General features: G+C 67.1%; 52 protein-coding genes and 2 pseudogenes (1 of these 54 running past the window's edge). 16 read left to right on the top strand and 38 right to left on the bottom strand.

All coding sequences use genetic code 11. The annotated features are described in order from the left end of the window. On the top strand, window positions 1–942 hold the 3' portion of the coding sequence (locus VX037_RS03915) for an alkaline phosphatase D family protein (protein WP_328713302.1). Its footprint begins 744 nt before the window's first position; 942 of the gene's 1,686 nt are visible here — the last part of the coding sequence; its start codon lies off the left edge, out of view; the stop codon is at window positions 940–942. A gap of 21 nt (window positions 943–963) precedes the next feature. On the opposite strand, the gene VX037_RS03910 is transcribed toward VX037_RS03915, so the two are convergent. Continuing rightward, window positions 964–1,725 (bottom strand): HAD-IIB family hydrolase, encoded by a 762-nt coding sequence (locus tag VX037_RS03910; protein ID WP_328713300.1) that lies wholly within the window; start codon window positions 1,723–1,725, stop codon window positions 964–966. Between the two features lie 96 nt (window positions 1,726–1,821). Then, window positions 1,822–2,424 carry a TetR/AcrR family transcriptional regulator gene (locus VX037_RS03905; protein ID WP_328713298.1) on the bottom strand — a complete coding sequence of 201 codons (603 nt, stop codon included), beginning with the start codon at window positions 2,422–2,424 and terminating at the stop codon, window positions 1,822–1,824. Between the two features lie 90 nt (window positions 2,425–2,514). On the opposite strand from VX037_RS03905, the gene VX037_RS03900 reads away from it, so the two are divergent. Beyond that, window positions 2,515–3,528, top strand: a complete 1,014-nt coding sequence (locus VX037_RS03900) for an NADP-dependent oxidoreductase (protein ID WP_328713296.1) — start codon at window positions 2,515–2,517, stop codon at window positions 3,526–3,528. A 3-nt stretch (window positions 3,529–3,531) separates the two neighbouring features. Here the strand turns inward: VX037_RS03900 and VX037_RS03895 are convergent, their stop codons facing one another. The 4 genes from VX037_RS03895 to VX037_RS03880 are packed head-to-tail and all read right to left on the bottom strand — an operon-like array spanning window position 3,532 to window position 8,065. Further along, window positions 3,532–4,755: a winged helix-turn-helix domain-containing protein gene (locus VX037_RS03895; RefSeq protein WP_328713294.1), complete on the bottom strand. Its 1,224-nt coding sequence runs from the start codon at window positions 4,753–4,755 to the stop codon at window positions 3,532–3,534. Beyond that, on the bottom strand, window positions 4,752–5,261 hold the full coding sequence (locus tag VX037_RS03890) for a dihydrofolate reductase (RefSeq protein WP_235722208.1): 510 nt from the start codon (window positions 5,259–5,261) through the stop codon (window positions 4,752–4,754). The genes VX037_RS03895 and VX037_RS03890 overlap by 4 nt, the downstream gene beginning before the upstream one ends. A gap of 1 nt (window position 5,262) precedes the next feature. Further along, a complete protein-coding gene (locus tag VX037_RS03885; protein WP_235722209.1) occupies window positions 5,263–6,096 on the bottom strand; it encodes a thymidylate synthase in 834 nt (277 codons plus the stop codon). A gap of 10 nt (window positions 6,097–6,106) precedes the next feature. Beyond that, a complete protein-coding gene (locus tag VX037_RS03880) occupies window positions 6,107–8,065 on the bottom strand; it encodes a flavin-containing monooxygenase (RefSeq protein ID WP_328713292.1) in 1,959 nt (652 codons plus the stop codon). 146 nt (window positions 8,066–8,211) lie between these two features. Between VX037_RS03880 and VX037_RS03875 the strand changes: the two genes are divergently transcribed. The 4 genes and pseudogenes from VX037_RS03875 (at window position 8,212) to VX037_RS03860 (ending at window position 12,203) form a co-directional block, all read left to right on the top strand. Beyond that, window positions 8,212–8,850, top strand: coding sequence for a nitroreductase family protein (locus VX037_RS03875; RefSeq protein WP_328713290.1), 639 nt, complete (start codon window positions 8,212–8,214; stop codon window positions 8,848–8,850). Next, window positions 8,847–10,448 (top strand): class I adenylate-forming enzyme family protein, encoded by a 1,602-nt coding sequence (locus VX037_RS03870; protein WP_328713289.1) that lies wholly within the window; start codon window positions 8,847–8,849, stop codon window positions 10,446–10,448. Before VX037_RS03875 ends, VX037_RS03870 begins: the two co-directional genes overlap by 4 nt. A gap of 5 nt (window positions 10,449–10,453) precedes the next feature. Next, complete coding sequence (locus VX037_RS03865; RefSeq protein WP_328713287.1) at window positions 10,454–11,101, top strand: TetR/AcrR family transcriptional regulator; 648 nt, start codon at window positions 10,454–10,456, stop codon at window positions 11,099–11,101. After that, a pseudogene (locus VX037_RS03860) lies at window positions 11,098–12,203 on the top strand (CaiB/BaiF CoA transferase family protein). The gene VX037_RS03865 and the pseudogene VX037_RS03860 overlap by 4 nt, the downstream one beginning before the upstream one ends. 507 nt (window positions 12,204–12,710) lie before the next feature. Here VX037_RS03860 and VX037_RS03855 read toward each other — a convergent pair. The 5 genes and pseudogenes from VX037_RS03855 to VX037_RS03835 all read right to left on the bottom strand — a co-directional run. Further along, window positions 12,711–13,634, bottom strand: a pseudogene (locus VX037_RS03855) (DUF222 domain-containing protein); the annotation flags it as partial. Between the two features lie 349 nt (window positions 13,635–13,983). Further along, window positions 13,984–14,385 (bottom strand): flavodoxin family protein, encoded by a 402-nt coding sequence (locus VX037_RS03850; RefSeq protein ID WP_328713454.1) that lies wholly within the window; start codon window positions 14,383–14,385, stop codon window positions 13,984–13,986. 47 nt (window positions 14,386–14,432) lie between these two features. Continuing rightward, window positions 14,433–14,909 carry a hypothetical protein gene (locus VX037_RS03845; RefSeq protein WP_328713285.1) on the bottom strand — a complete coding sequence of 159 codons (477 nt, stop codon included), beginning with the start codon at window positions 14,907–14,909 and terminating at the stop codon, window positions 14,433–14,435. A gap of 11 nt (window positions 14,910–14,920) precedes the next feature. Beyond that, window positions 14,921–15,673 carry a 4-hydroxy-tetrahydrodipicolinate reductase gene (gene dapB / locus VX037_RS03840; RefSeq protein WP_235722217.1) on the bottom strand — a complete coding sequence of 251 codons (753 nt, stop codon included), beginning with the start codon at window positions 15,671–15,673 and terminating at the stop codon, window positions 14,921–14,923. Window positions 15,674–15,762: 89 nt separating this feature from the next. Beyond that, complete coding sequence (locus VX037_RS03835) at window positions 15,763–16,251, bottom strand: Lrp/AsnC family transcriptional regulator (protein ID WP_235722218.1); 489 nt, start codon at window positions 16,249–16,251, stop codon at window positions 15,763–15,765. Window positions 16,252–16,388: 137 nt separating this feature from the next. Here VX037_RS03835 and ald point away from each other — a divergent pair, with 137 nt between their 5' ends. After that, window positions 16,389–17,495: an alanine dehydrogenase gene (gene ald / locus VX037_RS03830; protein WP_328713283.1), complete on the top strand. Its 1,107-nt coding sequence runs from the start codon at window positions 16,389–16,391 to the stop codon at window positions 17,493–17,495. A gap of 570 nt (window positions 17,496–18,065) precedes the next feature. On the opposite strand, the gene VX037_RS03825 is transcribed toward ald, so the two are convergent. The 5 genes from VX037_RS03825 to VX037_RS03805 form a co-directional block, all read right to left on the bottom strand. After that, window positions 18,066–18,824, bottom strand: coding sequence for an NRDE family protein (locus VX037_RS03825; protein WP_328713282.1), 759 nt, complete (start codon window positions 18,822–18,824; stop codon window positions 18,066–18,068). Between the two features lie 6 nt (window positions 18,825–18,830). Further along, window positions 18,831–20,306 carry a putative nucleotidyltransferase substrate binding domain-containing protein gene (locus tag VX037_RS03820; RefSeq protein WP_328713280.1) on the bottom strand — a complete coding sequence of 492 codons (1,476 nt, stop codon included), beginning with the start codon at window positions 20,304–20,306 and terminating at the stop codon, window positions 18,831–18,833. Window positions 20,307–20,412: 106 nt separating this feature from the next. Beyond that, window positions 20,413–22,710: a polyribonucleotide nucleotidyltransferase gene (locus VX037_RS03815; protein WP_328713278.1), complete on the bottom strand. Its 2,298-nt coding sequence runs from the start codon at window positions 22,708–22,710 to the stop codon at window positions 20,413–20,415. A 413-nt stretch (window positions 22,711–23,123) separates the two neighbouring features. Beyond that, the gene (rpsO, locus tag VX037_RS03810; protein WP_235722223.1) at window positions 23,124–23,393 is read right to left on the bottom strand and encodes a 30S ribosomal protein S15; all 270 of its coding nucleotides are present in this window, start codon (window positions 23,391–23,393) and stop codon (window positions 23,124–23,126) included. A gap of 151 nt (window positions 23,394–23,544) precedes the next feature. Next, the gene (locus VX037_RS03805) at window positions 23,545–24,510 is read right to left on the bottom strand and encodes a bifunctional riboflavin kinase/FAD synthetase (RefSeq protein WP_328713276.1); all 966 of its coding nucleotides are present in this window, start codon (window positions 24,508–24,510) and stop codon (window positions 23,545–23,547) included. Between the two features lie 189 nt (window positions 24,511–24,699). Between VX037_RS03805 and VX037_RS03800 the strand changes: the two genes are divergently transcribed. Next, the gene (locus VX037_RS03800; protein WP_328713452.1) at window positions 24,700–25,422 is read left to right on the top strand and encodes a metal-dependent transcriptional regulator; all 723 of its coding nucleotides are present in this window, start codon (window positions 24,700–24,702) and stop codon (window positions 25,420–25,422) included. Window positions 25,423–25,448: 26 nt separating this feature from the next. On the opposite strand, the gene truB is transcribed toward VX037_RS03800, so the two are convergent. The 11 genes from truB to rimP form a co-directional block, all read right to left on the bottom strand. Further along, complete coding sequence (gene truB, locus VX037_RS03795; protein ID WP_328713274.1) at window positions 25,449–26,351, bottom strand: tRNA pseudouridine(55) synthase TruB; 903 nt, start codon at window positions 26,349–26,351, stop codon at window positions 25,449–25,451. Between the two features lies 1 nt (window position 26,352). Continuing rightward, on the bottom strand, window positions 26,353–27,009 hold the full coding sequence (locus tag VX037_RS03790; protein WP_235722226.1) for a 4'-phosphopantetheinyl transferase family protein: 657 nt from the start codon (window positions 27,007–27,009) through the stop codon (window positions 26,353–26,355). Then, complete coding sequence (locus tag VX037_RS03785) at window positions 27,006–27,992, bottom strand: metallophosphoesterase family protein (RefSeq protein WP_328713272.1); 987 nt, start codon at window positions 27,990–27,992, stop codon at window positions 27,006–27,008. Before VX037_RS03785 ends, VX037_RS03790 begins: the two co-directional genes overlap by 4 nt. 60 nt (window positions 27,993–28,052) lie before the next feature. Further along, a complete protein-coding gene (locus tag VX037_RS03780) occupies window positions 28,053–28,805 on the bottom strand; it encodes an esterase/lipase family protein (RefSeq protein ID WP_328713270.1) in 753 nt (250 codons plus the stop codon). Window positions 28,806–28,847: 42 nt separating this feature from the next. Next, window positions 28,848–30,194: an MATE family efflux transporter gene (locus VX037_RS03775; protein WP_328713268.1), complete on the bottom strand. Its 1,347-nt coding sequence runs from the start codon at window positions 30,192–30,194 to the stop codon at window positions 28,848–28,850. Between the two features lie 20 nt (window positions 30,195–30,214). Beyond that, window positions 30,215–31,171, bottom strand: a complete 957-nt coding sequence (locus VX037_RS03770; protein ID WP_287015589.1) for a DHH family phosphoesterase — start codon at window positions 31,169–31,171, stop codon at window positions 30,215–30,217. Beyond that, window positions 31,168–31,632: a 30S ribosome-binding factor RbfA gene (gene rbfA / locus VX037_RS03765; protein ID WP_266062994.1), complete on the bottom strand. Its 465-nt coding sequence runs from the start codon at window positions 31,630–31,632 to the stop codon at window positions 31,168–31,170. Before rbfA ends, VX037_RS03770 begins: the two co-directional genes overlap by 4 nt. 172 nt (window positions 31,633–31,804) lie before the next feature. Continuing rightward, window positions 31,805–34,606 carry a translation initiation factor IF-2 gene (gene infB / locus VX037_RS03760; protein ID WP_287015590.1) on the bottom strand — a complete coding sequence of 934 codons (2,802 nt, stop codon included), beginning with the start codon at window positions 34,604–34,606 and terminating at the stop codon, window positions 31,805–31,807. A 104-nt stretch (window positions 34,607–34,710) separates the two neighbouring features. Next, window positions 34,711–34,992, bottom strand: a complete 282-nt coding sequence (locus VX037_RS23710; protein WP_266063045.1) for a YlxR family protein — start codon at window positions 34,990–34,992, stop codon at window positions 34,711–34,713. Between the two features lie 122 nt (window positions 34,993–35,114). After that, window positions 35,115–36,152, bottom strand: a complete 1,038-nt coding sequence (gene nusA, locus VX037_RS03745; RefSeq protein ID WP_235722233.1) for a transcription termination factor NusA — start codon at window positions 36,150–36,152, stop codon at window positions 35,115–35,117. 187 nt (window positions 36,153–36,339) lie between these two features. Next, complete coding sequence (gene rimP, locus VX037_RS03740) at window positions 36,340–36,885, bottom strand: ribosome maturation factor RimP (RefSeq protein ID WP_235722234.1); 546 nt, start codon at window positions 36,883–36,885, stop codon at window positions 36,340–36,342. A gap of 158 nt (window positions 36,886–37,043) precedes the next feature. Here rimP and VX037_RS03735 point away from each other — a divergent pair, with 158 nt between their 5' ends. Both VX037_RS03735 and VX037_RS03730 read left to right on the top strand, forming a co-directional pair. Then, window positions 37,044–37,592, top strand: coding sequence for a hypothetical protein (locus VX037_RS03735; protein ID WP_235722235.1), 549 nt, complete (start codon window positions 37,044–37,046; stop codon window positions 37,590–37,592). Beyond that, on the top strand, window positions 37,589–38,023 hold the full coding sequence (locus tag VX037_RS03730; protein ID WP_328713266.1) for a ferritin-like domain-containing protein: 435 nt from the start codon (window positions 37,589–37,591) through the stop codon (window positions 38,021–38,023). The genes VX037_RS03735 and VX037_RS03730 overlap by 4 nt, the downstream gene beginning before the upstream one ends. Before the next feature lie 137 nt (window positions 38,024–38,160). On the opposite strand, the gene VX037_RS03725 is transcribed toward VX037_RS03730, so the two are convergent. Continuing rightward, window positions 38,161–39,888, bottom strand: coding sequence for a proline--tRNA ligase (locus tag VX037_RS03725; protein ID WP_328713264.1), 1,728 nt, complete (start codon window positions 39,886–39,888; stop codon window positions 38,161–38,163). A 60-nt stretch (window positions 39,889–39,948) separates the two neighbouring features. Here VX037_RS03725 and yaaA point away from each other — a divergent pair, with 60 nt between their 5' ends. After that, a complete protein-coding gene (gene yaaA / locus VX037_RS03720; protein WP_266063000.1) occupies window positions 39,949–40,689 on the top strand; it encodes a peroxide stress protein YaaA in 741 nt (246 codons plus the stop codon). A 30-nt stretch (window positions 40,690–40,719) separates the two neighbouring features. On the opposite strand, the gene VX037_RS03715 is transcribed toward yaaA, so the two are convergent. The 4 genes from VX037_RS03715 to VX037_RS03700 all read right to left on the bottom strand — a co-directional run bounded on the left by VX037_RS03715 (window position 40,720) and on the right by VX037_RS03700 (window position 44,954). Continuing rightward, entirely contained in the window at window positions 40,720–42,240 is a 1,521-nt protein-coding gene (locus tag VX037_RS03715; protein ID WP_287015594.1) for an MFS transporter, read from the bottom strand. A 74-nt stretch (window positions 42,241–42,314) separates the two neighbouring features. Continuing rightward, window positions 42,315–43,601 (bottom strand): uroporphyrinogen-III C-methyltransferase, encoded by a 1,287-nt coding sequence (gene cobA, locus VX037_RS03710; protein ID WP_235722239.1) that lies wholly within the window; start codon window positions 43,599–43,601, stop codon window positions 42,315–42,317. Window positions 43,602–43,683: 82 nt separating this feature from the next. Then, a complete protein-coding gene (locus tag VX037_RS03705) occupies window positions 43,684–43,947 on the bottom strand; it encodes a hypothetical protein (RefSeq protein WP_235722240.1) in 264 nt (87 codons plus the stop codon). Then, window positions 43,944–44,954 carry an acyl-ACP desaturase gene (locus VX037_RS03700; protein ID WP_328713263.1) on the bottom strand — a complete coding sequence of 337 codons (1,011 nt, stop codon included), beginning with the start codon at window positions 44,952–44,954 and terminating at the stop codon, window positions 43,944–43,946. The genes VX037_RS03705 and VX037_RS03700 overlap by 4 nt, the downstream gene beginning before the upstream one ends. A gap of 150 nt (window positions 44,955–45,104) precedes the next feature. Here VX037_RS03700 and VX037_RS03695 point away from each other — a divergent pair, with 150 nt between their 5' ends. Next, on the top strand, window positions 45,105–45,791 hold the full coding sequence (locus tag VX037_RS03695; RefSeq protein ID WP_266063004.1) for a response regulator: 687 nt from the start codon (window positions 45,105–45,107) through the stop codon (window positions 45,789–45,791). Between the two features lie 3 nt (window positions 45,792–45,794). Here VX037_RS03695 and VX037_RS03690 read toward each other — a convergent pair whose 3' ends face one another. The 6 genes from VX037_RS03690 to mqo are packed head-to-tail and all read right to left on the bottom strand — an operon-like array spanning window position 45,795 to window position 53,584. Continuing rightward, entirely contained in the window at window positions 45,795–47,417 is a 1,623-nt protein-coding gene (locus tag VX037_RS03690) for a GAF domain-containing sensor histidine kinase (protein WP_235722243.1), read from the bottom strand. Beyond that, a complete protein-coding gene (locus tag VX037_RS03685; RefSeq protein WP_235722244.1) occupies window positions 47,414–48,847 on the bottom strand; it encodes a cobyrinate a,c-diamide synthase in 1,434 nt (477 codons plus the stop codon). Before VX037_RS03685 ends, VX037_RS03690 begins: the two co-directional genes overlap by 4 nt. A 30-nt stretch (window positions 48,848–48,877) precedes the next feature. Then, on the bottom strand, window positions 48,878–49,495 hold the full coding sequence (cobO, locus tag VX037_RS03680) for a cob(I)yrinic acid a,c-diamide adenosyltransferase (RefSeq protein ID WP_235722245.1): 618 nt from the start codon (window positions 49,493–49,495) through the stop codon (window positions 48,878–48,880). Window positions 49,496–49,534: 39 nt separating this feature from the next. Then, a complete protein-coding gene (locus VX037_RS03675; RefSeq protein WP_328713262.1) occupies window positions 49,535–51,520 on the bottom strand; it encodes a VWA domain-containing protein in 1,986 nt (661 codons plus the stop codon). Continuing rightward, window positions 51,517–52,008 (bottom strand): GNAT family N-acetyltransferase, encoded by a 492-nt coding sequence (locus VX037_RS03670; protein WP_287015598.1) that lies wholly within the window; start codon window positions 52,006–52,008, stop codon window positions 51,517–51,519. Before VX037_RS03670 ends, VX037_RS03675 begins: the two co-directional genes overlap by 4 nt. 46 nt (window positions 52,009–52,054) lie before the next feature. Beyond that, a complete protein-coding gene (gene mqo, locus VX037_RS03665) occupies window positions 52,055–53,584 on the bottom strand; it encodes a malate dehydrogenase (quinone) (protein ID WP_235722248.1) in 1,530 nt (509 codons plus the stop codon). Window positions 53,585–53,782: 198 nt separating this feature from the next. Here mqo and VX037_RS03660 point away from each other — a divergent pair, with 198 nt between their 5' ends. From VX037_RS03660 to VX037_RS03645, 4 genes are read left to right on the top strand one after another with little or no spacing between them, the layout of a single operon-like run. Beyond that, a complete protein-coding gene (locus tag VX037_RS03660; RefSeq protein ID WP_328713261.1) occupies window positions 53,783–54,859 on the top strand; it encodes an alpha/beta hydrolase in 1,077 nt (358 codons plus the stop codon). Beyond that, window positions 54,856–56,250 carry a mycothione reductase gene (locus VX037_RS03655; RefSeq protein ID WP_328713260.1) on the top strand — a complete coding sequence of 465 codons (1,395 nt, stop codon included), beginning with the start codon at window positions 54,856–54,858 and terminating at the stop codon, window positions 56,248–56,250. Before VX037_RS03660 ends, VX037_RS03655 begins: the two co-directional genes overlap by 4 nt. Before the next feature lie 21 nt (window positions 56,251–56,271). Next, complete coding sequence (locus VX037_RS03650; RefSeq protein WP_235722251.1) at window positions 56,272–56,868, top strand: molybdopterin-dependent oxidoreductase; 597 nt, start codon at window positions 56,272–56,274, stop codon at window positions 56,866–56,868. Between the two features lie 16 nt (window positions 56,869–56,884). Continuing rightward, on the top strand, window positions 56,885–57,598 hold the full coding sequence (locus tag VX037_RS03645) for an FAD-binding oxidoreductase (protein WP_328713259.1): 714 nt from the start codon (window positions 56,885–56,887) through the stop codon (window positions 57,596–57,598). The last annotated feature ends 73 nt before the right edge of the window (window positions 57,599–57,671 follow it).

The raw sequence follows: 57,671 nt of genomic DNA, 5'->3' as shown, positions 1-57,671 counted from the left end.
CGCCGTGTGCCGTGGATCTGCACCTGGGACGATCACGAGTCCGCCAACGACTCTTGGAAGGGTGGCGCCGAGAACCACGACGCGAGCGAGGGCCCCTGGGGGACACGGAAAGCGGCGTCGGAGAAGGCGTACTACGAGTGGATGCCGGTGCGCCCCGCCGCCGGACCGAACGGCCGCCACCTTTACCGGCGCCTCGGCTTCGGTCGCCTGTTGGAACTGTCGATGCTGGACCTGCGCACCTACCGCGATGAGCAGGTCTCTGCCACGTCGCGGCGTGTCGACGACCAGTCCCGCAGCATCACCGGTGCCGCCCAGATGGGTTGGCTGACGGAGGGTTTGACCTCGTCGACGACGCGATGGCGAATCGTCGGCAACCCGGTGATGATCTCGCCGGTGCTGGTTCCGCCGCTCGACGAACGAAACGCCGCCGCCCTCACTGAGGTGCTCGGGCTGCCCAGGCAGGGCGTCCCCTACAACGCCGATCAATGGGACGGCTACACCGCCGACCGCACCCGGCTGCTCGACGCCATCCGGACCAACAACGTAGACAACGTGGTGTTCATCACCGGTGACATCCATTCATCCTGGGCCTGCGACATCCCGGCCGACCCCGCTCGCTATCCGGCCGCCGGTACCGTCGCCACCGAATTGGTGGTGCCGTCGGTGACCTCGTCGAACGTCGACGACATTCTCGGGGTCCCCGAGCACACCGTGGGCAATGCGGTCCCCGCCGCGATCATGACCGCCAACCGACATGTGCGCTGGAACGACTTCGACGCGCACGGCTACGCGGTGCTCACCGTCACGCCGGCCGCCGCCCAGATGGACTGGTATTTCGTCAACGACAAGACCGATCCGCAGACGGGCCGGTACCACGCGCGGTCGTTTCGGGTGGCCTCGGGAAGCCAACGCGTCCAGTCGGTTTCGCAGCCACAGGACTGACGGTCGGCGGCGGGCGATCGTTCAGCCGACGATCGCCGAGAGCTTTTCGTGGGTGTCGCGCCACCCGTCCACGGCGATCGAGGTGATACCGAGATCCTGGACCGGCCGATCGTTGCCGCCCTCGTCCAGGCGATCGCCGAAGAAGAGGATGTCGTCGATGCCCAGCTCCAGGATGTCCATGAGTTTGCGAGCGCCGTAGGCCTTGTCGATGCCTTTCTTGGTGACATCGACCGATGTTGAACCGCCGCTACGCACCTCGAGGTCGGGCAGCCGCTGCGCTGCGTAGGCGCGCAGCGACTCCTTCTTCGCACCGTCGGGATCCCAGGCGGCCTTCGCGTCGACCGGCGCGGTCTGTCCGAGTGCGCTGAAAGTTATCTGGCTACCGCGGTCCTCCAGGATCGGGCCCCAGGTCTCGGTCTCCCACAGACCGAGTTCTTGCGCCCCGGTTTCGAGGACATCGAGGGTGCGCTGCTTCTCGTCGTCGGTGAGGTACTCCGCGTAGACCGTCTCCCACCCGGTGCCCGACCAGCGCACGTACTGGGTTCCGCAGGTGGGCATCAGGTGTAGGTTGCCGGCTCCCGCAAACTCCCCGAGCCGCGCGATCACCTGCTTTTCGAACTGGGTGAAACGCCCACCGGAGATGACACAGCCCATGGTGTCGTCGAGCATCCGGGCCAGCACGGCGGCCATCTCATCTGGCAGCGGACTCTTCGACGGCGCCAGGGTGTCGTCGAGGTCGAACATGACCAGCGAATAGTCGTTGCCCTGGTACGAAACCGTCATCGTCTGCCTTTCCGGTCGCCGACGCCAGTCGGCACGAACGTGTCGACAGCAGCATGTCATTGTCCGGCCGGCCACGCACGAACGGGTGGACCGAGATCACCTCACATCGGCCGCATCCGGCGCCACCACTGCCGACCTCGCAGTCGCTTCGAGCAGCGCGAGTGCCGACTCGGTGTCCACTCGCGCGAGCACGTTCGCCGCGATCACCGCCCCCGCCACCGATCGAGCGCGTGCCTCGACAACACGCTCAGGCGCCGACGAATCCGCTGCGCGGGCCCCGGCCAACACCGCATCGAGCAGTTCACGGTGGTACGCGGCGATCACTTCGCGCACGGCCGAGTCGTCACCCAGCGACGTCGCCGCCGTCCCCACCAGCAGGCACCCGGTCGGTTCGTCGGAGTCGGCGCGCTGTTCGATCGCCACACCGAGGTCGCGGAGGTAGTCCTGGAGCGCATGCGGCGACACCCGGTCGCCGGTGAGACCACGCAGGCGCGGCCGGACGACGGTATCGAGGTAATCGAGAACTGCGGCGTCGAACAAGCCCCGCATGCTGCCGAACGCATGGTAGACGCTCGACCGCGACAGCCCCGTCGCGCGTTCGACATCGGTCACCGAGACCTTGTCGAAACCGTTTCGCCAGAACAGATTCCGCGCTCGGGAGATCACGTTTGCGGCGTCATAGCCCGGGTGGCGACCCATACCCACTCCCTCGCTCGGTTGTCGTTTCGGCGACTCGATCTCTATTCTGGACCGAGCAGTTCACAATTGCCAACTCAGCGGGAGGTTCCGATGACCGTGACCAGCACCCAGATCCAACTCGTCAACCGACCGACCGGCTGGCCCGAACCCAAGGACTTCAGCACTGTCACCGTCGAGTACGGCGACCTCGCGGCAGGCCAGGTCCGGGTCGCCAACGAGTTCATCTCGGTCGACCCGTACATGCGTGGGCGGATGATCGACACCCGCAGCTACATCCCGCCGTTCCAGCTCGACGAGACGATGACGGGCGGCGCGGTGGGTCGCGTCGTCGCCACGACGGTCGACGACCTGCCCGTCGGCACACTCGTCAGCCACATGCTCGGCTGGCGCGACGTCACTCAGGCGGACGCGGGTGAGTTCCGCGCGCTACCCGACCCCCCCACGGGTGCAGCGTCGTCGATCTATCTCGGTGTGTTGGGCATGACGGGGCTGACCGCGTACGTGGGTCTGTTGACGATCGCATCGATGCAGCCCGGCGACACCGTGTTCATCTCGGGCGCAGCGGGCGCGGTGGGCACCGCCGCCGCACAGATCGCCCGCCTCAAAGGCGCACACCGCGTCATCGGCTCGGCCGGGTCGGCAGAGAAGGTGGCACTGCTGACCGACCGATACGGGTATGACGCCGCGTTCAACTACAAGGACGGTCCGGTGCGTCGACAGCTGCGCGATGCTGCGCCCGACGGGATCGACGTGTACTTCGACAACGTCGGCGGCGACCACCTCGAGGCGGCGCTCGACTCGTTCAACGACGGTGGCCGCGCCGCCCTCTGTGGCGCGATCGCACAGTACAACGCCACCAGCCGCACGCCGGGGCCATCGAACATGGCCAACATCATCACCCGCGGATTGACGTTGCGTGGCTTCACCATCGGCAACCACTTCGACCAGGCCGGCGAGTTCAACCGGGAGATGAGCGGCTGGTTCGCCGACGGCAAGATCGTGCATGACGAGACAGTGGTGACGGGCATCGACAACGCGGTGGACGCCTTCCTCGGTCTCATGCGCGGGGAGAACACCGGAAAGATGGTCGTGCGCACGTCCTGACCGTCAGGCGCGAGCGATCTCGGCGCGCAACGCGCCGGCGAGATCGCCGCGTCCGCCGACGACCACGTCGTCGAGGCCCAGCCACCCGGCCATGTTTCGAAGGTCATCCGCGAGACGTTCGGCGACAACGGTTCTGGGGCGTTCGTCCTCGAGGAATGCGCCGAGCACGCGCAGCGTCCGCTCTCGACGGTCCGCCTTGAGATCGACACGCGCGACGATGTCGTCATCCATCAGGTACGGCAGCACGTAATAGCCGTGGACACGTTTGTGCTCGGGCACGTAGATCTCGATGCGATAGTGGAAGTCGAAAAGCCGCTCGGTGCGCGGCCGGTAGAAGATGAGCGGATCGAAGGGTGACAGGATCGCCGAGCGTTCGACGCGGCGCGGGATGCGCGCGTCGGCGTGAAGGTAGGCGGTGTCGCGCCAGCCTGCCACCGCCACCGGCGTCAGCACACCCGAGTCCACCAGGTCATCCACGGCGGGCCGGACGTCGGCGGTCTTGGTCCGGTAGTAGTCGGCGAGATCGGCGATGGTCGCGACACCGAGTGCACGCCCGGCCTGTGCGGTGAGTTCACGGTGTGCGTCGGCACGGTCGACACGTGCGGTGACCCCGGCACCGATGACCCGTTCGGCGAGATCGTAATGGCGCGCGAAGTTCTCGTTGCGCACCGCAGACAGGTCTCCGGCGGCGAACATGGCCTCGCAGACGTGTTTCACGTCGCCGCGATGCCACCAGCCGCCGGGCTGACCCGGGACACGCTCGATTCCGAGGTGATCCTCGATCTGTTTCGGGGTACTGGGCCCGCATTCGGCGATGACATCGTGCACATCGCAGGCGAGTTCGCGGTTGTTGCGCATCACCTCGCGGGTGTACCGATATCGTCCGTCGCGGAATTCATCTCTGCGCCAACCGAACAACGGCCAGTCCTCGATCGGTATCAGTGCCGCCTCATGCGCCCAGTACTCCGCCAGCAGTCGTGATCGGTGACGCGGACGCCACGCTGCGCGATCCAGCAACTGCATGTCGTAGACACCCAAGCGACTGAACAGCGGCATGTAGTGCGCGCGGACCGCGATGTTGACCGAGTCCATCTGTAGCAGCCGGGTGCGCCCCACGACGCGTCGCAGATGTGCCAGGGTCGGCGCGACCGTCGGCAACCGATCGGTGAAACCCTGCGCTGCCAGCGCGATCCGACGTGCCTGATGGATTGAGAGTGCGCGAGTCATCCGCGCACGAGCGCATGTCTGACGTAATCGACGAATCGATACCGGGTTCCGGTCGACGACGTCTGCCACTCCCCTGTGTCCGATGTGTCCCACACGTACGGGTCGATTTCAGGCGCGAAGGTGTCCGCCGACTCCACCAGCATGTCGATCTCGGTGACCCGCAGATGTGTCGCGCTGGTCATCGCGACCTCATAGATCTGACCGCCACCGATGACCGTGACAGGCCCTGTGATGAGTTCGAGGGCGTCGTCGAGGGTGTGCACGATCTCTGCGCCGGCGGCGTCCAACGCGGCCGATCGGGTGATGACCACGTTGCGACGATTGGGCAATGGTCGAAAACGGTCCGGCAGCGACTCCCAGGTCTTGCGTCCCATCACCACCGGATGGGTACCGGTCAGCTCGCGGAACCGCCGCATGTCCTCCGGCACATGCCAGGGAATGGTGTTGGCCCGGCCGATAGCGCCGCTGCGGTCCTGCGCCCACAACAAGGTGATGGTGGTGGCCATCTCAGACCGCCACCGGCGCTTTGATTCCCGGGTGGGACTCATAGCCGACGACCGCGATGTCGTCGAAGTCGTAGTCGGAGATCGTCGCGGCTCGTCGAAGTTCGAGCCTCGGATAGGGATAGGGGTCCCGGGACAGTTGCAACTGCACTTGTTCGACGTGATTGTCGTAGATATGGCAGTCGCCGCCGGTCCACACGAAGTCGCCGACCTCGAGATCGGCCTGCTGGGCCATCATGTGAGTGAGCAGCGCATACGACGCGATGTTGAACGGTACGCCGAGGAACAGGTCGGCACTGCGCTGGTAGAGCTGACAGGACAACTTGCCGTCGGCGACGTAGAACTGGAAGAACGCGTGACACGGCGGCAACGCCATCTGCGGGATCTCCCCGACATTCCAGGCGGACACGATGTTGCGCCGCGAATCGGGGTTCGTCTTGAGGAGTTCCAGCGCCGCCCCGATCTGATCGATGTGCTCACCCGACGGGGTGGGCCAGCTACGCCACTGGACGCCGTAGACCGGCCCGAGATCGCCGTCCGCGTCGGCCCACTCATCCCAGATGCTCACGCCACGCTCCTGCAACCACCGGACGTTGGAATCTCCGCGCAGAAACCACAGCAACTCGTAGATGATGGACTTCAGGTGCACCTTCTTGGTGGTGATCAGCGGGAAGCCTTCGGTGAGGTCATAGCGCAGCTGATGCCCGAACAGGCTGCGCGTCCCGGTTCCGGTGCGATCGGCCTTCGGCGTCCCCGTCTCGAGGACCAGGCGCAACAGATCCTCGTAGGGGGTCGGGACGCCCCCCGCCGGCGTGATGTCTCGGATGGCCGTACTCACGCCGTCCAGTCTAGGACGGTCGGTACGGCAACCGGACGATCGGCTCGCGCACGAAGTCGGCCGGCTCGACCGACCTGGTCATACGCCAGTAGTCGATGATCCGCCACGGCAACACGGCCACCACCCGACCGTCGTCATTGCGGTACCAGTTGGTCATCGCCGGGTGGGTCCACACCATCCGGGCATGCGCCTCATCGACGGCCCTGTTGTAGTCGGCGGTCACGTCATGGCGCACTTCCAGGGCACCGAGTCGTTCACGGGCCATCAGCGCGATCGCGTCGGCCACGTAGCGGACCTGATATTCGAGGATGCTGATGAAGCTTCCGCCATGACCGAGTGCCGTGTTGGGTCCGGTCAGCACGAACAGGTTGGGGAAGTCGGGCGCCGTGATGCCGAGGTAGGCGAAGGCGTCATTCTCGCCCCACACCTCGTCCGTGGAGCGACCACTGCGGCCCCGCACATCCATCGGGTACAGGAACCGATCGCTGTGGAAACCGGTGGCCAATACGATGATGTCGAAATCCCGGGCACTGCCGTCGGCGTCGATGACTCCGGTCCGCGTCACCTTCTCAACCGCGCGCGGTATGAGGTCGACATTGTCGCGGCGCAACATCGAGTACCAGCCGTTGTCGAGCAGCATGCGTTTGCCGAAGGGCGGGTAATCCGGCGTCGAGAGCTCAATGAGATCCTCCCGGTCACCGAGCTGCTCACGCAGATAACGAAGGTAGAAGCCGCGATGCCCGTGGTTGGCCGCGTTGATCGACGCAGTCGCCTCCGGCCAGTCCGGGTCCACCTGCAGCGTTGGGTGCACCTTGTCGTTGAAGATCCATGACAACCGTGCCCGATACCATTCCCGATATCCCGGAACGTGATCCATCAACCAGTGCACGTCGTCACCCACCGGGGCGAAGTAGTCGTCGTTGGGGGCGATCCACTGCGGTGAACGTTGGAACACCGTCAACGACTCCACGTCGTCGACGATTGCCGGTCCGATCTGCATGGCACTGGCACCGGAGCCGACAATTGCCACCCGCTTGCCGGTCAACGCGCCGGGTTCGTCGAGCTCGGTCGGCCACTGCGCCGAGTGGAAGATCCGGCCCGCGAAGTCGTCCATCCCCGGCAGTGCGGGGATCTTGGGACGGTTGAGCAAACCCACGGCGCTGATCACCAGCCGTGCCTCCAGTGTTTCGCACACGCCGTCGCGATCACGGGTTCGCACCGCCCACTGCTGGGCGGCGGGGTCGTAGGCGGCCGATTCGACCTCCACTCCGAAGCGGATTCGGCTGCGCAGGCGATGCTCATCCGCGTAGGCGGCCAGGTAGCCCTGCACCTCGTCACGCTTACCGAAGTGCGTCGACCAGTGATGTTCGAATGACGAGATCGAGTAGAGGTAGCTCGGCGTGTCCACACCGGCGCCCGGGTAGCGGTTCTCCCACCACGAGCCACCTACTTCGTCGTTCTTCTCCAGCACGATGTGCTCGACCCCGGCCGCCGCCAGTTGTACCGACATCAGCATTCCGGCGACACCCGCCCCGATCACGATGGCCGTCAGCTGACTCGTATCAAGCGGCTCCGCCGAGACTCGAGGTTCCGTTGTCCCGCCGACGATCTCCGCCATCATCGGACTGAACTCATGCGGGACCGATTCGCCGGCGGTGAAATCCAGGACGGCAGCGATCTCGTCCTCACTCATCTGCCGACGCGGCGGGCTCCCGGCTGTGTGCCACCGACACACTGCCTCGACCACGGCATCGCAGATCTCGTCACGCACCTCCGGTGCCAGTCCACCTGTCCGATTGTCGTCCATCCCGCGTGGCCTGCTGGGACGGTATCGCTCGGCGAGCCAGTGTCTGTCCCCGGTCATCTCGACCAATGTGGCGATCAGGGTGGGGACATTGCCGGCGCGGGTCGCGTCGCGCAGACGGGCGACGTCGACAGGAGCCAGACTGCGTTCGGTGACACTCGGCATGAGCAATACTAACCATGGTTAGTTTAATCCCGTCAAGCATGAGGATTTGCGCAAACAGACACCTTGACACCACCAGTATCGCCATGTCAGTGTGATCCGCATCATGCTAACTGCGGTTAGTGCAATCAAGACGAGGAGAGCTGCGGATGGAACTCAGTGACGCAATGCGGTCGACCGGGACGTGCCGCTACTTCAGCGACGAGTACGTCTCCGACGAGGTGCTGTACCAGGCGTTCGACAACGCCAGGTTCGGCCCGCAGGGTGGCAACCGACAGCCGGTGCGGTGGGTGGCCGTGCGTGACGCGGAGACCAAGAAGCGGCTCGCGGAGCTCTATCTCCCCTACTGGGAGGGTTACTACGCGGCGGTGATCGAGGGCAGCAAGGCGGTGGGCGCAGTGCCCGCGACGGTGCAGTCGGCCAACAATTTCGCACACAAGCTGGCCGATGTGCCGGTGATGATCGTCGTGTGCGCGGAGGCCGAAGGTCTGCATCCGACCGATCACGAGCTCGGACGCCTCTCCGTGGTCGGCGGGGCGTCGATTTATCCGACAGTCCAGAACCTGACTCTCGCCCTGCGTGAGCAGGGCGTCGCATCGGCACTGACCACCCTTCTGTGCGCCGAGGAACCGGCCGTCAAGGAACTGCTCAACATCCCGGACGGCTACATCACCGCCGCGCACATCGCCGTGGGATATCCGCGGGATGGTTTCCCGCGCAAGCTCACTCGGACGCCAGTCGAGGAAATCGCCTTCCTGGACCGGTTCGACACCCCGATGTTCGCATGAGCGCGCCCACGCGGGAACCGGTGCGCGGGCTATCGGAGGTACAGACGTCCCCGCTGGGTCGGGCGACGATCGGTGACCAACTTCGCCGACTCGCCCAGACGCAGGGAAGAAAGCCGGCAATCATCGCCTACTCCGCCGACGGTTCCCGGCATGTCACGACCTACGGCGAGCTGAACAGGCGGGCCAACCGCTTCGCGAACGCACTCACGAACCTGGGCGTCGGGCGCGGCGACGGGGTCGCGGTGATGAGCCGTAACCGTGTGGAGTCGGTGATCGCCTACTACGGGGCACTCAAGATCGGCGCGTACTACTCGGGCATCAGCGCGCTGTTCGGTGAACGTGAGATCGCACAGCAGGTCAATCACCTCAGACCTGCCGTACTCGTGGTCGCCGCCGAGCACGCGACGGTGGCCGGACCTGTCGCCGAACACGCCGATTCACGGGTGATCGTCGTGGGCGATGCTCCCGCGACGACCTGGCCGACCTTTGACGCCGTGCTGGCCGACTCCTCTGATGACGAGCCGGTCGCCGACGTCGACGAGCACGATCTCGCCATGATCGTCTACACATCCGGCACCGAATCCACACCGAAGGGTGTGGAGATCGCGCATCGTAACTACCTCATCTCCACCGCGCCGGCCTACACATGGGGGCTGCGTTGCCTTCCCGACGACGTGTGGCTCTACGTGATGCCGTTCCACACGATCGCAGGGATCGGTTCGCTGACTTCGCTGACGCTACTCGGCGCCACCCTGGTACTGCCCGCATCGGTGGATCCCGGAACGTCACTGAGACTGATTCGCGACGAGTCCATCTCGGTGCTCGCGCAGACACCGACGTTCTTCATCGCACTGGCGAACCACGAGGAATTCGGTCCGCATACCGTCGGGACCGTGCGTCGCTGCCTCACCTACGGCGGTCAGGTGTCGCCGTTCGCCGTCGACGCGTGGGCAGATGCGACACCCGAATCGGTGTGGGGCACCTACTGGGGTCAGTCCGAACTCACCCAGTTGGGTTCGGTTGGCTGGTTCAAGCGGCTCGAGGACGTGCCCGACAACGACCCGACCTGGATCGGGAAGCCGGTGGGCCACCTGGAGATCCGCGTGGTGGACGCCAACGGCGACGACTCCGTGGAGGGCGAACTGCTGTGCCGGACGCCATCGGTGATGCTCGGCTACCACAAGGACCCCGAACGCACCGCCGACGCGCTGGCCGACGGTTGGGTACACACCGGCGACATTGTCCGGGTCGATGACGATGGCAACCTCTTCTTCCGCGATCGTCGCAAGGACATGATCAAGACAGGCGGATTCAACGTGTCATCGCAGGAGGTCGAGCGAACACTGCAGGGCCATCCTGACGTTCTGCGTGCGGCTGTCGTCGGTCTGCCCGACGACTACTGGTCTGAGGCAGTCACCGCGTTCATTGTGTTGCGGGACGGGGCGAGCACCACCGCTGACGATCTTCGGCAGTACTGTCGAAACGATCTGGCTTCCTACAAGATCCCCAAGACAGTGCACCTCGTGACTGAGTTGCCCACCGATCCGCAGGGGAAATTGCTCAAGCGGGAGCTGCGCAGACAGTTCGGAAAGGGTTGATGGGCATGGATTCGGGTGCCGATCCGGCGCCGTCGCTCGACGAGGCCGACGCACCGGTACCCGCGCGTGGCACACGCACCCGGGTGCGTCGGGACGAGATCGTCACGGCCGCCGCCGAGTACTTCGCCGAACACGGCTACAACAACGCCGGAATGCGCGACATCGCGCAGGCGGTCGGGATCAAGGGTGCGAGTCTGTACAACCACTTTCATTCGAAAGAGGAGATCCTGTACGCCATCGCGTTGCAGATGACCAAGGACCCGCAGGAGCATCTGCTGGTCCTCGACGCCGAGGGCTCCCCCGCGCAACGGTTGACCGCGCTGATCGAGATCCATGTGCGCCATCTCGCCACCCACCGGGTGGAGCATCTGGTGAGTCTACGGGAACTGTCGGCATTGTCACCCGAACACCGGGCGGTGGTCACCGACTACCGCAAGTACTACCAGCGCCGGGTGCGCGACGTGATCGCTGCCGGCGCCCGCGCCGGCCAATTCGAGGTTCGTGATGCCGGACAGTCGGCGATCGCGGTGCTCGATCTGATGAACGGCATCAGCTGGTGGCTGCGCGACGACCAGGACGTCGACCAGCTCGTCGCCGACTATGTTGATTTCGCGATCCGGGGCATCTTGCATCACGACGAATCCGTGCGATGAGCGGACCGTTGAGTGGTGTGCGCGTCGTTGAGATGATGGGACTCGGACCGGCCCACACTCATGCATGATGCTGGCCGATCTCGGCGCCGACGTCGTTCAGATCCGACGACCCGGCGGGTCGACCGCCCCGGATGGTGTCGCCGATGCCGACGCGGGAATGTGGCGGGGCCGGCGGGTCGTCGAGGCCGACCTCAAGAACGCCGATGACATTTCACGGGTGCGGGAGTTGATCGGCGCAGCGGATGTGCTTGTCGAAGGGTATCGGCCGGGTGTGATGGAACGGCTGGGTCTGGGTCCCGACGATTTGTTGGCGGTTGCGCCGCAGTTGATCTATGCGCGGATGACCGGTTGGGGGCAGTCCGGCTCATATGCGGCGGCCGCTGGCCACGACATCAACTACCTGGCCGTCACCGGGCTCCTGGACGCGATGGGGCCGGCCGACCGCCCACCGCTTCCGCCGCTGTCGCTGGTGGCCGACTTCGGCGGCGGTTCGATGTTCCTGGTTGTCGGAGTACTTGCGGCACTGCATGAGCGGCAGACTTCCAGTCGAGGTCAGGTCATCGATGTGGCCATGACCGACGGCGCGGGTGTCCTCGGTGCATTGCAGTGGTCGTGGAAAGCCGCGGGCCGCTGGGTGGATCGGGCCGCGGGCAATCTGCTCGACGGGTCCGCACCGTTCTACACCACGTACACCTGCGCGGGCGGCGGATACATGGCAGTCGGCGCTCTGGAAGACGTCTTCTGGCAGCGCCTGATCGATACCCTCGAGGTGGACGATCCGCCAGACCGGTGGGATCGTGCGCGGTGGTCGGAACTCACGCAGACACTGGCCGCGCGCTTCGCCTCCCGAACCCGCGCCGAATGGGAAACGGTATTCGGCAGCGTCGACGCCTGTGTCACACCGGTTCTCGACTTCGACGAAGCGCGCAAGCATCCGTATGCGGTGCAGCGCGAGAGTTACGTCGAGGTCGAGGGCATGACGCAGCCGGCGCCGGCACCACGGTTCTCGCGCTCTGTGTCGGGTACGCCGCAGGCCGCGACAAACACGGATGTGACAGCGGTGCTGGACGAGTGGCAGCCGCCTGCGGGAGGTCGGCGCTAGAACGGCGGCGGGCCGGCGTCGGTGACGCGTTTGCGGTTGCGGGCGCGTTCGGCGCGTCTGCGGGCGTGTTTGTTCGCCACCCGTGTGCTGACGCGGGTGCTGCGATCGATCGTGGCACTGGTATGTGGGGGGTGGGGCCTGCGCGGGTGCGGTGAACCGGATCCTGCGTAGCCCAGGGAACAGATCCTCCTGGGTTTCGGCTTCGCCGGGCAACACCAAACCTTCGGGGGTGATGTATTCGGTGACCAGCCGCCCGTCATCGTCGCGCCACTGATCATCCACCCAGTCACCGAAGGTCTTCAACAAGTGCCCGGGACGACACTTCGCGTTCACCCCGACCTCAGTGGTCTGCCCACCTCTGTGCGGACACGCGTGGTCGTACTCATCGACATGGTCGAGATCCCCACGCCACGCCGAGGTCAGACATCCCGGTTCGGTGCAATAGCCGTCCCGCAACCGGATGAACGTATCCAACGCCGCCGACGGCCGATACGGATCCGACGGCAGATGCGCCGGCAACGTGAACGTGCCATCGAGGTCCGGTTCGGTCGTGGGCGGCACCAGATAGGAGACCTTGGTGTCCGCACGCGCGGCGATGTCGCGCACATGCTCGCCCGAGATCACACCATGGCCATCCATGAAACCGGCATGGTTCGCCATCCCTTTCACGGTGGCCTCGTCGGCGACGACGTGGAGGACGGCCTTGCAGTCCACCGGCGGCACCACCCCGGGCTCCGGGATGACCGCGGTGCAGTCGTCACTACCGCAGTCGCATTCGAACATGGTGCCCGACAGCAGGCAGAACATGGCATCGGATTGTCGTTGCGGCTTGGTGCGCGGATCGTGTTCACACACACTGTCGGCCAATGCGGCCACCGCGGCGGCAGCGATCCGCACGTTCTCCGCCGACATCACCCCGGTGATCTCGGCGGTGCCGTCCTCGCGCGGATGGGTCCACATCCGGCGGTCATCAAGCGCCTGCTGCCGACGTTCCCGCACCGCGTCGGGGTCATGACGAAACACGATCCGATCGATCATGTCGCGGAACCTGGCTTTGCTCCACGTCCCGCGCTTGGTGCGTAGTGTTCGGGCGATGTCGGCATCCACGAGCGGTGCCGCTGATGATTCGGCCAGCAGGTCGGTCCGGCTGACCGCTTTCTGCGCGTGCCACGGCCCGATCACGCCGTCACGCAAACATTCCGACACCTCCGGCAACCGATCCCGCAACGCCACCGCATCATTCAACAGCGTCTCGGCAGCACCCCGAGACGTGCCGCGCAGTTTCGCGATACGTGCTGCGGCGTCGGCGAAGCCGTCCACCACGAAACCGTCAGTGTCCTCACGCGCAGCGACCAGCCGATCGTAGAGTGCGGCCACCGAACGATATTCGGCATAGGCGAGATAGGAGCGGCCCCGGTCGAGCTCGGCCATACCCAACAGCAAGTCGTTGGTGGGGTCCTCATCCGGGTAGGCCGCATCCACACCACCGAGAAAGTCACGCGGCAACTGCGGCCACGGCGACGGCGAGGACAACACGGACGACACGAAGGACCCTTCACGGACTCGACACTGATCACAACCAACTGATGCAGGATCATTTCCGATATGCCACCCGCCATGACCAACCCGACCCCGAGACCGGATTCAGCGAGTTCGCGCCCACCCGTTTCGCATCAACTCATCCTGCTGCAACCAAGCTACGACACAGCACCGACAAGATTTGGTCACCACAGGTCAGGAACACTTTCAAGCCCTGTTTCCGACTGGCGATATCACGACATCACACCATCAGCTGCGCTGCGATCGTGCCACCCAGCTCCCAGCACGCCTCACGGTCATCCTTGGTGGGCTTCTCCGACACCACGACGGTCTCGGCTGACTTCACCCAGCCAAGTCCGGTGGTGATCGACTCGATAGCCTTCTCGGCGCCCTCGGTCCCCTGGTTGCCATGCAGGTAGCACCCGAACGGGCGGCCCTTGGTGGAGTCGAGGATCTGGTAGTAGCAGGTGTCGAAAGCGTGCTTGAGCGCACCACTCATATAGCCGAGATTCGCCGGGGTACCGAGAATGTATCCGTCAGCTGCCAGCATGTCGGCCGCAGTAACCGAGAGTGCCGCTCGCCGAATGACTTCCACACCTTCGATCTCAGGATCGGTGGCACCGGAGACGACGGCCTCGAACATCTCCTGGCAATGCGGCGACGGGGTGTGATGGACGATCAGCAGCGTGGTCACTCTTCCCCCTTATATTGCGCGACAGCACGTTTCATCATCTCGCGCGCCCGGCCGCGGTCGCCGGCGTAGTCGTAGGCGCGGGCGATCCGATACGTGCTGTGCCAGTCGGTGGGATCGGCCTCCCATTCCTGTTTGATCTGCGCGAACAGGTCGTCGGCGGCGCCCCGTTCGATTCGACCGGACGGACGCCGTGGGAGATCGCTGACGTCGAGTTCACGGCCCTCCGCGGCCATGATCCGCGCCAACTTCTGGTGTTCGATACCGGCACGCAAGGTGGCGAAGATCAGCCATGCACCGATGAACGGCAGGATCAGCACACCGATACCCACGCCGATGCCGGCGACGGTGCCCGACGAGATGAGGTCGAATCCACGCTGACCGAGGATCACGAAGTACACGACAAGTGCGACGACGAGGAACCCGATCATCCAGACAATGGGTCGCGCGTCGCGGCGGGCGGGGTCGGCTGCCATGACTATTCGCCCTAGAGATCCATCAGTTCTTCCAGCCCCACGGTGAGCCCTGGACGCTTACCGACCTCCCGCACGCCGAGCAAGACTCCGGGTGCGAAGGACGACCGGTCCATCGAGTCGTGTCGGATGGTGAGCGTCTCCCCCTCGGTGCCGAGCAGCACCTCCTGATGGGCGACGAGACCGGCCAGGCGGACCGCATGTACATGCACATCGTCGACTACTCCGCCACGGGCACCCTCGAGTTCCTCGGTGGTGGCGTCGGGGCTCGGCCCCAGACCGGCCTTCTGCCGGGCCTCACCGATCAGCTTCGCTGTGCGATACGCAGTCCCCGACGGCGCGTCGGCCTTGTGCGGGTGGTGTAGTTCGATGACCTCGACCGAGTCGTAGAACCGTGCCGCTTGAGCCGCGAAGCGCATCGACAGCACGGCACCGATCGCGAAGTTCGGTGCGATGAGCACGCCGACTCCCGGATTGTCGCCGAGCCAGCCGCGCACCTGATCGAGGCGTTCTTCGGTGAATCCGGTGGTGCCCACCACTGCGTGAATTCCGTTGTTGATCAGGAACTCCAGGTTTCCCATCACTGCGCTCGGGTGCGTGAAATCGACGACCACGGAGGTGTCAGCCGCGGTGAAGGCATCCAAGGACTCACCCTTGTCCACGCCGACGGTATACGTCAGATCATCGGCGGACTCGACCGCCGCGACGATCGCCTGCCCCACCTTGCCGGCACTACCAAGGACCCCGACCCGGATTCCGCTCGCCATCTCTTCCCTCTCATCGTCCGTCGACCTGTCAGTGTAGTTGTCGCCGCCTGCCCGACCGGCGTCCGTCACCGTCCCCGCCTGGTGGAGCGTCAGAAGATCGGAGCTCCGCCACGACGGTGTTCGAACACCAGCGATGTCGTGGTGCCGGCGACCTCCCGGCGCGAGTTGAGCATCTCGACGAACTGCCTCAGCGCCTCGGTGTCCGCGGTGGCCACATGGAGCAGGTAGTCGTCGGTACCCGCGAGGAAGAAGACGTCGATCACCTCGTCATGGCGCTCGATCTCACCGACGAAGTGACGGATCTCGCCGCGTGCGTCGGATTGCAGACTGACCGCCACCATCGCACGTAGGGGCCGTCCGACCGCGGCGGGATCCACATCGGCGAAGAACCCGCGGATCACACCGAGATCGACGAGCCGCCGCAGTCGACCGTGGCAGGTGGACGCCGCGATACCCGCGCGAACCGCGAGTTCGCTATTGGGCATCCGGGCGTCGGTCTGCAACAGACGCAGCAGAGTGCGGTCGATGTCGTCGAGCTGCGGATCACCGGATCGAACATCCTTCGGCTGGGCCACCATCACTTGACCTAATTTCGGAGAATTGACGATACAAGCCCACCATAGAGAATTATCTGCACATATGTTGTGTGATTTCCGACGTTCCTTCACTCTGGTGGCACACCAGATCGCGCCCCACCACTGACCAGGAGATCCCCATGCGCGTCGGCATCCCCACCGAGATCAAGAACAACGAGTACCGCGTCGCCATCACCCCGGCCGGCGTGGCAGAGCTGCACAATCGCGGTCACGACGTGGTGATCCAGGCCGGCGCGGGCGAAGGCTCGTCCATCCACGACAACGACTTCAAAGAAGCCGGAGCCCAGATCCTGTCGACCGCCGAACAGGTGTGGGAACAGGCCGACCTGCTGCTCAAGGTCAAAGAACCGATCGCTGCCGAGTACCCTCTGCTCCGCGAGGGCCAGACACTGTTCACCTACCTGCACCTCGCCGCCAGCAGGCCGTGCACCGAAGCACTGCTGGAGTCGAAGACGACGTCGATCGCCTATGAGACCGTGCGCGCCGCCGACGGTTCGTTGCCGCTGCTCGCCCCGATGAGTGAGGTCGCCGGGCGACTGGCACCGCAGGTGGGTGCCTACCATCTGATGCGCTCGGAAGGTGGCCGAGGTGTCCTGATGGGCGGCGTGCCCGGCACCGAGCCGGCGAATGTCGTCGTGATCGGCGGTGGCGTCAGCGGTGTCAATGCCGCGACCATCGCCGTGGGTATGGGTGCTCAGGTCACCGTGTTCGACGTGGACATCGCCAAGCTCCGCGCGATCGACGCGCGCTTCGCCGGTCGGGTGCACACCCGGTACAGCACCGCGCTGGCACTGGCCGAGGCGGTCCGTGAGGCCGACCTCGTCATCGGTGCCGTGCTCGTGCCCGGCGCGAAGGCCCCCGTGCTGGTCTCCAACAGCCTGGTCGCCGAGATGAAGGCAGGTGCCGTGCTCGTCGACATCGCGATCGACCAGGGCGGGTGCTTCGAAGACTCACGACCCACCACGCACGACGACCCGACCTTCACCGTCCACGACGCCGTCTTCTACTGCGTCGCGAACATGCCGGGCACAGTCGCGCGCACCTCCACCCTGGCGCTTACCGGCGCAACGCTGCCGCACGTGCTGCGTCTGGCCGACAAAGGGTGGGAACAGGCATGCTCCGACGACCCCGCGTTGGCATCGGGACTCAGCACCCACAGCGGCAAGCTGTTCACGCCCGAGGTGGGCGCAGCGCTGGACCTGCCGGTTGCCGCATCGCCGTTCTGACATCCGGCGGGGTGGCCGGCGGTCGCCTCGGCCACCCCGCCGTCAGCCAACAGACCCACCCGTCGGCGGTCGCCTCGGCCACCCCGCCCTTAACCAACGGACCCGCCCGTCGGTGGTCGCGTCAGCCGCCCCGCCGTCAGCCAACAGACCCACCCGTCGATGGTCGCCTCGGCCACCCCGCCGTTAGACGACGGACCCGCCCGTCGGTGGTCGAGTAGTCACGAGCCGCTAGGCGAGGGACGTATCGAGACCACTTGTCCCGCAAGTAACCTGGTCTCGATACGCGGGCTCGCCTAGCGGCTCGCCCGCTACTCGACCAGCGCATCGGCGCCGCCGACGTTCAACACCCGACCAGCGAATCGGCGCCACCGACGTTCAACACCCGAACAGCGAATGGCGCCACCGACCAGCGAATCGGCGCCACCGACGTTCGACACCCGACCAGCGAATTGGAGCCACCGACCTTCGACACCCGACCAGCGAATTGTGCACCGACGTTCGACACTCGACCAGCGATTTGTTGCAGCGACCTCGGGCAGCAGTAATCGGATGGCGCCGAATCGGGATGCCTCAGAAGCGGATCGTCGTGGTTCCGCGTCGGCGTGCACGGTAGGTGAACCGCCGCTCGGTGATGTCGCCGTGGCCATCGGCGCCCACTCGCAACACGGTCGACGCGCGCGTGCCGTAGCCGCGCACGTCGATGAACATCGGCGAGAGGTCACGTTCGCGCTCGATTGGCACTCCCGTGCTGGGCAGAGCGTCGTCGGCCGGGCGATCGCGGTCGGCAAGCAACTCGAGATACGGATCGACGGACTCCGGATCATCGAGCAGTAACTCCGACAACGCATCCCGCCCACGGTCGACCTTGGGCCAGTGACTGTCGAGCAAACCGTTGGACAATCCGTGAACGCCGTCGGGAACCTGCTGTAGCCGGGGCCGCGGCCAGTTCGTCGCCCACCAGAACTCCTCGGCATCGCCGATCAACACGTTCACCGGCGCATAATCATCCGCACGGGTGAGGAGTTCGCCGGCGAACTCCCCCGGGCTCATCGAACCGAGCAGGAACTGCACCGGCAGTTCCCCACGCGACCTCGGCCCGGTAGCGGGTATCCCGTCGCGAACATTGGTGACCATGGCCACACGGGAAGGGGTCTCGGCGTTGACGCCCATCCAGGTGCCGCCCGCCTCCCCATCACGACCTCCGATGATCGGTGCGTCCGGCCATCGCGACAACGCCCGGGCGCGTCGGGCGTGGAACTCGTCCCGGTTGGCCGCGACCACCAGCGGCGTGTCGGGCACGACATTCCAGCCGAGCAGTATCAGGCACATGACAGCTCAGTCGGTGACCGGTAGATAGTGGCTCATGTTGGTCATCTTGCGCTGCACACCGGCTATCTCGCGAACCGCCTGCGCAACAAGGCTGCGATCGAGCGGCGAGAGTCGTTTCATGTCCAGGGTGTCGCCCACCGGCTCGCCGCGATCGAACTGCGCCACCTGGTAGGTGAGCCGCACCCGTTGCAGCACGTCGAACACCTCGACGAGTTCGGACGCCTGCGCTTCGCTGAGCATCGTGCTGCCTGCCGCCGCACGCAGCCGCGCACGGGTGTCGAGTTCGGTGGCTCCCACGCTGAGCGCCGCCCAACGCGCAATGTTCACCAGCGGAGTGAGAGCGTGCTCCTTGATCTCGAAGGTATCGGCCCGACGGGTCAACACATCGCGCATAGACCGCAACCGGGCCTTATACGACAATGCTTCGGCCAGCAGCAATCCCACTGTGCCGGGATGGTTGCGGAGCTCGGCGAACAACCCACCGAGCGCGTCTGCGCCCAACTCTCCCCAGATCGGCCGACTGTCCAGCAGCAACGAGGTGAAGATCATGCCCTTGTTCTCCAGCGGCGCCTGCACCCAGCCCTGCGCAGCAGATCGCCACTGCGACCGGGTGCGAGCAAACAAGGGCTTGGAGGCGATGGCACCGTTCTCGTCGATCCGGCGCCCTGCACCCAGGAGTACCTCGTTGACCTCACCGAATGCGAGTCGGTAGGAATCGATCTGCTCATCGGGGACGGCGTCGTCGAGTGCCACGGCGGAGTCGATGTCGGAGGTGAGAACCGGCTCACGCCGGGCGTTGCTGCCCAAGGACAGCCAGGTGAGCGCGCCGGGGTCGAGTTCCGGGTGCCGCTCGAGTACCAGGTCCAGCGCCCGCCGGACCACGGCGTCGTGGATCAGCGCGCCGATCGCGGTCACCTCGTGAACGGGTTGTTCCCGTCGCACCATGTCGGCCATCAGATACGGGATACGACGTGCACGGGCCGTCAGATCGCCGATATTGCCTGCCCGGGACACCTGCGCACGCAGTGACATTCCCGGGCCTGCCGGGGCCGCGATGAAGTCGACCGCGGCCACCACCCCGACCACTGCGCCGGCGGGATCCACCACCGGCATGGCCGTCAGATCGCGGTCGAACAACACGGTGAGCGCGTCCACCGCAGCGGTGCCCTGAGGCACCACCGGAACCGGCCCGGCGACCAGTTCACCGACTGGCGTGTCGATGTCTCGACCGACCGCGACGACCCCGGCCCGAATGTCGGCGTCGGTGAGCAATCCGTACGTGCCTCCGGTCAGCGGGATCACAAGATGATCCTGGCCTCGCTCGGTCATCAACGCCGCTGCCTCACGAACGGGCATGTCTGCTGAACCGATGACCGGCCGGGTGACCAGCAGATCGTCGACGATTCCCGGGCCGGAACCACTTCGATCGCGTCGACGTGCGACGGTGAGCTTGTTGCCCGATGCGCGATCCGGATCGGACACGGCGTATTCCCTCCCTGACTCGACGAATCTCATTGCTCAGATTAGCCGTGAGACGCACGTGACCCGCCACCCGCAATCGGGTGACGGGTCACGCTGTGTCCGATGATCAGGCGTCGGCGGTGGCGTCTGCCTTCTCGTCGCTCGTGGCGGCGTCAGACTTGGCCTCGTCGTCGACCGGCACCAGGCTGATCTTGCCGCGGTCGTCGATGTCGGCGATCTCCACACGGAGCTTGGAGCCAACGTTGACGACGTCCTCGACCTTGTTGATCCGCTTGCCCTTGCCGAGCTTCGAGATGTGCACCAGGCCGTCGCGACCCGGCAGCAGCGACACGAACGCACCGAAGGCGGTGGTCTTGACGACCGTGCCCAGGAACCGCTCGCCCACCTTGGGCAGCTGCGGGTTGGCGATGGAGTTGACCTTGTCGATCGCGGCCTGCGCGGACTCGCCGTCGGAGGCACCGATGAACACGGTGCCGTCATCCTCGATGGAGATGTTGGCGCCGGTGTCCTCGGTGATGCCGTTGATCGTCTTGCCCTTCGGGCCGATCAGCTCACCGATCTTGTCCATCGGGATCTTGATGGTCGTGATGCGCGGTGCGTACGGGCTCATCTCGTCCGGCTCGTCGATGGCCTCGGCCATCACGTCGAGGATGGTCAGCCGGGCGTCCTTGGCCTGGCCGAGGGCACCCGCAAGCACCTTCGACGGGATCCCGTCGAGCTTGGTGTCGAGCTGCAGCGCGGTCACGAAATCCTTCGTGCCGGCCACCTTGAAGTCCATGTCGCCAAAGGCATCCTCGGCACCGAGGATGTCGGTCAGCGCCACATAGCGGGTTTCGCCGTCGACCGTGTCGGACACCAGACCCATCGCGATACCGGCGACCGGAGCCTTCAGCGGCACGCCGGCGTTCAGCAGCGCCATGGTCGACGCACAAACCGAACCCATCGAGGTGGAACCGTTGGAGCCCAACGCCTCCGAGACCTGACGGATGGCGTAGGGGAACTCCTCGACGCTCGGGATCACCGGCACCAGTGCACGCTCGGCGAGGGCACCGTGGCCGATCTCGCGACGCTTCGGCGAACCGACACGACCGGTCTCACCGGTCGAATACGGCGGGAAGTTGTAGTGGTGCATGTAACGCTTGGACGTCTCGGGTCCGAGCGAGTCGATCTGCTGCGCCATCTTGACCATGTCGAGGGTGGTCACGCCCAGGATCTGGGTCTCACCGCGCTCGAACAGGGCACTACCGTGTGCGCGCGGGATCACCGCGACCTCGGCCGACAGCGACCGGATGTCGGTGATGCCACGGCCGTCGATCCGGAAGTGGTCGGTCAGGATGCGCTGACGCACCAGCTTCTTGGTGAGCGAGCGGTAGGCCGCACCGATCTCCTTTTCGCGGCCCTCGAACTGCTCGCCGAGCTGGGCGAGGATGTCCGCCTTGAGCTCGTCGGTCTTGTCGTCGCGCTCCTGTTTGCCCGCGATGGTGAGGATCTCCGAGAGACGATCCGAACCGGCGGCGGCGACGGCGTCGTAGGCGTCCTGCGCATACGGCGGGAACAGCGGGAACTCGCCGGTCTCCTTGGCCGCCTCGGCTGCGAGCGACTTCTGTGCCTCGCAGAGGCGTGCGATGAACGGCTTGGCGGCCTCGAGTCCCTCGGCGACAATCGCCTCGGTCGGTGCCTGCGCACCACCGGCGATGATGTCGATGACGTTCTCGGTGGCTTCGGCTTCGACCATCATGATCGCGACGTCGGCGCTGTCTCCTTCACCGGAGACGATCCGCCCGGCGACGACCATGTCGAACACGGCACCCTCGAGCTGTTCGACGGTCGGGAACGCAACCCATTGACCGGCCTTGTTCTCCTCGGTCGGGATCAACGCGACGCGCACGCCGCCGACCGGCCCCGAGAACGGCAGTCCGGCGAGCTGGGTGGACGCCGATGCCGCGTTGATCGCGACGACATCGTAGAGGTCCTTGGGATCGAGCGACATGACCGTCACGACGACCTGGATCTCGTTGCGCAGGCCGTCGACGAACGACGGACGCAGCGGACGGTCGATGAGGCGGCAGGTCAGGATCGCGTCGGTAGAGGGGCGTCCCTCGCGACGGAAGAACGAGCCGGGGATGCGGCCCGCGGCGTACATGCGCTCCTCGACGTCGACGGTCAGCGGGAAGAAGTCGAAGTGTTCCTTCGGCTGCTTGGATGCCGCGGTCGTCGAGAGCAGCATGGTCTCGTCGTCGAGGTAGGCGGTGACGGAGCCGGCGGCCTGCAAGGCAAGGCGGCCGGTCTCGAAACGGATGGTGCGGGTGCCGAAGCTCCCGTTGTCGATGACGGCGGTCGCTTCGGTGATCGTGTCGTCATAGTCGGCGTCGGTGTCGACGCCGGGGGTGGTCACATCTGACATGTGGTCGGAAGAATCCCTTCGTGTAGCCACCGGTGACCGGCGGCCGGTTGGTCGGATGCGGATCAGCTCTTCGCCGAACCCACCACACGCTGCGGTGCGCGTGCACCACAGAGGTGGCGACGTCTGCGACAGCAGAGTCGACCCGGAACGGAGCCATGAGAGAAGTGCCGGTCGTGCGGATGCGCATCCGAAGCGCATCCTGAAGTAGCGCAGACGGCCTTCGATCGAAGCGGCCGGAATCAGGTCGGAACAGGTTCCGGCGGCCACTACCGAGGACCGATCTGCTCGAGTGTCACGTCCAGCAGGACTTCACGGCAACGATCAGTGGTCAGCCTATCATTACGGGCTGGCCTGCAGAAACGACTCGGCCGCCCCCGGGATGCGGAGGCGGCCGATCATCGGAGAATCGTCGATCAGCGACGCAGACCCAGACGCTCGATCAGCGAACGGTAGCGGTTGATGTCGACCTTCGCGACGTACTTCAACAGACGGCGACGGCGACCCACCAGCAGCAGCAGACCACGACGGCTGTGGTGATCGTGCTTGTGCGTCTTGAGGTGCTCGGTCAGATCGGTGATGCGCTTGGTGAGCAACGCGACCTGCGCCTCGGGCGAACCGGTGTCGGTCTCGTGCAGCCCGTACTCGGCGAGGACGTCCTTCTTTTCGGCGGCAGTCAGTGCCATGGAGAAACTCCTGGATTCTCAGTCCCGCGTTCTTCGGTTACCGCCGGACACCTACCCAGGTACCGCGACAGTCGGCGCGCCACCGCGGACCGCAGCAACGCCGATCGACGACTTTACCAGCGCAAACGAACGCGGCCAAAATCGACGACGGTCAACCCCGCTCGGCCAGCACCCGGCGGGTGTCCTCGACGTCGGTGGCGATGGCGGTGATCAGGTCTGCCACGTCGGGGTAGTTCACCATCCCCCGCAGCCGGCCCACGAAGTCGATCGCGACGTGCTGCCCGTAGAGATCGGCGCTCTTGTCCAGGACGAACGCCTCGACCGTTCGGGTGCGACCCGAGAAGGTCGGGTTGGTTCCCACCGACACCGCGGCCTGATACCGCTGTCCCGGCTCGACCTGTCCGACGACGGGTCCGACCCCCAACACCGAGAACCACGCGGCGTACACCCCATCGGCGGGGATCGCCGCGTACATCGGCGGGGCGACGTTGGCGGTCGGAAATCCGAGCTCTCGACCACGGCCGTCGCCGCGCACCACGACACCTTCCACCCGGTGCGGACGTCCGAGCGCCTCCGCGGCGGCCTCGACGTCGCCGGCGGCGACACAGGACCGGATATAGGTCGACGAGAAGGTCACCGCATGCTCACCGAACAACGAGACGGCGTGTACCTCGAACCCGAACATCTGCCCGAGCTCGGCGAGTTTGGTGACGTCGCCGGCCGCCTTCTTGCCGAAGGTGAAGTTGTCGCCGACCACGACATCAGCCGCGTGCAGGGTCTCGACCAGGATGTCGTGGGCGAAGTCCTTGGGCGATCGCGACGCCAGTTCCGGCGTGAACGGCATGACGCAGAAGACGTCGATGCCGAGCTGTTCGGCCAGCTCCGCTCGCCGGGTCAGCGTGGTGAGCTGCGGCGGATGGGTACCGGGCCGCACCACCTCGGCCGGATGCGGGTCGAAGGTCATCAGCACGGCGGGCACGCCACGTTCCTTCGCCGCTGTGGTCGCGGCATGGATCAATTGGGCATGGCCGCGGTGCACCCCGTCGAACACACCGATCGTGACCACGCATCTACCCCAGTCCGCGGGGATGTCCTCGAGACCTCGCCAACGCAACACGCGCACCAGCCTACGGCCCGCCGCGACGACAAACCACATCCGGGCGTCGGTGGTGAACAGCGTGTTTCACCGGATCTCGGATGGTTGAACGCAGCGGGAACTGTCGACGACGCGACGGCTGCTGTCGCCAGCGGGGAGGGCACGCCCTAAGCTCGAAGAATGCCCCAGTCCCGCGCGGCCCGAGCCGACATGCCCGCATCGGGCCGAGATGTCGACGCCCGAACCACGTCGGCCGACCGACCGGTGACCGAACTGTCCAATGTCACGCAGGACTATCTGAAAGTGATCTGGACGCTGCAGGAGTGGGCAGACGTCAAGGTCACCACCAAGATGCTCGCCGAACGTCTCGGGGTGTCGGCATCGACTGCCTCGGAGGCCATTCGCAAACTCGCCGATCAGGGTCTCGTTTCGCACGAACGGTACGGATCGGTCACCCTCACCGATGAGGGGCAGTCCGCAGCGGTGCTGATGGTCCGCCGGCATCGACTGATCGAGACCTTTCTGGTGCGCGAACTGGGCTACGGCTGGGATGAGGTGCACGACGAAGCCGAGGTGCTCGAGCACGCGGTGTCGGACCGGCTGATGTCCCGGTTGGACGCGAAACTCGGCTTCCCCAGTCGGGATCCGCACGGCGACCCGATCCCGGCCCTCGACGGTTCGGTGCCCAGTCCGGACGCCAGGTTGCTCTCCGAACTCGAGGTCGACGAATCGGGCACGGTGGCACGGATCTCCGACGACGACCCGGAGATGTTGCGCTACTTCGACGAGGTCGGGGTCGCCCTGGACCGGGTGGTCACGGTCGTGGAGAAACGACCGTTCGCCGGCACGATCTCGATCTCGGTGGACGGCAGCGAGCAGATCGACCTCGGTGACATCGCCGCCCGGGCGATCTTCTTGGTGACGCCGCCGTGATCGTGGGACGGTCGCTGACCCCGGGGTCAGCGTAGCGTCGCCGGCCGCACCACCATCACCGAACTGGCGCGGCGCCCCTTCTCCTGTACGAGTGCGATGGCCCGACCGTCCGGGTCGATCACCACGTAGGTCTCCTTGCGGCCGATCGGGGTCAACCATCGCCCCTGACTGATCGACTCCGCTTCGTCGGCATCGATGTCGCGGTGCGGGAAGGACAGTTTCGCAGCCTCATCGATCGTCAGCGACAGACCGGGGCCTTCGCTCAGCATCTCCAGCGTGCGAGCGTTCTCGAGAGTGAACGGCCCGACGGCCGTGCGGCGCAGCGCCGTCAGGTGGCCGCCGACCTCCAGTGCGGAACCGAGATCGCGGGCCAGCGAGCGGATGTAGGTGCCGGCCGAACAATCGACCTCGACATCCACATCGACGAAGCCGTCGTCGGTTCGCCGGATGCCGACGATGTCGAACCTGCTGACCGTCACCGGCCGGGCCGCGAGATCGAACTCCGCGCCGGTACGCACCAGGCTGTGTGCGCGTCTGCCGTCGACCTTGATCGCACTCACCCGGGCCGGAATCTGTTCGATGTCACCGGTCAGAGCCGCGATGCCGGCGGCGATCTCGTTGTCGGTCAGATGTGCCGCATCAACATGCGAGATCGTCTCGCCCTCACGATCGTCGGTGTCGGTGGCCGCACCGAGCCGCATGGTCGCCACGTAGGACTTGGTGGTCAGCGAAAGCAGTCCCAGCAGCTTGGTGGCCCGTTCGATACCCACCACCAGCACGCCGGTGGCCATCGGGTCGAGCGTGCCGGCGTGTCCGACCCGCCTGGTGTTGAACAGCTTTCGGCATCTCGACACGACATCGTGGCTGGTCATGCCGGGGTCTTTGTCGACGACGATCAGGCCGGCGTTCTCAATCGATGCATCGGCCATGTCAGAGGTGCGCAATCGTCGTCGTGATGAGTCCCTGGTCGATCAACCATCGTCCGCGGAGTTCCACCAGCGGCGCCCCACCATCGACCGCGGCTGGATCGATGAGGATTGCCGAAGTGAACGTGCCGGCCCGTTCGGACGTCTGGTCAAACGTGATGTGGGCGTCCTCGAAACCGAGCCACCGCTGCGTCAGCGGGAACCACGCCTTGTAGGTGGCCTCCTTGGCGCAGAACAGCAACCGATCCCAGTGCACTCCGGCCGGGCGGGTGGCGAGCACCGCACGTTCGGCCTCCAGGCTGGTGTGCTCGAGAACTCCGGCGGGCAGGCGATCGTGTGGTTCGGCGTCGATACCGAGAGACCGGACCTGCAGCGCGTAGGCGACCACGGCCGCCCGATATCCGTCGCAGTGGGTCAGACTTCCCACGACCCGGTCGGGCCAGACCGGCATCCCGCGCTCACCGCGCATGATGGGAGCGGGTTCGATTCCCAACTGCCCCATGGCCTGTCGCGCACAGTACCGCGCGGTGGTGAACTCGCGACGCCGCTTCTCCACGGCCCGTTCGATCAGGGACCGTTCGGCGGGCAGCGGTTCGATGCCCGGTGGGTCCTCGAACGCCTCGGCCGCGGCGACACCGCTCGGCACGAGCTGTTCGATCATCTGTCGCCCTCCTGGGGACGTGTGGTGGGTCGTGCGGCCCGACGCTCGCGCCGCTCGGCGATGCGGCGCGCGAACTCGGCGGCCCGTTGCTCGTAGTCCGGCGGCAGTTCGAACCGTGCGCCGTGACCGGGCAGGTCGTCCTCGGTGAGCCCTGGGTCCGGGATGATCGGCCGCAGCAAGGGATCCGGTAGCCCGCGGCGCTTCCATTCGCGCGGATACCCGACCGACACCTCTTCGAAGCGTACGCCGTCGTACCAGGTGGTCCGCGGGATGTGCAGATGGCCGTACACGCAGCACGCGGCGTTGTACCGGGTGTGCCAGTCGGCAGTGAGTTCGCTTCCGCACCAGAGCGCGAACTCCGGGTACATCAGGGCGTCGGTGGGTTCCCGACGCAACGGCCAATGGTTGATCAGCACAGTGGGTTCGGCGGGATCCAGTGCATCGAGGCGCCGGCGCGTCGACTCGATGCGCGCCCGACCCCACGCATCGCGGGTGGGGAACGGCTCCGGCGAGAGCAAGAACTCGTCAGTGGCGACGACGTTTCGTTCGCGGGCCAACGCCAGCGCGGTCAGCGTGGTGGTGGTGCCCTCGGGACGGAAGGTGTAGTCGTAGAGCAGGAACATCGGCACCACCCGAACGCCCGGCGATCCGTCGCCGGGGTCGAACAACGGGTAGATGTCCTCCGGCGTCACGACACCGATGTCTCGGCAGGCCTGCACCAGATAGTCGTAGCGCGCGACGCCGAAGATCTGCAGCGGGTCCTTCGCGGTGGTGTAGAGCTCGTGGTTGCCCGGCACCCACACCACGGTGTGAAACCTCGTTCGCAGCCGCCGCAACGTGTCGATGATGTCATCGGTGCGTTCGGCGACATCGCCCGCGACGATCAGCCAGTCATCACTGCTCTGCGGCCGGATCTGGTCGACGATGTGCTCGTTGCCCCGATGCGCGACATGGAGGTCACTGATCGCCCACAACGTCGCCATCCGTTCAGCCTAACGATGTGGCCGCGGTCACCTCGGAGCAGCCCGACCGCCGCGCCTCGGTCAGCGGACCGGCGCCCCGGGGAGTGCGGACTTCTCGTAGGTGAGCACACCGTCGGGCTCGGTGACGTACTCGCCGACGCAGCGTCCCGTGATGGCCGCGACCGTGACGTCCCAGATCTTGGGGTCGAACGGTTCGAAGGTGTGCTCGAGCCCGAGCGCCGGCAGCGACTCGTTGGCCGGGATCGGAGTGACCCGGCACTGACCTCCGTCGAGGTGGCCGTCGACCCACTCGCGGGCGCTGCGGACGCCGTAGTACTGCGTGGAGCCCGGGGTGTCGTCGCCTTCGTTCAAAGCTGTCAAGAATGGGGTTCCAGGGCACACCTCGGAGGCGGCCGGTTGGCCACAGGCGCCCGGCGAGCCGTACTGCGGGCTGCCGAACGCGAGGTAGGTGGACACCTTCTGGTGTCCACCCATCTCCTTGAGATACAGGCGGGAGCTGACACCGCCGATGCTGTGACCGACCAGGGCGACCCGGTCCCCCGGGTGCTCACGGTGAAGTCGGTCCACCGCGGCGCCGATCTGCTTCGCCTCGGCGGTCATGTCGGCACCCGGGAGGTCGAGGACCGCGGTGGGATATCCGCGCGCCGTCAGGTTCTGGGCCATCGGCTGATACGGCAGCGCCCCGAGGTACTGGCCCGGGACGATCAGGACGTGCGTCGTCGCAGCCGGCGCGGCGCCGGCCGGAGCGGCCACGGTGGACAGACACATCGCGAACACGCCGCACACGACGGCGACGAGGGATCGGATCGACATGAGGTGAGGGTAACCGAAGCCGGGCGCGAACTTACCCTTTGGTCAGGTCTGCGCACCGGTGCGGCGCCAATGACCCGATCGCACACGATGGGCGACGGCGACCAACCGGAGGACCATGAACACCACCAGGCCGCTCCAGATGCCGGCGAGACCCCAATCGAACACCAGCGACAACCAGATCAGCGGCAGGAATCCGCCCAGTGCCGCGGCCAGCGTGGCCGTGCGCAGGAAACGGGCGTCACCCGCGCCGAGGAGCACGCCGTCGAGCGCGAACACGACGCCGGCGATGGGCAACATCGCCACGAAGAACCACCACGGCGTCTCGATCGCGTCGAGGATCGCCGGGTCCGAGGTGAACAGCCGCGGGATCAGTGCCGCGCCGAGCGCGAAGACCGCCGCCGCTGCGCTGGCCGCGGCCACCGACATCACGGTCACGCGACGCGCCGTACCCACCGCGGAGCCGACGGCCCCCGCACCGAGCGCAGCCCCCACCAGCGACTGCGCGGCGATGGCGAGCGAGTCCAGAAACAGCGACATGAACTCCCACAGTTGCAGCACCACCTGGTGGGCCGCGACGGCGTGAACGCCGAACCGTGCTGCCACCGCGGCAGCGGAGAGGAAACACACCTGGAAGGACAGACTGCGCAGCACCAGATCCCGCGCCATCACCAGTTGCGCCCCGATCACCCGTCGATCCGGGGCGATCCGTGGCGTGTCCGACCGACGGACCGCACGAACCACCCGGATGGCGAACAGCAGCCCCGTCAGGCCCTGTCCCGCCACGTTCGCCACGGCGCTCCCAGGCAGGCCCATCCGGGGAAACGGGCCGACACCGTGGGTCAGACCGACCACCAACACCGCCGCCACCGACAGCCCGACCACGACGTAGACAACCGGTCGCCGGGTGTCCTGCACCCCACGCATCCAGCCGTTGCCGGCCATCGACAACAGGATCAGCGGAACGCCGAACATGGCGATCCGCAGCCAGCCGGCCCCGTCGGCGACGACCTGTTGCGAATCCGCCGAGCCGGTACCGACGAGCACCCGCATCACCACCGGCGCCAGTGGGTACATCACCGCCACCAGCGCAACACCGACTCCGAGCGCGATCCAGCTCGCCTGTACCCCTTCGGATATCGCACCCGATCGGTCGCCTGCGCCGAATCGACGGGCCGACCGCGCGGTGGTTCCGTAGGAGAGAAAGGTGAGCTGGGTGCTGATCACCGACAGCACCAACGTCCCCACGCCGAGCGCAGCCAGTTCGTTGCCGCCGAGGCGACCGACCACGGCGAGGTCGAGAAGCAGATACAGCGGCGGCGCGATGAGTACCGCCAGCGCCGACACGGTGAGCACCGCGATGCGCCGACCGCTCGGCGTCGACGGCGGCACGCACGTGACGTCCGACTCGCTCAGAGGGACTCCACCAGTCGCGCGACGACGGCGTCGGCGGTGCCGGTGTCGCTGTATCCCGATGCGTGCCGATGGCCACCACCACCGCGTGCCGCGACGATGGGAACGAGGTCCACGGCGCGTTTGGATCGCAGCGACACGGCCCATTCTCCGGGCGCGGTCTCTTTGAAGACTGCGGCGACCTCGGCCTCGACGGCCGTGCGCACGATGTCGATGACGCTCTCGGATTCCTCCCAGCTCATCGCGGAGAGGACGTCGTGACCCACCACCGCATAGACGATCCCCTCGCCGTTGCAGGCGTGCGGGTCGAGACGCGCGGTCGCGAGCACCTGCGACACCAGGGAGAACCAGGCGAACGGGTGACTGTCGATCAGTGCGCGGCTCCACGCCCGTCCGTCGACTCCGGCGTCGAGCAGCCGTGCGGCCACCCGGAACGACTCGGGTCGGGCCCAGCGGAACGAGCCGGTGTCGGTGACGATGCCCGCGTAGAGGCAGGTGGCGATGTCGACGTCGAGTTCGACACCGAGTTCGTCGAGCACCGCCAACACCAACACAGCGGTACAGTCTGCCGCCGGATCGATCAGGTCGTGGTCGCCGAACCCGTTGTTGGAGGCATGGTGATCGATTGTCACCGAGCACTCCGCAGCCGAGAACACCGGCGCCAGCCCATCGAGCCGCCCCAGGCTGGCTGCGTCCACCGACACCACCACCGGATGCCCCACCACCTCGGCCGCCGGCACGAGCAGCTTGCTACCGGGAAGCTCGCCCAATACCGCCGGCAATGCCACGGTGTCGGGAAACGCGACCTCCACCTCGGTGCCGAGGCGGGTCAGTGCCAACCCCAGCGCCAGCCCGCTGCCGATGGTGTCCGCGTCCGGGCGCACGTGGCAGAGGATTGTCACGGCGGATACCCCGGTGAGAGCACCGGCGACCGCCGTGCTGGTCGCGGCCGTCACTCCGGCGAACCGTCCTCGTCGCCGGGCTCGTCGTCGCGGCTGCGGTAGGGGTCGGCCTCACCCGCGGGGGTCGCGGTCGCCGCCTGACGCGCCACCAGCTCATCGTTGGCGCGGGCGCGCGCCACCAGTTCCTCCATTTGACGCGCCGCATCGGGCACGGTGTCGAGCGCGAAGGTCAGCGTCGGGGTGAACCGAACGCCGGTGCCCGCACCGACTTTGGATCGCAGAATGCCGGTGGCCTTGGCCAAGCCGGCTGCAGCGGCGTCGTAGTCCGGTTCGGCGTCTATGGATTCGCCCATCACGGTGTAGAAGATCGTCGCGTCGTGCAGATCGTTGGTGACACGTGCGTCGGTGATGGTCACGTGTGCGAGCCGCGGATCCTTGATCTCGGTGCCGATCGCCGATGCGACGATCGACGAGATGCGCTTCGCCAAACGGGCGGCTCGTGCCGAATCAGCCATCTGTCGTCCTTTCCACTGGGAAACTACTCCCCTTCGGTCTGCGCGCGCAGCGGCACGCAGACCGAAGGGGAGGTGGGTTGTCGCGGCGGACTCAGTCGCGCGGCTTCTCCTGCAATTCGTAACTCTCGATGACGTCGTCGACCTTGATGTCCGTCGACGACGTCATCGATCGTCAGTCGCGCGGCTTCTCCTGCAATTCGTAACTCTCGATGACGTCGTCGACCTTGATGTCGCTGTAGGTGAGCGTGAGACCACATTCGTAGCCTTCGCGGACCTCGGTCGCGTCATCCTTCTCGCGCCGCAGTGAGGCGATCGACAGGTTCTCGGCGATCACCACGTTGTCGCGGAGCAGGCGGGCCTTGGCATTACGCCGCATGATGCCCGACTGGACCAGACAGCCGGCGATGTTGCCGACCTTCGACGACTTGAAGATGGCCCGGATCTCGGCGCGGCCGAGCTCCACCTCTTCGTAGATCGGCTTGAGCATGCCCTTGAGCGCGCTCTCGATCTCGTCGATGGCCTGGTAGATGACCGAGTAGTACCGGATGTCGACGCCCTCGCGGTTGGCCAGCTCGGTGGCCTTGCCCTCCGCACGCACGTTGAACCCGATGATGATCGCGTCCGACGCCGCCGCGAGGTTGACGTTGGTCTCGGTGACACCACCGACACCGCGGTCGATTACCCGCAGCGAGACCTCATCGCCCATGTCGATCCCCAGCAACGCCTCTTCGAGCGCCTCGACGGTACCCGAGTTGTCGCCCTTGAGGATGAGGTTGAGCTGGCTGGTCTCCTTGAGCGCCGAATCCAGGTCTTCCAGACTGATCCGCTTACGGCTGCGCGCGGCCAGCGCATTGCGCTTGCGCGCGTTGCGCCGGTCGGCGATCTGCCGGGCGGTGCGGTCCTCTTCGACGACGAGCAGGTTGTCGCCCGCGCCGGGCACCGACGTGAATCCGATGACCTGAACCGGACGCGACGGTAGCGCCTCGGCGACGTCGTCGCCGTGCTCGTCGACCATGCGGCGGACACGTCCGTAGGCGTCACCCGCGACGATCGAGTCGCCGACCTTGAGGGTGCCGCGCTGCACGAGCACGGTCGCCACCGGTCCGCGACCACGGTCGAGGTGTGCCTCGATCGCGACACCCTGGGCGTCCATGTCCGGGTTGGCCCGCAGATCCAGCGAGGCATCCGCGGTCAGCAGGACCGCTTCGAGCAGCGCGTCGATGTTGTCGCCCTGCTTGGCGGAGATGTCGACGAACATCGTCTCGCCGCCGTACTCCTCGGGGATCAGGCCGTACTCGGTGAGCTGACCACGGATCTTCGCCGGGTCGGCGCCCTCCTTGTCGATCTTGTTGACCGCCACCACGATCGGCACATCCGCCGCCTGCGCGTGGTTGACCGCCTCCACCGTCTGCGGCATGACGCCGTCGTCGGCCGCGACCACGAGGATCGCAATGTCGGTGGCCTTCGCGCCACGGGCACGCATGGCGGTGAACGCCTCGTGACCCGGGGTGTCGATGAACGTGATCAGACGATCGTCCCCGTTGAGGTGGGTGTTCACCTGGTAAGCGCCGATGTGCTGGGTGATGCCACCGGCCTCCGCCTCACGGACATTGGCCTTGCGCACGGTGTCGAGGAGTCGGGTCTTGCCGTGGTCGACGTGACCCATGACGGTGACCACCGGCGGACGCTGCTCGAGATCCTCTTCGCCGCCCTCGTCCTCGCCGTAGGACAGATCGAAGCTCTCCAGGAGCTCGCGATCCTCGTCTTCGGGGCTGACGACCTGGACGGTGTAGTTCATCTCCGAGCCGAGCAGCTCCAGCGTCTCGTCGTTGACCGACTCGGTCGCCGTGACCATCTCGCCGAGGTTGAACAACGCCTGGACCAGCGATGCCGGGTTGGCATCGATCTTGTCGGCGAAGTCCGACAGCGAGGCACCACGAGCGAGACGGATGGTCTCGCCGTTGCCGCGCGGCAGCCGAACGCCACCGACGGCCGGAGCCTGCATGTTCTCGTACTCGGCGCGTTTTGCCCGCTTCGACTTGCGTCCTCTGCGCGGGGCACCGCCCGGACGACCGAACGCACCCGCGGCACCGCCGCGACCGCGACCGCCGCCGCCACCTGGGCGTCCGCGGAAACCGCCGGGCGCGCCGCCGCCACCGCCGGGTCCGCCACGAAAGCCGCCGCCTCCGCCGCCGCCACGGCCGCCGCCACCGCCGGGTCCGCCGCGACCGGGACGTCCGGCGTCCGGACGCGCGGCACGGCTCGGCATCGCGCCCGGGCTCGGGCGTGGGGGCATGCTACCGGGGCTGGGACGGGGTCCGCCCTGACCGGGAGCGGGACGACCGCCACCCTGACCTGGGCGTCCACCGGCTCCGGGCCGACCGCCGCCGGGACGCGGGCCACCCTGCCCCGGACCGGGACGAGGACCCTGCGGCCGTGGAGCGGGCGCCGGCGCGGATGAGTACGGGTTGTTGCCGACACGCGGTGCGCGCGGGCCGGGCTTGGGACCGGGACGCGGGCCGGGTCGGGCCGCGGGAGCGCTGCCGGCGTCTTTCGCGGCCGGAGCTTCCGGCTTGGGAGCCGGGGCGGGCTTCGGCTTCGCCGGGGACGGCGTGGGGGCCGGGGCCGGAGACGGAGTCGACGACGGGGCCGGGGTGGCGTCGGCCGCCGCGGCCGGGGACGGGCCCGGGGTCGGTGCGCCGGGCTTGGGGCCGGGCCGTGCCGGTCCGGGTTTGGCGCCGGAGCCGTTGGCGCCGGGCTTGGGTGCACCGCCGGGCTTGGGCGCCGACTTGGCGCCTTCCTTGGACCCGGAGGACTTGGGGAATGATTCGCGGAGTCGACGGGCCACTGGGGCCTCCACCGTCGACGACGCAGATTTGACGAACTCGCCTTGCTCCTTCAGTCGCTCGAGCACCTGCTTGCTCGTCACGCCGAGTTCTTTGGCCAGTTCATGCACGCGGGCCTTGCCTGCCACTGCTCTCCTCACTTGTGAGGTCGAGCGGGCTGCCCGCTACGACCTCGGTTTACGTCCGATACGCGCTCATCGTGGGTACTTCACGGTGTGCTCATAGTCTTCTGCTACCTGTTCCGGCCGCTACGGCCATCTTCTTCGGTGATCTCGCCGATCGCTTCGGCGAGGTCGTCGGGGTCCACGGTCAGACCGGGGGCCCGTAGCGCCGAGGGAAACGCCTTGCGTCGCACCGCGGCGGTCACACAGTCCCTCCGCGGGTGCAACCAGGCACCTCGTCCCGGCACGGTTCGCGCGACGTCCACAACCAGTTGTGGCGTGTTGTCGTCCTGTCGGACGGCAACCCGGACCAGATCGGCTGCTTCGGCGCGCTTGCGACAGCCGACACACATCCGGACCGGCCCGAGGTGGGCGAAACCGTCCTGCTCGCTTCGATCCGGGGGTGGCGTCAACAGTCTTCGCTGAACCATCGATCAGTCTAGCGCGCCGTAGGTGTTCTCGGACAACCGGCTGCTCAGTCGGCGTGCGACAGGCCCGGACGGCCGCTGTGCGCGGCCGGTGGCGCCGGATCGGCGTCGGACCGAATGTCGATCCGCCAGCCGGTCAGCCGGGCAGCGAGTCGAGCGTTCTGGCCTTCCTTGCCGATCGCCAGAGACAACTGATAGTCGGGTACCACGACTCGTGCGGCCTTGGCGGCGAGGTCGACGACCTCCACCGAGACAACCTTCGCCGGCGACAATGCATTCCCGACGAACACCCCCGGGTCGGTGTCGTAGTCGATGATGTCGATCTTCTCGCCGGCCAGTTCGCTCATCACGTTGCGGACCCGCTGCCCCATCGGTCCGATGCACGCGCCCTTGGCGTTGAGTCCGCTCACGCCGGTGTGCACCGCGATCTTCGAGCGATGTCCGGCCTCCCGGGCGACAGCGACGATCTCCACCGATCCGTCCTCGATTTCCGGGACCTCGAGCGAGAACAACTTGCGCACCAGATTCGGGTGCGTGCGCGACAACGTGATCTGCGGCCCACGCGGTCCACGAGAAACGCCCACGACGTAGCACTTGATGCGGTCGCCGTGCTCGTACGTCTCGCCCGGCACCTGCTCGGCGGTCGGGATGACCCCCTCGGCGCTGTTCGCGTCGCTGCCGATCTGCACCACGATCATCCCGCGGGCGTTGGCGCGGGCGTCCGCCTGCACGACGCCACCGACGATCTCACCCTCGTGGGTGGCGAAGTCGCCGAAGTTCTTCTCGTTCTCCGCGTCGCGGAGGCGCTGCAGGATCACCTGACGTGCGGTGGTGGCGGCGATCCGGCCGAAACCCTCCGGGGTGTCGTCCCACTCGTGGACCACATCGCCGTTGTCGTCGAGCTCCTGCGCGAGCACCCGCACCGCACCGGTCTTGCGATTCACGTCGATGCGGGCGTGCGGCGCGAAGCCATCGGTGTGCCGGTAGGCCGTCAGCAGGGCGGTCTCGATCGCGGTGATCACCGTCTCGATGGAGATGCCCTTGTCGGCCTCGATCATCCGCAGCGCATTGATGTCGATGTTCATCTGGCAGTTCTCCTATTCATTTGTGGCTCCTATTCACTTGTCTGGGCTGTTCACTTGTCTGGGCTGTTCACTTGTCTGGGCTGTTCACTTGCTTGGGCTGTCCGCTTGCGTTCGGGCGTTCTGTTGTCCGATTTGATTGTGCGCAGTTACACGCGATTTGTGAATGCGTCGGTGGTGGTGTGTCCGCTCAGGGCGCCTGGCGACGCCGCGCGATTTCGTCGGCCTTGAGGCCACACAGCTCTAGTTCGGCGGAACTCGGGCGGGAGAAGTCCACGCCCACCACGGCGTTGGTCACCGACTCCAGCATCACCCGCATGGCACTCAGGCGACCACGGTTGTTGACGACGATCTCCACCGCGTCCTCATCGACCGATCCGACCCGACCATCGAGGTGCGCCGGGGCACCGGCGGCATCGACGTAGTCAACCGACACCTTGCGGCCGGTGGCGCGCCGCCAATGCCGGGGCAGGGTGAGGGGGCGGTCCACACCGGGCGAGGTGACCTCGAGCACGTAGGCGGCGTCAGCGGTCTCGGGCGCCGCGTCGAGAACGTCGGAGATCTGTCGACTGAGGTCGGCGAGGACGTCGAGTTCGCCGCCACCATCGCGGTCGACGACGATGCTGACGTCGGTCCGGCCGGTGGAGCCGGTGACATGTACATCCTCGAGGTCGAAGCCCTCGGCGGTGACGACCGATTCGACGAGTCGGTGCACCTGTTCGGCGGTGAGCGGCACAAGCGCCTCCTCGTCTTCAGTTGTCGCGACGATGCTGTGGACTGATGGTCACGGCGGTGATGGACCGCTCGTGTGCAGTGGCCCATCGTAGACCATCGTGATGGCACCGACGACCAGCCGACCGGCTCGTGCTCGAAAGCGGGAAGTCTGCTGGCATCATGTCTCGCGTGACCACTCCCCTCCCCCGCCGTTCGGTCCTGCGCGGCAGTCTGGTCGTCGTAGCCGGAGGTGTCGCGACATCCATGGTGGTGGCCTGCGACCGAGGCCCGACTGCCGATCAGATCACCGCCGCCGCCCTGGCACCGCTCGCCGATGCTGCGCTGGCCGATCAGGCTGCCGCGCAGGCATTGGCTCCGCAGGTGCCGGAGTACAGCAATGCCCTCGGGGTGGTCGCGAACCAACGCGGTGAGCACGCCCAGGCCCTGCGCGAGGAGATCACCCGACTCGACGAACGCACCGCCGCACGCCTCGGCACGGCGGGAGCTGCAGGATCGGGGTCGACGCCGGGGACTCCGACGTCGGGGACGGCCCCGGCTCCGTCGGCGCCTGTTCCGACCGTCTCCACGGTTGCCGGGATGCGCGGGCTGCTACAGCAATCGGCACGCACCTCCGCGGACGCGACGGTGTCATTGAACGGTTACCCGGCCGGACTCGCCGGCGCGATCAGCGCCTCGGTGACGAGCATGGTGGAGGTACAGCTCGCATGACCGCCCCGACTGACGCACTTGCTGCCGCCGTCGATGCCGAGGACGCCGCGATCTTCACCTACGGCGTGTCGACCGCCTACGTTTCCACTGCACGGCGTTCGATGGTGGCGGAATACGTTGCCGCCCATCGAGTTCGACGCAACGAACTGGTGGCTGCGCTGACTGCGGCCGGCGCGACGGCACCGCAAGCGGCCGCCGGCTACATACTGCCCGTGGATGTCGATGATTCGGTGACGGCGGTCCAGGCGCTCCTCGCCGCCGAAGTCGACTGCACGGTCGCCTATCGCGCGCTCATCGAGCAGAGCGAGGATGCCACGGCGCGCCGCACGGGACTCGACGGACTCACCGAATCATCGGTGCGCGCGGCCAATTGGCGTGCGGCACTGCGTGAATCACCGGTCACCGTCCCGTTCCCCGGACGCGCCGGCTGAGCCGATTGAAGGCTCGGGCCAACCACGACGCGCAGCCGCTGCGCATCCGCGCATGTCGCGAGGTGCGCGGATGCCGATCGCGTGCGCGGATCGATCCGTCGTCGGCGATCACCTGACCCCGCGACCGTGCCCACCGCCTATCGGGCAGCCTCGGTCACCCGTGCCACGGCGTCGTCGACCGGCACCTCGGTGGCCTCCCCGGTGAAGCGGTCGCGGATCTCGATGGTGCCGTCGGCATATCCGCGGCCAACCACGACGACCACGGGCATCCCGAGCAGTTCGGCGTCCTTGAACTTCACGCCCGGGGAGGCCTTGCGATCGTCGAGCAGCACCGACAACCCTGCCGCGTCGAGATCCTCGGCCAACTGGTGGGCGCCGGCGATGGCGGCCTCGTCCTTGTTTGCGATCACGAGGTGGACCGCGAAGGGTGCCACCGACCGAGGCCACCGCAGACCCTTTTCGTCGTGGCACTGTTCGGCGATCACGGCGACCAGGCGCGAGACCCCGACGCCGTAAGAGCCCATGGTGAGGCGCACCGGTTTTCCGCTCTCGCCCAGCACATCCACCTCGAAGGCATCGGTGTACTTCTGACCGAGCTGGAAGATGTGGCCGATCTCGATGCCCTTGGCCGAGACCAGCGGCCCCTTGCCGTCCGGAGACGGGTCCCCGTCGCGGACCTCGGCTGCCTCGATCGTGCCGTCCGGGGTGAAGTCGCGTCCGGCGACGAGGTTCACGAAGTGCTTGCCAGGCTGGTCGGCGCCGGTGATCCAGGAGGTGCCGTCCACCACCCGCGGGTCGACCAGGAAACGGACGCCGTTGGCCGCCAGTGCCTTCGGTCCTATGTATCCCTTCACGAGAAACGGGTTCGCGGCGAAATCCTCGTCGGAGAGGATCTCCACCTCGGCCGGTTCGAGCGCCGCCTCGAGACGCTTCATGTCGACCTCACGGTCGCCGGGCACACCGATACCGGTGATCTCCCAGTCGCCGCCCGGTTGGCGCACCTTGACCAACACGTTCTTCAAAGTGTCGTGTCCGCCGAACGTGCCGTCCAGAGTGGCGTTGGCCCACTGCACGAGTGAGTCGATGGTCGGGGTGTCCGGAGTGTTGTAGATCTCGGCCTCCGGCAGACCCTCGAACGGGATCGGTTCGGGAGCCGGGGTGACCACCGCTTCCACATTGGCGGCGTACCCGGACTCGATGCACCGGACGAAGGTGTCCTCGCCCACCTCGCTCTCGGCGAGGAACTCCTCGGACGCGCTGCCGCCCATCGCCCCGGAGGTGGCCGCGACGATCACATACTCGACCTCGAGGCGACGGAAGATCTTCTGATAGGCCTCGCGGTGGGCGGAGTAGGCCCGCTTCAACCCGTCGTCATCGAGGTCGAACGAATAGGCGTCCTTCATGACGAATTCGCGCCCACGCAGGATTCCGGCACGCGGCCGCTCCTCGTCGCGGTACTTCGTCTGCACCTGATACAGGATCACCGGCAGATCCTTGTAGGAGGAGTACTCCCCCTTGACCAGCTGGGCGAACAGCTCCTCGTGGGTGGGTCCGAGAAGCATGTCGGCGCCCTTGCGGTCCTTGAGCCGGAACAGGTTGTCGCCGTACTCGGTCCATCGCCCGGTGGATTCGTAAGGGTCGCGCGGCAGCAGCGCCGGCAGCAGGATCTCCTGCGCCCCGATGGCGTCCATCTCCTCGCGCACCACCTGCTCGACAGCGCGCAGCACCCGCAGACCCAGCGGCAGCCAGCTGTACACCCCGGGCGCCGCTCGGCGGACATAGCCGGCCCGGACGAGGAGTTTGTGGCTGGGGACCTCCGCGTCGGCCGGGTCATCACGGAGTGTGCGCAGGAACAGCGTGGACATGCGAGTGATCACAGGTGACCAGCTTAGACGTGCCGATCTGCGGCTCGTTATGGTGTTGCGGTGCTCGTCATCCTCCCTCCCTCCGAGACCAAATCCGACGGTGGGCGTGGTGCGCCGCTCGACCTGGACACCCTGGTGTTTCCGGAGCTCAATCCCATCCGCAAACGCATCGCCGAGTCGCTCGTCGAGTTGTCGGCAGATCTCGACGCCAGCCGAGCCGCCCTCGGGTTGGGCCGTACCCAGCTGGCGGAGGTGGACCGCAACGCGGATCTGTGGCTCGCCCCCACCCGACCGGCGATCGAGCGCTACACGGGGGTGCTCTACGACGCACTCGACCACGGTGCCATGACCCGCGCACAGAAGACCAAAGCCGGCGAACGCCTCGCCATCGGTTCGGCATTGTTCGGCGTGGTCCGTGCCGGCGACATGATTCCGGCGTACCGGCTGTCGGGCGGCTCCAAGTTGCCCGGCATGTCGACGCTGGCGTCGGTCTGGAAGCCGGAGTTGTCGAACAGTCTCGCCGCTGTGGACGACTTCATCGTCGACCTACGGTCCGGGGTGTATCAGCAACTCGGCCCGGTTCGCGACGCCGTCACCGCCACCGTGGTGACCGAGGCCGCCGACGGCAGCCGGAAAGTGGTCAGCCACTTCAACAAGCACTACAAAGGGCTGATGGCCCGCGCCCTGGTGCACACTCGCCGAAACGTGCGAGACATCGACGGTCTCGCCGCCGTGTTGTCCGACGCGGGCCAGCGGGTCGAGATCGAGGGCTCCGAGCAGATCGTGGTTATCACCGACTGACCGCAGCGCTCCGCCGCCGGGCCAGCGGCCTCAGTGCTGGGTGCGCTCGTCGACGTCGAGGTTGGCGTTGGCGGCTTCCTGCGCCGCCTGACCTTCGGCCACTTCCTCCGGGGTGAACCGCATGAACAGCACCACCACGGCGGCGAGCACCGCGATCCCGGCGCAGCAGGCGAAGGCGAGACCGTAGCCGCTGGCCTGCGCGGCGAGTTCGGTCGGGTTCATCTCCTCGACGGGCCGGGTGGTGCCACCCTCCGACAGCGCCCGCGAGGTGACTGCGGCGCCCACGGCCACCAGACCGATCGCACCACCGAGGTTCTGCGCCACCTGGGCGAGCGCGGTCAGCGGGCCGATCTCGGTGGGGCCCACTCCGGCGACGACCGACAGGGTCAGCGGGATGACGGCGAAGCCGACACCGAAACCGATCACCACCACGGGCAGGCCGATGCTCGGGAAGTATCCGGGACTGCCGGTGGCGATCGACGATGCGTACAGGCAGCCGGCCAGGATGATCGCGCCACCGAGCAACACCAGCCACCGAGGCTGGATGATCAGCGCCAGCTTCGAGGCGATCGCGGCCGCGATGCCGAGGCCGAACGCGAAGGGCACCACGGCCATCCCGCTCTGGATCGGCGAGTACTTGAGAATGCCCTGCAGATACAGCGAGATGAACACCGCCATGCACATCATGATCATGCTGGCGAAGAAGATCGCGACGAGCGCGGCGACACGGCTGCGATTGTCGAACAACACAAACGGCAGGATCGGATTGGCGGCCTGTCGTTCGACGATGACGAAGGCGGTCAGGGCGAGGCCACCGAGAATGAACGATCCCACCACCAGCGGGCGCGCCCACCCGTCGGGTCCCTCGTTGACCGCCAGCACCAGCAAGGTGCAACCGAATGTGCCGAGGATCGCGCCGGGAATGTCGAGCGACAACCGCTCACCCTGCGACTCGCGCAGTACCGCGACCGCACCGACGGCGACGAGCACCCCGATGGGCACGTTGATGAGGAACACCAGCCGCCACGACACCTGGGTGAGGACGCCACCGAGAATGAGTCCGGCGACCGAGCCGACGCCGGTCATCGCCGCATAGATGGCGAACGCCTGACTGCGCGCCTTTCCGGGTGCGAAGGTGGTCGCGACCAGCGCCATCGCCGTCGGCGCGGCGATCGCCGCCGAGGCCCCCTGCAAGGCGCGCCCGACGATGAGACTGGCCTCGTTCCATGCGACACCGCACAGCAGCGAGGTGACGGTGAAGGCCACCACACCGATGACGAACATCCGCTTTCGCCCGAACGCGTCGCCGAGACGGCCGCCGAGCAACATCAGCCCGCCGAATGCGAGGACATAACTACTGATGATCCAGTTGGCACCGGACTCCGAGAGCGACAGCGCATCGCGGATCTTGGGCAACGCGAGGGCGGCCACGGTGCCGTCGAGCACCATGAGCAGCTGCATTCCGCTCAGCACCAGGATCGCGGGCCCGAAGACGTTGCGGTAGGCCGGCACGCCGGCGTGCGCGGGGCTCGACGTTTCGGGGGCTGACATAAAGTTCGACGGTACCGTCCGGCGCCCCGAATATGCCAATCGCCGTTGGCCCGTTTCGGTCGGTTGTGCCGCCGCTACGTAGCCAGGTCGGTGAATCCGGCCACGTCGCCGATCACGACGATCGCCGGCGGCCGCAATCCGTGCTCGTCGGCGGTGGCCGCGGCATGCTCCAGGTCGGTACGCAGGACACGCTGCGTGGGCAGCGACCCGTTCTCGATCATCGCGACCGGGGTGGCAGGCGGTTTGCCGCCGGCCAGGAGCGCATCGGCGAACACGTCGACGCGTTCGACCGCCATCATCAGCACCAGCGTCCCGCGCAGTTTACTGATCGCCGGCCAGTCGATCAGCGAATCGGGATGATCCGGGGCGACATGACCGGAGGCGATGACGACCTCGTGGGTCACGCCCCGATGGGTGACCGGGATGCCGGCCGACGCCGGGGCGGCGATCGGGCTGCTGATGCCGGGGACCACCGTCACCGGCACGCCTGCCTCGACACACGCCTGCACCTCTTCGAAGCCGCGTCCGTAGACATAGGGGTCGCCGCCTTTGAGTCGCACCACGAACTTGCCCGCCTGCGCGCGCTCCACCAGCACCGAGTTGATGGCGTCCTGTTTCATGGAGCGGCCGTAGGGCACCTTCGCGGCGTCGATGATCTCCACCTGCGGGCCGAGTTCGGCGAGCAATTGCGCGGGCGCCAACCGATCGGCGACAACGACGTCGGCCTGAGCCAGCAGTTTCTGGCCGCGCACGGTGATCAGGTCGGGATCGCCGGGACCACCGCCGACGAGCGCCACCCCCGCGGCATGCGGTGCGTCGTCCTCGACACGCAGCGACCCGTCGGCCAGCGCCCGGCCGATCGCGGCCCGCAACGCCGCCGACATCCGGTGGTCGCCACCGGCGAGCACACCGAACTGCAGATCCCGATGTCGGCCGGACGCCGGGGTGACCGCGGTGCCGAAGCGCGCGTCGTCGGCGCGGACACAGAAGGTGTGGCGGGCCTCGGCGTCGGCCACGACCTGCGCGTTGACCGCCGGGTCGTCGGTGCAGGCCATCACGTACCACGCCCCGTCGAGGTCGCCGTTCTCATAGGCTCGGTGCGACACCGAGATCCCGACGGTGGACTCGACCGCGGGTGTCGGGTCGATGGCGATCACGTGGACGTCGGCGCCGGCAGCGATCAGATTGGGCAGTCGGCGCTGGGCCACCGACCCACCGCCCACCACGACCACCCGGCGACCGACCAGGTCGAGACCGACCAGGTAGTGACCGCCGGAGCTGTCGTTCGGCGACCCGGGGGTCGGGGACGTTTCGGTTGCGGGACGGGCACCATCGGCACCGTCGGACACGCCTGAGGACATGACCCACGAGCCTACCGACCCTCCATCGGTCGGGCCGACCAGTGCCGGTCTCCCTTCCTCGCCGCCCGCTCAGGCCACCCGGTCAGCCCGGCAGCCGGCCGCTCCGCCGGGCGAGTTCCCACACGTCGGCGACCGGAACTCCGAGACGGTGAGCCGATGACCGCAGCAGCTCCGCGAGCAGCACCGATGTCGCGTACTCGCCGAGCGCCGGATCCTCGGGTTGCATACGGATCGAGTTCCACCAGCTCACGTTGCCGCAGCTGGCCGCCTCGGCCATGGCGATGGCGGTGTCGAAGCCGGCGATCGGGGCCTCGGCGATCGGGGCCGCGGTGTCGGTGTCGGTCACAGCAGCGCGTCCGAATCGACCCCGCGTGCCCGCTGTCGCTGCAAGGCCCGCTCACGCGACTCCTCGAACCTGCGGACCTTGACGTCCATCTCGTCGAGGAACCGGCCCAGCAGGTCGCGGTAGTGCTCGCCGAGCGGTCCGAAGTCGTCGCGCTCGAAGATCCGCCACTTGCGCAACACCGGCATCACTACCTCGGACAGGTGTTGCGGGAGGTCGTAGATGCCACCCTTCGCGATGAGCACGGCGTTGCGTCGGAAGTTCGGCATCGTGGCACCGGGCATCTGGAAGTTGGCGACGATCCCGTAGATCGCGGCCATCGTCTGATCGGGCAGCAGGTCGAGCGCACCGGCGACGATGTTGCGGTAGAAGAGCATGTGCAGGTTCTCGTCGGCGGCCACCCGCGCCAGCATGCGGTCGGCGACCGGGTCACCGCACGCCTTGCCGGTGTTGCGATGTGACACCCGCGTCGCGAGTTCCTGGAAGCTGACGTAGCTGACCGCATAGAGCATGTCGTAGCTGTGGTCGCGTTGCCCGTCGTCAGCGGGCAGCGGGTTGAACCCGTGGGTCATGTGGGCCATCCGGGTGTTCTCCAGCTCCACCGGATCCACCCCGCGGGTCACCACCAGGTAGTCGCGCATGACGACCGAATGCCGCATCTCCTCGGCGGTCCAGCGTCCCACCCAGAATCCCCACGCGTCGTCGAGGCTGAAGTTCTCGGCGATGACGCGGTGATACGAGGGCAGATTGTCCTCGGTGAGCAAGTTGGTGATCATCGCGGCCTTGGCGGTCTCCGACAGCTGCGATTGCGACGGGTCCCAGTCCACCCCGCCCAGCGCGGCGAAGTTGCGCCCGTCGTCCCATGGCACGTAGTCGTGCGGATGCCAGTCCTTGGTCATCTTCATGTGCCGGTCGACCTCGGTCTCGCACACCGGCAACAACTCTCGGAGCAGATCCGACCCGGACATCCGGTTGTCGGTCACCGCGGGTGGATCGATCAGACTGGTCATCGCTCTCCTCGGGGTCACACGGATATGACGCGATCAACTCTGCTCGCGGGTGGCCGTGCGTCTCGTGGGCCGAAAGTCCCGACTGCGCTGGGTCGCAGGTCGCCGGATCGGGCGACTGCCCCGGCCGGGGCGCTGCGGTACCGTCAGACCATGCCTCCCGAGGTTCCGACAGAGGGCGCCACCCGGCCGACGCCGACCCGCGTCTATCTGGTCGACGACCACGAATTGGTGCGACGCGGACTTCGCGATCTGTTGAGCACCGCCGACGATCTCGAAGTGATCGGTGAGGCGGCGACGGTGGGTGAGGCGAGGGTCGGGATCCTCGCTGCCGTGCCCGACGTCGCGGTCCTCGACGTCCGCCTCCCCGACGGCTCCGGCGTCGAACTCTGCCGCGACGTCCGGGCCGCGCAACCGTCGATCGGGTGCCTGATGCTGACCAGCTACGCCGACGACGACGCGCTGCTCGCGGCGGTGCTCGCCGGGGCGTCGGGGTTTGTGCTCAAGCAGATCCTCGGCCACAACCTGATCGAAGCGGTCCGCACCGTCGGTGCGGGTGGATCGCTGCTCGACGACCGCAGCACATCGGCGCTGCTGGCCAAACTCCGCAACCGCAGTGCCCCCGCCCACGATCCCCTCGCCGAACTCACCCATCAGGAGCGCGAGGTGTTCAAGCTGATCGGTGAGGGGCTGACCAATCGACAGATCGCCGAGCGAATGTTCTTGGCGGAGAAGACGATCAAGAACTATGTGTCGCGCATCCTGACCAAACTGGACATGCAACGCCGCACCCAGGTGGCGGTCATGGCGACCAAACTGCGTGACGGCCGGGCGCCCTGAGGCTCACCCGGTGAGCGGCACTGTCCAGGTAAGTGTGGTGCCACCGGCACCGCCGGGCGCCGTCGCGACCTCGAACACGCCATCACAGTCCTCGGCTCGGCGGGTGAGGTTGTCTAGACCGCGGTAGACCACGTCGGTTCCGATCCCGACGCCGTCGTCGCTGATCGCGACGGTGAGCACGCCGTCGTCGGCGGTCACCGACACGTCGATGTGGTCAGCGTCCGCATGTCGCAACGCATTCGACAACCCCTCCCGGAGCACCGCATCGATGTGTGGGGCCAGCCGTTCGGGGACGACGGTGTCGACCGGACCGGCAAATGCCACGCTCGGCGCGATCGGCGCCTGCGCGGCTAGTTCGGACACGATGTCGAGCACGCGCCTACGTAGCGTCGCGGTGTCGTGGTGGCCAGAAATGGTCTGCAGATCGAAGATGGACGTGCGGATCTGGGCGATGGTGCGGTCGAGGTCGGCCACCACCTGCTCCAGCCGTGCACGGGCGGCGTCGTCGGTAGCGGCCCCGGCCAACATCGTCTGCACCGACATCCCGATCGCGAACAGTCGCTGGATGACGTGATCGTGCAGATCCCGCGCGATCCGATGCCGGTCCTCGAGCACCTCGAGATCGCGAGCCACCTGCTGCTGTTCGGCGTAGGCGACCGCGAGCGAGGTCACCTCGGCGACACCGGCGAGGCCTGCCGCGTCCTCGTCATCCCATCGTGGCCGGTCGGCGTGGGTGATGACGAGGCGGCCGAAGGTTCCGGCCGCGCGTTGCAGTGGCTGCACCGTCACCCAACGGGCAGCGCGCCGGATCAGCGACGAACCGATCTCGTCTGCGGGCACCACGGTCCGCGTCGGGAAGGCGGTCACCCCGAGGTCGCCGCCGGCGATCGCTGCCCCGGTGTGTCCGACCACCTCCACCCCACCGGGTGCTCCGGTCAGCACGAAGACGTCGACGGCGGCGGTGAGGTCGGCGACGTCATCGCACAGGCGTGCCAGGGTGTCCTCCAACGCGATACCCGCCATCGGTTCCGAACCGCGCCGGGCGATGACCTGCATCCAGCGATGCCGGGTCCGGGCCTGCTCGAACAGTCGGGCGTTGTCCACCGCGACCCCTGCGGCCACGGCCAACACCGCCACCAAGGTTTCGTCGACCTCGGTGAATTCCGGGGCCGTCCGTTTCTCGGTGAGATAGATGCTGCCGAACACGGATCTGCGGATGATGATCGGCGCACCGAGGAACGTCGACATCGGCGGATGGCCGGGCGGGAATCCCACCGATGCCGGGTGGTCGCCGAGCGCGGGAATCCGCAACACCTGCGGTTCGTCGATGAGCAGGCCGAGCACGCCGCGACCCACCGGTAGGTGATCCATCTGTGATCGCTGGGCCGGGGTGATGCCGGTGTAGACGAAGGCGCTGAGTCCGCCGTCGGGTCCCCGCACGCCGAGCGCGCCGTAGCGGGCGCCGACGACCTGCGACGCGACATCCACGATGCGCTGCAAAGCGCGGTCGAGTTCGAGACCCCGGCCGACGACGAGCACGGCCTCGAGGAGGTCACTCAGCACGCGGGGGTCGTCGACGCCGTGGCGCGCCAGCGCGTCGAGCGCCTCGCTCAACCCACGATTCATCCCGCGCGCCCCGTACGTTCCGTGCGTTCGGCGTGCGCTCGGGCGTGCTCCACGAACCGCACGACCGCCGCCGGCGAACCCGCCGGGTGCACATGTAGATAGGACGCATGGACCGCACCGGAGGCGAATCCGTGGCTGCCCGGGTGACCTCGGTGATCGCGCCACGCCCACGCCGGATCGGGCGCGTGCACCCCTGCGTGGACCGTCGAGCGGTGGAATTCGTGACCGGTCACCCGTTCACCGGCGGCGAAGGCAACTGAATCGGTGACCGCCACCGCATCGCGGTATCCGAGCGTCAACGTCGGACCGAACCGGCCCGCCACATCCAGCACCCCGGCCATCGGATGGCCGTCGAGTTCGCTTGCGAGGTAAAGCAATCCGGCACATTCGGCGACGATCGGACGACCCGACCTCGCGTGCGCCGCGAGCCCGCTGCGCAACGGTTCGTTGGCCGACAGCGCCTCAGCGTGCTCTTCCGGGAATCCCCCGCCGATCACCACCGCGTCGGTGTCCGCCGGCAGGGGGTCGACGAGCGGATCGAAACCCACCACATCGGCACCGGCGGCGGTCAGCAGTTCTCGGTGCTCGGCGTAACCGAAGGTGAACGCCGCGCCGCCGGCGACGGCCACGCGCGGTCGTGCCCCGACGTCGGCGACCCGACAGTGAGCGGCCACCGCGTCATCGGCCGACCACGGCGTCACCGCAGGCCGCAGACTGCTCTGTGCGGCCGCCACGATCGCCGGGAGATCCAGGGCCGCACCCAGGGTGGCGGTCATCGCGGCCACCGCGCGCACTGCGTCGTCGCGCCGTTCGGCCGCCGGGATGAGTCCGAGGTGACGCGACGGCACCTGCAGCCCGGGGTCTCGGCGCAGCACGCCGACCACCGGCAGCCCGACCCGACTGCACGCCTGTCGCAACACGGTCTCGTGGCGGTCGGAGCCGACCCGGTTGAGGATCACACCGACGATGCGGATCGACGGGTCATACCCGATGAACCCGTGCAACACTGCGGCCAGCGACTGACTGTGACCGGCGGCGTCGACGACGAGCACGACCGGCGCGCCGATGAGCCGGGCGACATGTGCCGTCGACCCGAAAGCCGCGGGGTCCTCGGCACCGGTCTCTTCGGGCAGGATGCGGCCGTCGAACAGGCCCATCACCCCCTCGACCACCGCGATGTCGGCACCGGCCGCCCCCGCGGCGAACAACGGTCCCACCAGCTCCGGACCGACCAGGTTCGGGTCCAGGTTGCGTCCCACCGTGCCGGCGGCGACAGCGTGATATCCGGGATCGATGTAATCGGGCCCCACCTTGAACGGCGCCACCCGATGACCCGCAGCCCGCAGGGCGCCGATCAGACCGGTGGACACCGTCGTCTTGCCGCTGCCCGAGGCAGGCGCGGCGATCACGACAGCCGGGACTGCACTCATCCGACGTTCCCGCGGCGGTGTGTCACCTGGTCACCATTCGATGCCCTTCTGTCCCTTGCGGCCGGCGTCCATCGGGTGCGCGATCTTGTGCATCTCGGTGACGAGGTCGGCGGCGTCGATCAGGGTGGCCGGCGCTCGGCGGCCGGTGATCACCACATGTTGGCGTCCGGGCCGTGCTCGCAAGGTCGCCACCACCGCGTCGGTGTCCACCCACCCCCAATGCAGCGGATAGGTGAACTCGTCGAGGACGTAGAAATCGTGCTCGTGCGCCGCCAGTCGCCGGGCTATCTCGTCCCAACCGGCGCGTGCCGCTTCGGCGTGATCGTCGTCGTGATCGGCGTTGGCTCGCAACCACGACCAGCCCTGGCCCATCTTGTGCCACTCCACCGGACCTCCGCGCCCGGTCTGTTCGTGTACCTCGCCGAGCGCGGTGAGGGCGCTCTCCTCGCCGACCCGCCATTTGGCACTCTTCACGAACTGGAAGACCGCCACCCGCATGCCGGCGTTCCAGGCCCGCATCGCCATGCCGAACGCCGCGGTCGACTTGCCCTTGCCCTCGCCGGTGTGCACCGCGAGCACCGGCTGGTTACGCCGCTGCCGGGTGGTCAGCCCATCGTCGGGGATGGTGTCGGGCACTCCTTGCGGCACGCTGCCTCCTGCCGGTCGCGGTCTGGTGCGAACAGTGTCTCAGGCGGCCCGGCCGTCGCTGCGCAGCACACCCGCCGTCAGCTCGTCCATCGGCAGGCACCGCGCACCCATCGTCGCTGCCAGTTCGGCGGCCAGGCCGAGCCGGATCATCCCCTGTTCGCAATCCACGACGACGGAATCAATCCCACGTCGGCCGATTGCGCCCGCGACCGCGCGGGCTCGTGCCGAGGCGTCGGGGCCCGCGGTGGCCCGGCCATCGGTGAGCACCACCACCAATGGTCGCCGGTGCGGCTCGCGGCGAGCGGCTCGGTCGATCAGTTCGGTGGCCGCGATCAGCCCCTCGGCCAGTGGCGTGCGTCCGCCGGTCCGGATCTCGGCGAGCCGACGGACCGCGATGTCCACCGATCTCGTCGGCGGCACCGCCACCTCGGCCGACGAACCGCGCGCCACCACCACCGCCACCCGATCGCGTCGGGTGTAGGAGTCGCGCAGCAGATCGACACAGATACCGGTCACCGCCGACAGTCGACGGCGAGCAGTCATCGAACCGGAGAGGTCGACGACGAATACGACGAGGTTGCCTTCCTGACCGATGCGCTCGGCGCCGCGCAGATCGTCGGGTGCCACCCGCACCGTGCCACCGGCCGCCCGATCGGCGGCCGAGAGCACGGTCCCGAACAGGTGCACCGGTTGGCCGTGCGTGAAATCGATTGCGCGCGTGGTCTGCCCGCGACGCGACCGCGCACGCGACCGGCGCCCTGGGTCGCCTTCACCGATCCCGCGCACATCCAGGCGCGTCATGCGCGGTGCCGTCGACGTGGAGGGTACGGAACCGAAGCGCGGACCTGGCGCCGGTTCGGAGGGCTGCTCACTCTCGGACGTCGTCTCGCCCTCGGACGTCGTCTCGCCGGAGGATTGATCGACATCGGACGCCTTGCCCGGCTCGTCGCCACCGTCGCCGTCGTGGCCACCACCACCGCCCGGGTCGGCCGGGTCGGGGTCGGTCGGGTCGGGCGTATCGCTGCCGGCGGCGTCGGCACCGGCATCCATCGCGTCGTCGAGTTGTTGGTCGGTGAGCCCGGACTCGTCGAACGGATTGCGCCGGCGCCGATGCGGCAGCGCGAGTTCGACTGCGACGCGGACGTCGTCGGCGGTGACCTCGTCGGCGAGCCGCCACGCGGCGTGCGCCGCCGCGGTCCGGGCCACCACGATGTCGCCGCGCAGACCGTCGACCTCGAGATGAGCACAGACCCCGGCGATCCGGCGCAGCTCCACCGGCGGGATGGTCACCTCGGTCAGCTGTGCACGAGCGTCGGCGATCCGTTGCGTCAGTTCGGCTTCGGCAGCCGCATGGTCGGCCACGAACGCCTCTGGATCGGCGTCGAAGGCCATCCGGCGCGAGACGATGGCCACCCGCTCGTCGATGTCGCGGCCGGCGGCGACGTCGACGGCCAGACCGAAGCGGTCCAGCAACTGCGGGCGCAGTTCGCCCTCTTCCGGATTCATCGTGCCGACGAGGACGAAGTCGGCGGCCTGTGTGTGGGACACCCCGTCGCGTTCGATGGTGACCCGGCCGCTGGCGGCGGCGTCGAGGAGGACGTCGACGAGGTGGTCGGCCAGCAGGTTGACCTCGTCGATGTAGAGGACGCCACCGTCGGCCGAGGCCAGCAGCCCGGGGGTGAACCGGGTGCGGCCCTCACTGAGCACCGCGGTCAGGTCGAGCGATCCGATGACCCGGTCCTCGGTCGCGCCGATCGGCAGCTCGACGACCCGGCCACGCACGCCGTCTCCGCCACCGGGGCGCGAGCGATCCGACTCGTCGCCGGTGTGCAATAGCGGGCCGAGTCCACGCACGATGGTCGACTTGGCGGTACCCTTCTCGCCCCGGATCAGCACCCCGCCGATACCCGGTGCGATCGCCGACAAGATCAGCGCGAGCTTGAGCCGTTCCTGCCCGACGACCGCGCTGAACGGGTAGCGGACAGGTCCGTCGATCTCGGCGCCGCGATGGTGCCGGCCGCTCATCGCGGCCCGTCGACGGTCGTCGCGGGCACGGCCGGGTCGCGACGCATGGTCACGTGCGGGATGCCGTCCTCCAGGTACTCGTCGCCCTGCACCACGAACCCGAATTTGGCATACATCTCCACGAGGTAGGCCTGCGCTTCGATGAGGCAGACATGATCGCCGATCTCGGAGAGCGCAGCGCTGATCAGCCGCGCGGTCATGCCCTGACCCCGGTGGCCGCGTTCGGTACACACGCGGCCGATCCGGAAACTCGGCTGCTCGTCGGCCGACGCAGGTTCGGTGAGCAGACGCAATGTCGAGACCACCACGTCGTCGTCGACGATCCAGAACTGACGGGTGCCCGCCTCCAGGTCGCGGCCGTCGAGTTCGGGGTACGGACAAGCCTGCTCGACCACGAAGACGTCCACCCGCAACCGCAGGATCTGGTAGAGGGTGGACGCATCCATCCGGTCGGCCGGACTCTGGTGCAACTGCCCTGCCGAAGTCATGGTCTCGTGAGTATCACACCGGTGTGGGCCTGCACCAGATGGCCGCTCAGAGGGCCGGCGCGGTCGCGCGCTCGGCGTCGACCTGTGGGGCGGCGGCCCCACGCTTGAGCTGCAGGCTCGCGCTGGTCCAGTCCCACACCTGCCGGAACAGGTCGCGGTTGTCGGAGAGCTTCTGCCCGAACGACGGGATCATCTCGGTGAGTGCCGGCTTCCACCCGGCGTACTCCTTCGGGAAGCACTTCTCCAGCACGTTGAGCATCGCGGGCACCGCGGTCGACGCACCGGGCGAGGCGCCCAACAGGCCGGCGATGGTGCCGTCATCGGCGGTCACCACCGCTGTACCGAACTCCAGCGAGCCGCCGACGCCGGTCTTGCGGATCACCTGGACACGCTGTCCGGCGGTGATGATCTCCCAGTCCGCGCCGTCGGCACGCGGGACGAACTCGCCGAGGGTGTTCACGCGGTCGGCACGGCTGGCGGCCAGCTCGCTGATGAGGTACTTGAGGAGACCGAACTCCTGGGGCGCGATGGACAGCATCGGCAGCAAGTTGTTCGGCTTGACCGAGAACGGGAGGTCGGTGATCTTGCCGCTCTTGAGGAACTTCGGCGACCACCCGGCGTAGGGCCCGAACAGCAGTCCCGGCTGATGGTTGATGACGCGGGTGTCGAGGTGCGGCACCGACATGGGCGGAGCGCCGACCGCGGCCTGACCGTACACCTTCGCCTGGTGGTCGGCGACGAGGTCGGGGTTGGTGCAGCGGAAGAACTCCCCGGACACCGGGAAACCGCCGAAACCCTTCGCCTCGGCGATACCGGACTTCTGCAGCAGATGCAGCGCTCCGCCGCCGGCGCCGACGAAGACGAACTTCGCGTGCACGGTCACTTTCTGCTTGGTCCGCAGGTTGCTGACCTTCATGATCCAACTGCCGTCGGACTGCTTGGACAGGTTGGTGACCGAGTGACCGAAGTACACATCGGCACCGGTTTCGCCGATGTGGTTGAGCAGCTGCTGGGTCAATGCGCCGAAGTCGACGTCGGTGCCGTCGGTGAACCAGTTCAGCGCCACCGGGTCGGAGAAGTCGCGTCCGGCCGACATCAGCGGCAGACGCTCGCTGAAGGTCGCCTCGTCGTCGATGAACTCCATGCCCTCGAACAACACCTGGCCGGCGAGACGGTCATAACGCTTACGCAGGTAGTCGACGCCGTCGCTGCCGTGGGTGAAACTCACATGCGGGATCGGATTGATGAACTCGCTGGGATCACCGAGGATGCCGTTGTCCACGGAGTAGGCCCAGAACTGACGCGACACCTGGAACTGCTCGTTGATGTTGATCGCCTTGTCGATGTTGACATCGCCGTCGGCGGTCTTCGGGGTGTAGTTCAGCTCGCACAGCGCCGAGTGCCCGGTGCCGGCGTTGTTCCACGGATCGCTGCTCTCCGCGGCCGCGGCGTCGAGCCGTTCGAAAACACTGATCGACCAGGTCGGCTCGAGTCGACGGATCAGAGCGCCGAGGGTGGCGCTCATGATTCCGGCACCGACCAGCGCGACGTCCGTCTTGATCACCGAGTGAGACACGAGGAGCTCTCCTTCGCACGGGTTGGACGATCGAGGCTGTCGCGGTGTGCCGCGAGGGTCTGCCACCATCGGTCGTCCCTGTCAACCGCCATTGTTCCCCATTCCGGCGCAAACAACGGAATCGCCTGGGCCAAAGTGTGGGCTGGGCGACAGTCACCGCCGCGCCCGACCCCCCGCACGATATCTAGAGTGGACCGTGTGACCGCATCCTTCAGCGCCGCCCGTGATGGCGGCCGATCAGCTGCGACCTGGCAACCCGACCATCTGTTGGATCGCTACGAAGTCCTCACCCTGCCCCTGGGTCCCGACCCGGACGGCGAGGACCCGATCACCGCGACCCTGGTGCGTAAGGCCGGCCCCGAACCGGCCGTACACGGCGCGGTGCTCTACATCCACGGATTCACCGACTACTTCTTCCACGAACCTCTCGCCGACTTCTTTCACGAACGCGGCTACGCCTTCTATGCGCTCGACCTGCGCAAATGTGGACGCTCACTGCAGCCGCAGCACACCGCGCACTTCACCACCGACCTGCGCCAATACGACGAAGAACTCGGCCGCGCACTGCAGGTGGTCATCGACGAGACGCGAGCCGCCGGTGGCCCGCAACGGGTGATCGTGGCCGCCCACTCCACCGGGGGCCTCATCACCTCGCTGTGGTTGGACCGGCTTCGGTCCGGATCGCCGGATCTGCATGCCGCGGTCTGCGGTCTGCTGCTCAACAGCCCCTGGTTCGATCTGCAGGGCAGTCCGATCCTGCGGACCCTGCCGGTCTCGCTGCTGTTGCGTGGCCTCGCCGCCGTCGGCCCGAAGGCGGTACTCCCCCAAGAACTCTCCGATGGCTACGGCCGAAGCATCCACGAGACCACCGGCGGCGAGTGGGCCTTCGACCTGGCCCTGAAACCGATGGGCGGATTTCCGGTCACCTTCGGCTTCCTCAATGCCGTGCGGCGTGGGCATGCGCGACTGCATCGGGGTGTCGACGTCGGGGTGCCGTCGTTGGTGCTGCGCTCGGACAAGACCCTGTTCAACCGGGCGCAACCGGGTTCGGTGGACGACGCCGATGTGGTTCTCGATGTGCGTCACATGTCGCGGTGGAGCGGATGTCTGGGTGACCGGGTGGCCGTCGTCCCCATCGCCGACGCCCGCCACGATGTGGTGCTGTCGGTACCACACGCCCGTGAGCACGCCTATCGTGAGATCGACAACTGGCTGCAGGGCACGCTCGGCGTGCCGGCCGCGGCACAGTCGGATTCGACCGCGGGGCCGGCATGACCGCCACCCAGATCGTCGACCTGGCGATCATCGGCACCGGCAGCGGCAACTCCATCCCCGACGAGCGTTTCGACGACAGATCGATCGCGATCTTCGAGGAGGGCGTCTACGGCGGGACCTGCCTCAACGTCGGCTGCATCCCCACGAAGATGTTCGTCTACGCCGCAGAGGTCGCCGACAACGCGGCGCGCGGAGACCGGCTCGGCGTGCACAGCCGTGTCGACTCGGTGGACTGGCCCGCCATCGTGAACCGGGTGTTCGGTCGCATCGATCCGATCTCGGCCGGCGGCCGGGAGTATCGCGAACAACGGTGCGACAACATCACCGTGTACTCCACGCACGTCGAATTCGACGGACGCGACGACGACGGCCGCTACCGCCTGGTCACCGCCAACTCGCTGGTCCTCGCCGACGAGGTGGTGATCGCCGCGGGATCACGAGCGACCGTCCCGCCCGCGATCAGCCAGTGCGGCGCACCGTATTACACGAACAACGACGTCATGCGTCTGGACCATGTCCCCGATCGGCTCATCATCGTGGGCGGCGGCTACATCGCAGCCGAGTTCGCGCATGTGTTCGGCGCGCTGGGCAGCGCGGTGTCGGTCATCGCACGTGGGCCCGCGCTGCTGCGCAAACTCGACACCGACATCTCGACACGGTTCACGACGGTGGCCGCGGAGAAATGGGATGTACGACTGAATACCGACGTGACGAACGTGGTCGAGCTCGACGGTGGCGGCGTCCGGGTCAGCCTCGGCGACGGCACGCATCTCGACGGTGACGCGCTGCTGGTTGCGACCGGACGTCGCCCCAACGGCGACCGGCTCAATCTGGCCTCGATCGGGGTCGATCTCGACGATCACGGTCGGGTGGTGTGCGACCCGCACGGCCGGACCGCGGCCGCACACGTGTGGGCGCTCGGAGATGTGAGTTCGCCGTATCAGCTCAAGCATGTCGCCAATCACGAGCAACGGGTGGTGCAGGCGAATCTGCTCAAGGGCTGGGATGCCGACGACCTGGTCTGGTTCGACCACCGGTACGTGCCGGCCGCGGTGTTCACCCATCCGCAGATCGCCACCGTCGGACTCACCGAGGACGAGGCGCGGGACATGGACCTCAACATCACCGTCAAGGTGCAGGCCTACGGCGATGTGGCCTACGGGTGGGCCATGGAGGACACCACCGGTTTCTGCAAGGTGATCGCCGAGCGGGGTACCGGTCGGCTACTCGGCTGCCACATCCTCGGACCACAGGCACCCACGGTGATCCAGCCGATCATCCAGGCCATGTCCTTCGGGCAGACCGCGCACGAAATCGCGCGCGGCCAGTACTGGATACATCCGGCGATGCCCGAGGTGCTCGAAAACGCGCTGTTGGGGCTCGAGATCTGATCGGCCGGTAGGATTTCCGCCATGGCGATCGTCAACCGCGGCTTTGTCGGCAGACGTGATCGAGATGCCGACCGGCTGCCACCCGGGCAATACCGGACGTTCGACTTTCCGGTGCTGTCGGCCGAACCGACGCCGACGGTGTCCCTCGACACGTGGTCGCTGGCCGTTCAGTCCACGCGACATCGAATCCACAAGTGGAACTGGGCCGAGTTCCAGGAGCTGCCGCACGAGGACATCGTCACCGACATCCATTGTGTGACCCGCTGGTCGAAGTTCGAAACCCGCTGGCGGGGCGTGTCCTTCGACACGATCCTGGCCGAACTGCCGTGGGACGCCGGCGACTTCGTGATGGCGCATTGCCATGGCGGCTACACCACCAACGTCGCTCTGGCCGATCTGGTCGATGGTCGCGGCTGGATCGCCGACTCCTACGACGGTGAACCACTGGCCGCCGAACACGGCGGTCCGGCCCGATTGCTCGTGCCGCACCTGTACTTCTGGAAGAGCGCGAAATGGGTGTGCCGCCTACGGTTCATGTCGAGCGACACCCCTGGATTCTGGGAGAGCAACGGCTATCACATGCACGGCGACCCCTGGACCGAACAGCGCTACTCATGACCGCGCGGACCTGGTCATGAACGACTGGCAGGTGAGCACCGTCGTCTCGCAGACGCGGCACAGCGACAGCGCACGATCACTCCGGCTCGCCCTGTCCGAACCGTTCCGCGCGGTGCCCGGCCAGCATCTCGACATCCGCCTCACCGCCGAGGACGGCTATTCGACCGCACGCACGTACTCGGTGTCGGATGCCCGCGAGTCACGCACTATCGAGGTCACCGTCGAACGGGCAGACGACGGCGAGGTGTCACCGTATCTCGTCGACGTCGTGGAGGTGGGTGAACCGCTCGAGGTGACCAGGCCGCATGGCGGGTGGTTCACCTGGGACGGCAGCCGATCGGATCCGGTGCAGCTGATCGCCGGCGGTTCGGGGCTCGGCCCCCTCATGTCGATGCTCCGACACCGCGAAATCGCTTCCCCCACATCGGTTTTCAATCTCGTGTACTCTCTGCGCTCACCGGATCGCATGCTTTTCGCCGACGACCTCCGCCAGCTCACCCAGCATCGACGGTTGCCGGTCCATCTGGCCTACACCCGACGTGGCCCCGAAACGGACCCCCGTCCGACCGGTCGACTCGGGGCCGCCGAGATCGCCGAACTCACCATCGGGCCGGAGGAGGCACCGACCGTATTCATCTGCGGCCCCACCGCATTCGTGGAGTATTATGCCGCCGCGATGATCGACGCCGGCCATGCTCGCGAGCGGATTCGAACCGAACGTTTCGGCTAGCCTCGATCTTTCACGTGGCTGGGTGATGGGCGGCGTGTGATACGCGAAAGTGCCTGTCTGCTGGGGGATTCTT

The organism is Gordonia sp. Z-3, from assembly GCF_036233855.1.
Classification (GTDB): domain Bacteria; phylum Actinomycetota; class Actinomycetes; order Mycobacteriales; family Mycobacteriaceae; genus Gordonia; species Gordonia tangerina.
The sequence above is the reverse complement of the archived record's forward strand: the minus strand, read 5'-3'. Positions and strand labels throughout refer to the sequence as shown.

Excerpts from the sequence above, each read along its gene's own strand:
- nusA (WP_235722233.1), bottom strand. The coding sequence starts at position 36,152 with ATGAACATCGACATCAATGCGCTGCGGATGATCGAGGCCGACAAGGGC.
- VX037_RS03780 (WP_328713270.1), bottom strand. The coding sequence starts at position 28,805 with ATGTCGATCCGATCCCTCGTCGCCGTCGTGTGCGGCGTGTTCGCGATG.
- VX037_RS03850 (WP_328713454.1), bottom strand. The coding sequence starts at position 14,385 with ATGTTCGAGGCCGTCGTCTCCGGTGCCACCGATCCTGAGATCGAAGGT.
- VX037_RS03910 (WP_328713300.1), bottom strand. The coding sequence starts at position 1,725 with ATGACGGTTTCGTACCAGGGCAACGACTATTCGCTGGTCATGTTCGAC.
- VX037_RS03865 (WP_328713287.1), top strand. The coding sequence starts at position 10,454 with ATGGATTCGGGTGCCGATCCGGCGCCGTCGCTCGACGAGGCCGACGCA.
- VX037_RS03650 (WP_235722251.1), top strand. The coding sequence starts at position 56,272 with ATGGCGATCGTCAACCGCGGCTTTGTCGGCAGACGTGATCGAGATGCC.
- VX037_RS03735 (WP_235722235.1), top strand. The coding sequence starts at position 37,044 with ATGTCTCGCGTGACCACTCCCCTCCCCCGCCGTTCGGTCCTGCGCGGC.
- VX037_RS03725 (WP_328713264.1), bottom strand. The coding sequence starts at position 39,888 with ATGTCCACGCTGTTCCTGCGCACACTCCGTGATGACCCGGCCGACGCG.
- rbfA (WP_266062994.1), bottom strand. The coding sequence starts at position 31,632 with ATGGCTGATTCGGCACGAGCCGCCCGTTTGGCGAAGCGCATCTCGTCG.
- VX037_RS03800 (WP_328713452.1), top strand. The coding sequence starts at position 24,700 with ATGCCCGCATCGGGCCGAGATGTCGACGCCCGAACCACGTCGGCCGAC.
- VX037_RS03815 (WP_328713278.1), bottom strand. The coding sequence starts at position 22,710 with ATGTCAGATGTGACCACCCCCGGCGTCGACACCGACGCCGACTATGAC.
- VX037_RS03670 (WP_287015598.1), bottom strand. The coding sequence starts at position 52,008 with ATGACTTCGGCAGGGCAGTTGCACCAGAGTCCGGCCGACCGGATGGAT.
- VX037_RS03730 (WP_328713266.1), top strand. The coding sequence starts at position 37,589 with ATGACCGCCCCGACTGACGCACTTGCTGCCGCCGTCGATGCCGAGGAC.
- VX037_RS03675 (WP_328713262.1), bottom strand. The coding sequence starts at position 51,520 with ATGAGCGGCCGGCACCATCGCGGCGCCGAGATCGACGGACCTGTCCGC.
- VX037_RS03715 (WP_287015594.1), bottom strand. The coding sequence starts at position 42,240 with ATGTCAGCCCCCGAAACGTCGAGCCCCGCGCACGCCGGCGTGCCGGCC.
- VX037_RS03695 (WP_266063004.1), top strand. The coding sequence starts at position 45,105 with ATGCCTCCCGAGGTTCCGACAGAGGGCGCCACCCGGCCGACGCCGACC.
- VX037_RS03655 (WP_328713260.1), top strand. The coding sequence starts at position 54,856 with ATGACCGCCACCCAGATCGTCGACCTGGCGATCATCGGCACCGGCAGC.
- VX037_RS03785 (WP_328713272.1), bottom strand. The coding sequence starts at position 27,992 with ATGGCGACGTTGTGGGCGATCAGTGACCTCCATGTCGCGCATCGGGGC.
- VX037_RS03690 (WP_235722243.1), bottom strand. The coding sequence starts at position 47,417 with ATGAATCGTGGGTTGAGCGAGGCGCTCGACGCGCTGGCGCGCCACGGC.
- VX037_RS03890 (WP_235722208.1), bottom strand. The coding sequence starts at position 5,261 with ATGGCCACCACCATCACCTTGTTGTGGGCGCAGGACCGCAGCGGCGCT.
- rpsO (WP_235722223.1), bottom strand. The coding sequence starts at position 23,393 with ATGGCACTGACTGCCGCCGAAAAGAAGGACGTCCTCGCCGAGTACGGG.
- VX037_RS03900 (WP_328713296.1), top strand. The coding sequence starts at position 2,515 with ATGACCGTGACCAGCACCCAGATCCAACTCGTCAACCGACCGACCGGC.
- VX037_RS03895 (WP_328713294.1), bottom strand. The coding sequence starts at position 4,755 with ATGACTCGCGCACTCTCAATCCATCAGGCACGTCGGATCGCGCTGGCA.
- VX037_RS03880 (WP_328713292.1), bottom strand. The coding sequence starts at position 8,065 with ATGCCGAGTGTCACCGAACGCAGTCTGGCTCCTGTCGACGTCGCCCGT.
- VX037_RS03870 (WP_328713289.1), top strand. The coding sequence starts at position 8,847 with ATGAGCGCGCCCACGCGGGAACCGGTGCGCGGGCTATCGGAGGTACAG.
- VX037_RS03825 (WP_328713282.1), bottom strand. The coding sequence starts at position 18,824 with ATGTGCCTGATACTGCTCGGCTGGAATGTCGTGCCCGACACGCCGCTG.
- VX037_RS03845 (WP_328713285.1), bottom strand. The coding sequence starts at position 14,909 with ATGGCAGCCGACCCCGCCCGCCGCGACGCGCGACCCATTGTCTGGATG.
- VX037_RS03700 (WP_328713263.1), bottom strand. The coding sequence starts at position 44,954 with ATGACCAGTCTGATCGATCCACCCGCGGTGACCGACAACCGGATGTCC.
- VX037_RS03835 (WP_235722218.1), bottom strand. The coding sequence starts at position 16,251 with ATGGTGGCCCAGCCGAAGGATGTTCGATCCGGTGATCCGCAGCTCGAC.
- VX037_RS03905 (WP_328713298.1), bottom strand. The coding sequence starts at position 2,424 with ATGGGTCGCCACCCGGGCTATGACGCCGCAAACGTGATCTCCCGAGCG.
- VX037_RS03790 (WP_235722226.1), bottom strand. The coding sequence starts at position 27,009 with ATGATCGAACAGCTCGTGCCGAGCGGTGTCGCCGCGGCCGAGGCGTTC.
- cobA (WP_235722239.1), bottom strand. The coding sequence starts at position 43,601 with ATGTCCTCAGGCGTGTCCGACGGTGCCGATGGTGCCCGTCCCGCAACC.
- truB (WP_328713274.1), bottom strand. The coding sequence starts at position 26,351 with ATGGCCGATGCATCGATTGAGAACGCCGGCCTGATCGTCGTCGACAAA.
- VX037_RS23710 (WP_266063045.1), bottom strand. The coding sequence starts at position 34,992 with ATGTGTGTCGGCTGTCGCAAGCGCGCCGAAGCAGCCGATCTGGTCCGG.
- dapB (WP_235722217.1), bottom strand. The coding sequence starts at position 15,673 with ATGGCGAGCGGAATCCGGGTCGGGGTCCTTGGTAGTGCCGGCAAGGTG.
- VX037_RS03645 (WP_328713259.1), top strand. The coding sequence starts at position 56,885 with ATGAACGACTGGCAGGTGAGCACCGTCGTCTCGCAGACGCGGCACAGC.
- VX037_RS03685 (WP_235722244.1), bottom strand. The coding sequence starts at position 48,847 with ATGAGTGCAGTCCCGGCTGTCGTGATCGCCGCGCCTGCCTCGGGCAGC.
- VX037_RS03875 (WP_328713290.1), top strand. The coding sequence starts at position 8,212 with ATGGAACTCAGTGACGCAATGCGGTCGACCGGGACGTGCCGCTACTTC.
- ald (WP_328713283.1), top strand. The coding sequence starts at position 16,389 with ATGCGCGTCGGCATCCCCACCGAGATCAAGAACAACGAGTACCGCGTC.